The 57520-nt window shown below is 70.1% G+C and carries 45 protein-coding genes and 1 CRISPR repeat array; of the genes, 19 read left to right on the forward strand and 26 right to left on the reverse strand.

The window, feature by feature from the left end; translation table 11 throughout:
* Positions 1-76 precede the first annotated feature (76 nt).
* A CRISPR array of direct repeats spans positions 77-4963; the repeat unit is 36 nt; unit sequence GTGCTCAACGCCTTCCGGCATCACGGCGAGCGGGAC.
* 252 nt (positions 4964-5215) lie between these two features.
* The 8 genes from cas2 to K8638_RS34415 form a co-directional block, all read right to left on the reverse strand.
* Complete coding sequence (gene cas2, locus K8638_RS34380) at positions 5216-5509, reverse strand: CRISPR-associated endonuclease Cas2 (RefSeq protein WP_223758930.1); 294 nt, start codon at positions 5507-5509, stop codon at positions 5216-5218.
* A gap of 3 nt (positions 5510-5512) precedes the next feature.
* On the reverse strand, positions 5513-7174 hold the full coding sequence (cas1, locus tag K8638_RS34385) for a type I-MYXAN CRISPR-associated endonuclease Cas4/Cas1 (protein ID WP_223758931.1): 1662 nt from the start codon (positions 7172-7174) through the stop codon (positions 5513-5515).
* 135 nt (positions 7175-7309) lie between these two features.
* Positions 7310-7936 (reverse strand): type I-MYXAN CRISPR-associated protein Cas5/Cmx5/DevS, encoded by a 627-nt coding sequence (cas5, locus tag K8638_RS34390; protein WP_223758932.1) that lies wholly within the window; start codon positions 7934-7936, stop codon positions 7310-7312.
* Positions 7933-8841, reverse strand: a complete 909-nt coding sequence (cas7i, locus tag K8638_RS34395; RefSeq protein ID WP_223758933.1) for a type I-B CRISPR-associated protein Cas7/Cst2/DevR — start codon at positions 8839-8841, stop codon at positions 7933-7935. The genes cas5 and cas7i overlap by 4 nt, the downstream gene beginning before the upstream one ends.
* Positions 8842-8876: 35 nt before the next feature.
* The gene (gene cas8a1, locus K8638_RS34400; protein ID WP_223758934.1) at positions 8877-10604 is read right to left on the reverse strand and encodes a type I-MYXAN CRISPR-associated Cas8a1/Cmx1; all 1728 of its coding nucleotides are present in this window, start codon (positions 10602-10604) and stop codon (positions 8877-8879) included.
* Positions 10589-12832 (reverse strand): CRISPR-associated helicase Cas3', encoded by a 2244-nt coding sequence (gene cas3 / locus K8638_RS34405; protein WP_223758935.1) that lies wholly within the window; start codon positions 12830-12832, stop codon positions 10589-10591. The genes cas8a1 and cas3 overlap by 16 nt, the downstream gene beginning before the upstream one ends.
* Entirely contained in the window at positions 12829-13455 is a 627-nt protein-coding gene (gene cas6 / locus K8638_RS34410; protein ID WP_223758936.1) for a type I-MYXAN CRISPR-associated protein Cas6/Cmx6, read from the reverse strand. Before cas6 ends, cas3 begins: the two co-directional genes overlap by 4 nt.
* Positions 13456-14383: 928 nt before the next feature.
* Entirely contained in the window at positions 14384-15226 is an 843-nt protein-coding gene (locus K8638_RS34415; protein ID WP_223758937.1) for an alpha/beta hydrolase, read from the reverse strand.
* A 380-nt stretch (positions 15227-15606) separates the two neighbouring features.
* On the opposite strand from K8638_RS34415, the gene K8638_RS34420 reads away from it, so the two are divergent.
* Positions 15607-15957, forward strand: coding sequence for a DUF6152 family protein (locus tag K8638_RS34420; protein WP_223758938.1), 351 nt, complete (start codon positions 15607-15609; stop codon positions 15955-15957).
* 195 nt (positions 15958-16152) lie between these two features.
* On the opposite strand, the gene K8638_RS34425 is transcribed toward K8638_RS34420, so the two are convergent.
* The 3 genes from K8638_RS34425 to K8638_RS34435 all read right to left on the reverse strand — a co-directional run bounded on the left by K8638_RS34425 (position 16153) and on the right by K8638_RS34435 (position 19784).
* On the reverse strand, positions 16153-17538 hold the full coding sequence (locus K8638_RS34425) for a hypothetical protein (protein ID WP_223758939.1): 1386 nt from the start codon (positions 17536-17538) through the stop codon (positions 16153-16155).
* A 96-nt stretch (positions 17539-17634) separates the two neighbouring features.
* Entirely contained in the window at positions 17635-19059 is a 1425-nt protein-coding gene (locus K8638_RS34430) for a HAMP domain-containing sensor histidine kinase (protein ID WP_223758940.1), read from the reverse strand.
* Positions 19056-19784, reverse strand: a complete 729-nt coding sequence (locus tag K8638_RS34435) for a response regulator transcription factor (RefSeq protein ID WP_223758941.1) — start codon at positions 19782-19784, stop codon at positions 19056-19058. Before K8638_RS34435 ends, K8638_RS34430 begins: the two co-directional genes overlap by 4 nt.
* A 307-nt stretch (positions 19785-20091) precedes the next feature.
* Here K8638_RS34435 and K8638_RS34440 point away from each other — a divergent pair, with 307 nt between their 5' ends.
* Complete coding sequence (locus tag K8638_RS34440; protein WP_223758942.1) at positions 20092-20628, forward strand: hypothetical protein; 537 nt, start codon at positions 20092-20094, stop codon at positions 20626-20628.
* A gap of 351 nt (positions 20629-20979) precedes the next feature.
* Here K8638_RS34440 and K8638_RS34445 read toward each other — a convergent pair whose 3' ends face one another.
* Positions 20980-22497, reverse strand: coding sequence for a long-chain fatty acid--CoA ligase (locus K8638_RS34445; RefSeq protein WP_223758943.1), 1518 nt, complete (start codon positions 22495-22497; stop codon positions 20980-20982).
* A 135-nt stretch (positions 22498-22632) separates the two neighbouring features.
* Here K8638_RS34445 and K8638_RS34450 point away from each other — a divergent pair, with 135 nt between their 5' ends.
* Entirely contained in the window at positions 22633-24465 is a 1833-nt protein-coding gene (locus K8638_RS34450) for an RNA-binding domain-containing protein (protein ID WP_223758944.1), read from the forward strand.
* Positions 24466-24524: 59 nt separating this feature from the next.
* On the opposite strand, the gene K8638_RS34455 is transcribed toward K8638_RS34450, so the two are convergent.
* Positions 24525-26129 (reverse strand): LVIVD repeat-containing protein, encoded by a 1605-nt coding sequence (locus tag K8638_RS34455; RefSeq protein ID WP_223758945.1) that lies wholly within the window; start codon positions 26127-26129, stop codon positions 24525-24527.
* A gap of 179 nt (positions 26130-26308) precedes the next feature.
* On the opposite strand from K8638_RS34455, the gene K8638_RS34460 reads away from it, so the two are divergent.
* From K8638_RS34460 to K8638_RS34470, 3 genes are all read left to right on the forward strand, one after another.
* Positions 26309-27721: a serine hydrolase gene (locus K8638_RS34460; protein WP_223758946.1), complete on the forward strand. Its 1413-nt coding sequence runs from the start codon at positions 26309-26311 to the stop codon at positions 27719-27721.
* 102 nt (positions 27722-27823) lie between these two features.
* Entirely contained in the window at positions 27824-28819 is a 996-nt protein-coding gene (locus tag K8638_RS34465) for a S1 family peptidase (RefSeq protein WP_223758947.1), read from the forward strand.
* A gap of 63 nt (positions 28820-28882) precedes the next feature.
* The gene (locus tag K8638_RS34470; protein ID WP_223758948.1) at positions 28883-29089 is read left to right on the forward strand and encodes a hypothetical protein; all 207 of its coding nucleotides are present in this window, start codon (positions 28883-28885) and stop codon (positions 29087-29089) included.
* A 49-nt stretch (positions 29090-29138) separates the two neighbouring features.
* Here the strand turns inward: K8638_RS34470 and K8638_RS34475 are convergent, their stop codons facing one another.
* Positions 29139-30113 carry a medium chain dehydrogenase/reductase family protein gene (locus tag K8638_RS34475; RefSeq protein WP_305071212.1) on the reverse strand — a complete coding sequence of 325 codons (975 nt, stop codon included), beginning with the start codon at positions 30111-30113 and terminating at the stop codon, positions 29139-29141.
* 186 nt (positions 30114-30299) lie between these two features.
* Between K8638_RS34475 and K8638_RS34480 the strand changes: the two genes are divergently transcribed.
* The gene (locus tag K8638_RS34480; protein WP_223758950.1) at positions 30300-31343 is read left to right on the forward strand and encodes a lipase family protein; all 1044 of its coding nucleotides are present in this window, start codon (positions 30300-30302) and stop codon (positions 31341-31343) included.
* Positions 31344-31469: 126 nt separating this feature from the next.
* Here K8638_RS34480 and K8638_RS34485 read toward each other — a convergent pair whose 3' ends face one another.
* The 7 genes from K8638_RS34485 to K8638_RS34515 all read right to left on the reverse strand — a co-directional run bounded on the left by K8638_RS34485 (position 31470) and on the right by K8638_RS34515 (position 39263).
* The gene (locus tag K8638_RS34485) at positions 31470-32645 is read right to left on the reverse strand and encodes an alpha/beta fold hydrolase (RefSeq protein ID WP_223758951.1); all 1176 of its coding nucleotides are present in this window, start codon (positions 32643-32645) and stop codon (positions 31470-31472) included.
* Between the two features lie 2 nt (positions 32646-32647).
* Positions 32648-34276 carry a hypothetical protein gene (locus K8638_RS34490; protein WP_223758952.1) on the reverse strand — a complete coding sequence of 543 codons (1629 nt, stop codon included), beginning with the start codon at positions 34274-34276 and terminating at the stop codon, positions 32648-32650.
* Positions 34277-34499: 223 nt separating this feature from the next.
* Entirely contained in the window at positions 34500-35096 is a 597-nt protein-coding gene (locus K8638_RS34495) for a hypothetical protein (RefSeq protein ID WP_223758953.1), read from the reverse strand.
* Positions 35097-35197: 101 nt separating this feature from the next.
* Positions 35198-36757: a long-chain fatty acid--CoA ligase gene (locus K8638_RS34500; RefSeq protein WP_223758954.1), complete on the reverse strand. Its 1560-nt coding sequence runs from the start codon at positions 36755-36757 to the stop codon at positions 35198-35200.
* A gap of 27 nt (positions 36758-36784) precedes the next feature.
* Positions 36785-37789: a 3-oxoacyl-ACP synthase III family protein gene (locus K8638_RS34505; RefSeq protein ID WP_223758955.1), complete on the reverse strand. Its 1005-nt coding sequence runs from the start codon at positions 37787-37789 to the stop codon at positions 36785-36787.
* Between the two features lie 9 nt (positions 37790-37798).
* Positions 37799-38506 carry a TetR/AcrR family transcriptional regulator gene (locus K8638_RS34510; protein WP_223758956.1) on the reverse strand — a complete coding sequence of 236 codons (708 nt, stop codon included), beginning with the start codon at positions 38504-38506 and terminating at the stop codon, positions 37799-37801.
* 115 nt (positions 38507-38621) lie between these two features.
* Positions 38622-39263 (reverse strand): hypothetical protein, encoded by a 642-nt coding sequence (locus tag K8638_RS34515; RefSeq protein WP_223758957.1) that lies wholly within the window; start codon positions 39261-39263, stop codon positions 38622-38624.
* Between the two features lie 247 nt (positions 39264-39510).
* Between K8638_RS34515 and K8638_RS34520 the strand changes: the two genes are divergently transcribed.
* Positions 39511-40632 (forward strand): serine/threonine-protein kinase, encoded by a 1122-nt coding sequence (locus K8638_RS34520; protein WP_223758958.1) that lies wholly within the window; start codon positions 39511-39513, stop codon positions 40630-40632.
* A gap of 9 nt (positions 40633-40641) precedes the next feature.
* Here the strand turns inward: K8638_RS34520 and K8638_RS34525 are convergent, their stop codons facing one another.
* Positions 40642-40998 (reverse strand): helix-turn-helix domain-containing protein, encoded by a 357-nt coding sequence (locus K8638_RS34525; protein WP_223758959.1) that lies wholly within the window; start codon positions 40996-40998, stop codon positions 40642-40644.
* Positions 40999-41098: 100 nt separating this feature from the next.
* Here K8638_RS34525 and K8638_RS34530 point away from each other — a divergent pair, with 100 nt between their 5' ends.
* The 8 genes from K8638_RS34530 (at position 41099) to K8638_RS34565 (ending at position 49326) form a co-directional block, all read left to right on the forward strand.
* Entirely contained in the window at positions 41099-43057 is a 1959-nt protein-coding gene (locus K8638_RS34530; RefSeq protein WP_223758960.1) for a serine/threonine-protein kinase, read from the forward strand.
* 95 nt (positions 43058-43152) lie between these two features.
* Positions 43153-44073 (forward strand): DUF2381 family protein, encoded by a 921-nt coding sequence (locus K8638_RS34535; RefSeq protein WP_223758961.1) that lies wholly within the window; start codon positions 43153-43155, stop codon positions 44071-44073.
* 53 nt (positions 44074-44126) lie between these two features.
* Positions 44127-44729: a pentapeptide repeat-containing protein gene (locus K8638_RS34540; protein ID WP_223758962.1), complete on the forward strand. Its 603-nt coding sequence runs from the start codon at positions 44127-44129 to the stop codon at positions 44727-44729.
* Positions 44730-44753: 24 nt separating this feature from the next.
* Complete coding sequence (locus K8638_RS34545; RefSeq protein ID WP_223758963.1) at positions 44754-45359, forward strand: hypothetical protein; 606 nt, start codon at positions 44754-44756, stop codon at positions 45357-45359.
* Between the two features lie 85 nt (positions 45360-45444).
* A complete protein-coding gene (locus K8638_RS34550) occupies positions 45445-46386 on the forward strand; it encodes a TraB/GumN family protein (protein ID WP_223758964.1) in 942 nt (313 codons plus the stop codon).
* 308 nt (positions 46387-46694) lie between these two features.
* Entirely contained in the window at positions 46695-47171 is a 477-nt protein-coding gene (locus K8638_RS34555) for an Lrp/AsnC family transcriptional regulator (protein WP_223758965.1), read from the forward strand.
* A gap of 3 nt (positions 47172-47174) precedes the next feature.
* Positions 47175-48392, forward strand: coding sequence for a PLP-dependent aminotransferase family protein (locus tag K8638_RS34560; protein WP_223758966.1), 1218 nt, complete (start codon positions 47175-47177; stop codon positions 48390-48392).
* A 187-nt stretch (positions 48393-48579) separates the two neighbouring features.
* Positions 48580-49326, forward strand: coding sequence for an SDR family oxidoreductase (locus K8638_RS34565; RefSeq protein ID WP_223758967.1), 747 nt, complete (start codon positions 48580-48582; stop codon positions 49324-49326).
* Positions 49327-49363: 37 nt separating this feature from the next.
* On the opposite strand, the gene K8638_RS34570 is transcribed toward K8638_RS34565, so the two are convergent.
* A complete protein-coding gene (locus tag K8638_RS34570) occupies positions 49364-52024 on the reverse strand; it encodes a transglycosylase SLT domain-containing protein (RefSeq protein ID WP_223758968.1) in 2661 nt (886 codons plus the stop codon).
* A 294-nt stretch (positions 52025-52318) separates the two neighbouring features.
* Between K8638_RS34570 and K8638_RS34575 the strand changes: the two genes are divergently transcribed.
* The gene (locus K8638_RS34575) at positions 52319-52729 is read left to right on the forward strand and encodes a hypothetical protein (protein WP_223758969.1); all 411 of its coding nucleotides are present in this window, start codon (positions 52319-52321) and stop codon (positions 52727-52729) included.
* 54 nt (positions 52730-52783) lie between these two features.
* Here K8638_RS34575 and K8638_RS34580 read toward each other — a convergent pair whose 3' ends face one another.
* The 3 genes from K8638_RS34580 to K8638_RS34590 are packed head-to-tail and all read right to left on the reverse strand — an operon-like array spanning position 52784 to position 55532.
* Positions 52784-53662 carry a cupin-like domain-containing protein gene (locus K8638_RS34580; protein ID WP_223758970.1) on the reverse strand — a complete coding sequence of 293 codons (879 nt, stop codon included), beginning with the start codon at positions 53660-53662 and terminating at the stop codon, positions 52784-52786.
* The gene (locus K8638_RS34585) at positions 53659-54330 is read right to left on the reverse strand and encodes a TVP38/TMEM64 family protein (protein WP_223758971.1); all 672 of its coding nucleotides are present in this window, start codon (positions 54328-54330) and stop codon (positions 53659-53661) included. Before K8638_RS34585 ends, K8638_RS34580 begins: the two co-directional genes overlap by 4 nt.
* Entirely contained in the window at positions 54327-55532 is a 1206-nt protein-coding gene (locus tag K8638_RS34590; RefSeq protein WP_223758972.1) for a GNAT family N-acetyltransferase, read from the reverse strand. The genes K8638_RS34585 and K8638_RS34590 overlap by 4 nt, the downstream gene beginning before the upstream one ends.
* A gap of 288 nt (positions 55533-55820) precedes the next feature.
* Here K8638_RS34590 and K8638_RS34595 point away from each other — a divergent pair, with 288 nt between their 5' ends.
* Positions 55821-56213 (forward strand): RidA family protein, encoded by a 393-nt coding sequence (locus K8638_RS34595; RefSeq protein WP_223758973.1) that lies wholly within the window; start codon positions 55821-55823, stop codon positions 56211-56213.
* 138 nt (positions 56214-56351) lie between these two features.
* Positions 56352-57353 (forward strand): hypothetical protein, encoded by a 1002-nt coding sequence (locus K8638_RS34600; protein WP_223758974.1) that lies wholly within the window; start codon positions 56352-56354, stop codon positions 57351-57353.
* Positions 57354-57520: the final 167 nt, after the last annotated feature.

Genomic DNA, 57520 nt, shown 5'->3' on the forward strand with positions numbered 1-57520 from the left:
TGGTCTCGCGGCCCCAACATGCCTCCCTACACGCACGGCCAGGGAGCGACACGCTCCCTACACCTTGAAAGGGGTGGTGCTCAACGCCTTCCGGCATCACGGCGAGCGGGACGTCCCTCCGAGTCGGTGACGTCGCAGAACACCACTGGTGCTCAACGCCTTCCGGCATCACGGCGAGCGGGACGGGGGATGCCCGGGTGGCCTCCCTCGTGGAACTGTGCTCAACGCCTTCCGGCATCACGGCGAGCGGGACTTCTGTCGTACGTGCTGCCCGTCACGAGTTGCGAGTGCTCAACGCCTTCCGGCATCACGGCGAGCGGGACCTGCGCTGCGGTGCGGACCTGGACGACCTTGGTGATGGGTGCTCAACGCCTTCCGGCATCACGGCGAGCGGGACAGGTGTCGCCGCGCCTCAGTGGCGCCAACCTGCCGTGCTCAACGCCTTCCGGCATCACGGCGAGCGGGACTGCCAGCCGGCCCAGGCGCCGATGGCCTGCGCGTCCCGGTGCTCAACGCCTTCCGGCATCACGGCGAGCGGGACGATGTTCGGCACGGAGATGTACTCGAACATCTTCAGGTGCTCAACGCCTTCCGGCATCACGGCGAGCGGGACGCGTACCGGGGATGACGCCGTAGTCGGTGCCCTCCTTGTGCTCAACGCCTTCCGGCATCACGGCGAGCGGGACCTGGACTTCGCGGGGTACTTCCTGTCGCTGTGGGAGGTGCTCAACGCCTTCCGGCATCACGGCGAGCGGGACCGCACCGGCAGCGGCATCCTCTACCCGTCCTTCTAGTGCTCAACGCCTTCCGGCATCACGGCGAGCGGGACGTCGTACCTGAATGCGACGACCATGCTGACTCTCCTCGTGCTCAACGCCTTCCGGCATCACGGCGAGCGGGACGCGCTGCCGTGCGCGCCCAGCACCCACGGGGCGGGTGCTCAACGCCTTCCGGCATCACGGCGAGCGGGACTTGCCGAAGGCGACGCCGAGCCCATCCACACCGCTGCGGTGCTCAACGCCTTCCGGCATCACGGCGAGCGGGACCGTGCTGCTGCATTGCGCGGTCCCATCCGGGGCCTCGGCGGGTGCTCAACGCCTTCCGGCATCACGGCGAGCGGGACGAAGACGCCGGCCGTGCCCGCGGGGCGCCACGCCGTCTTGTGCTCAACGCCTTCCGGCATCACGGCGAGCGGGACAGTCGTCCAGCGCGGCGCGCATTCGGAGGCAAGAGAAGTGCTCAACGCCTTCCGGCATCACGGCGAGCGGGACACCTCCCGTAGCCGCGTCATAGGCCGCGAGGGCCGGTGCTCAACGCCTTCCGGCATCACGGCGAGCGGGACAAGGTCAACATCTACGTCGAGGTTGACGGCAAGGGGTGCTCAACGCCTTCCGGCATCACGGCGAGCGGGACGGAGCAGGTCCGCGCCGAGCGCGAGCGCGTGGACGTGTGCTCAACGCCTTCCGGCATCACGGCGAGCGGGACAGGGCGCGGCGCTGCTGCCCTACCGCGTGCTCCTGTGCTCAACGCCTTCCGGCATCACGGCGAGCGGGACTCCAGGATGGCAAAGTGCTCCACCGTCAGGTCCGGGTGCTCAACGCCTTCCGGCATCACGGCGAGCGGGACTCAGCCACGAGGGGGCCCTGCTCGGGACCTCGCTCGGGTGCTCAACGCCTTCCGGCATCACGGCGAGCGGGACAGCCGCAACCGACCGCGCTGGACGGCCTCTTCGAGTGCTCAACGCCTTCCGGCATCACGGCGAGCGGGACTCGGCCGCACCCCGCCCCACCTTCGCGGCAGGGCGCCGGTGCTCAACGCCTTCCGGCATCACGGCGAGCGGGACCGGGCCACCTACCTTGCCAAGTGTACCGAGGCGCTTATGCTCAACGCCTTCCGGCATCACGGCGAGCGGGACTCCGGATTGTAGTCACACCATGCGTCTTTCGTAGGGAGTGCTCAACGCCTTCCGGCATCACGGCGAGCGGGACCGCTAGTCACGGTGCTGTTTGCTCTGGCCTTTCTGGTGCTCAACGCCTTCCGGCATCACGGCGAGCGGGACTGGAATCGACCCACGACTCGTTGTCGCTGATGTAGTGCTCAACGCCTTCCGGCATCACGGCGAGCGGGACCCCTCGAAGGCCAGCTCCAGGAGCCGCAGAAGCCCAAGTGCTCAACGCCTTCCGGCATCACGGCGAGCGGGACTGACCGTGGATAAGGTCTCCGTGAGTAAGGTCTAGTGCTCAACGCCTTCCGGCATCACGGCGAGCGGGACACTGGCACGGCGCCGCCAAAGAGGTCTTCTCCGTCGAGTGCTCAACGCCTTCCGGCATCACGGCGAGCGGGACGCACCGCTGGCCGTGTCGATGACGTGCCCAGACTGTGCTCAACGCCTTCCGGCATCACGGCGAGCGGGACTGACGGCGTCCCGCCATGGCGAACCCTCCCCGGAGCAGTGCTCAACGCCTTCCGGCATCACGGCGAGCGGGACTCTTGCCGTCCTTCTCGGGGTTGTCGTTGCTGCCGCTGTGCTCAACGCCTTCCGGCATCACGGCGAGCGGGACCAGCGTCATGCCGGACTGCTGGTAGAACTGGACGTGCTCAACGCCTTCCGGCATCACGGCGAGCGGGACACGGGGGCGAGTAGCTTCCGGAAGGCATCAATGTGATCAACGCCTTCCGGCATCACGGCGAGCGGGACGGGGACGAGATGACGCGCATGTTCGTGCTCACCAGCGGTGCTCAACGCCTTCCGGCATCACGGCGAGCGGGACGACGGGCGGCTGTGGTTCACCAACATCGGCGGCGCGATTGTGCTCAACGCCTTCCGGCATCACGGCGAGCGGGACCGGGACCATGGCCTGTTGCGTCTGCGCCTGAATCCGCTGGTGCTCAACGCCTTCCGGCATCACGGCGAGCGGGACGGCAAGCACCGGCCTTCGCCACTTCCGCCGGTTGACGAGTGCTCAACGCCTTCCGGCATCACGGCGAGCGGGACACAACCTCCCCAGCGCCACGCCCTTCAGCGCCGGCCTGTGCTCAACGCCTTCCGGCATCACGGCGAGCGGGACTGGTAGGACTCGCCCTTGCCCAGCAGCAGCAACCCCAAGTGCTCAACGCCTTCCGGCATCACGGCGAGCGGGACGGTGACGGGCGGGACGGGCTTCTTGAACCCCGAGTGCTCAACGCCTTCCGGCATCACGGCGAGCGGGACCGCGGGCTGTCAACCTCGTGCCCAGCGAGCTTCCACAAGAGTGCTCAACGCCTTCCGGCATCACGGCGAGCGGGACGGTGGTGGTGCGCGGGGTGGAGGGCATCCTCCAGGAGTGCTCAACGCCTTCCGGCATCACGGCGAGCGGGACGCTCGAGGTGGTGCGCGACCTGTCGCTCATCGCCAACAGGTGCTCAACGCCTTCCGGCATCACGGCGAGCGGGACAAGGTGCACGACGCTGCTTCTGACGCTGGAAACGGGGTGCTCAACGCCTTCCGGCATCACGGCGAGCGGGACTAAGTCCGCCGCCGCAGCCATAGCCATCCTCTCCCCGTGCTCAACGCCTTCCGGCATCACGGCGAGCGGGACTTCATCGACCGAGCAAGAGATGGTCACGTTACCCGGTGCTCAACGCCTTCCGGCATCACGGCGAGCGGGACCCAGCATGGCCAGCTTCCCAGACAGACGTTCAACTTCTGTGCTCAACGCCTTCCGGCATCACGGCGAGCGGGACACGGCGTCACGCCGTTCCTGTTCGCGCAGCAGCTCACGTGCTCAACGCCTTCCGGCATCACGGCGAGCGGGACACCACAGACACGAAAATCTCGTGAATGCCGCCGCTTGAGTGCTCAACGCCTTCCGGCATCACGGCGAGCGGGACGGCGCGAGCAGGTCAAGGTGACGGACGAGCGGGAGTTCTCGTGCTCAACGCCTTCCGGCATCACGGCGAGCGGGACTCGGCATGAAGAACGGCCACGCCTACCGCTACTTGTGCTCAACGCCTTCCGGCATCACGGCGAGCGGGACAGAAACCACACCGAACGCTCACCCGCGTTGGCTTTGGCGTGCTCAACGCCTTCCGGCATCACGGCGAGCGGGACCGAGTACCCTCATGGCTTTCCCCAACGTGTCGGACATGTGCTCAACGCCTTCCGGCATCACGGCGAGCGGGACATCACCAGCGGCAACGACCTCTTCCCGGTGGAGCTCAAGTGCTCAACGCCTTCCGGCATCACGGCGAGCGGGACCGCCACTGCCGCCCACACCAAGCCCATCCCCGGCGGGTGCTCAACGCCTTCCGGCATCACGGCGAGCGGGACTGCGCGCGCACCTTCTCCACCAGCCCTGAGTAGACTTGTGCTCAACGCCTTCCGGCATCACGGCGAGCGGGACGCGTCATCGCGTCCGTTTCGGACCTGGTTCCTGTGGTGCTCAACGCCTTCCGGCATCACGGCGAGCGGGACTGGAGATGGCCGAGGCGCGGCCGGACCGCAGCTACTGGTGCTCAACGCCTTCCGGCATCACGGCGAGCGGGACGCCGCCCTCGCGGACTCCCTCAACGTGGAGGTGTAGGGTGCTCAACGCCTTCCGGCATCACGGCGAGCGGGACACCCGTTTAAACCGGATAAACACACGCCCCTTCTCACGTGCTCAACGCCTTCCGGCATCACGGCGAGCGGGACACGGCGTGAGCCCGAATCCGCCGTCGCTCACCGGCCGGTGCTCAACGCCTTCCGGCATCACGGCGAGCGGGACGCTTCGGCCCGCGCGGGTGCCTCGCGGTGAAGCGCCACGCGTGCTCAACGCCTTCCGGCATCACGGCGAGCGGGACAGAGGAGGCGCCGCCAGGGGAAGTGGAGAGGGATCAGTGCTCAACGCCTTCCGGCATCACGGCGAGCGGGACCAAACTGTACAAGAGTTGCGGTCGTCGGTAACACGTGCTCAACGCCTTCCGGCATCACGGCGAGCGGGACTGCCCGTCCCAAATCCCTTGTGTTTCCAGCAACTTACCTCCCCCCTTTTCAAGCACCCCCGCCCTTCTACACGAACCTCGCGTCCCGCGTCCATCCCACATCCCCCAACCCCATGAAACTCCTGGGCTTTTCCCCATTCATGCACCTATGCGGTTGTCAAAGAGCACTCAACCCCATGAAACCACTCAGCTTTTCACCTCTTTCCGCCCCTCGCCGCCTCCGCCACGGCGAGGTGCTTGAATGTCCGCCGCCTCACAGTACCCGGAAGGGTGGCGGCTCCTCCGGCCAGTCCTCCTTGGGGTTGATGGCGCGCACCCGCTCCACGCACCCGCCGCACAACCCTATCACCAGCAACGTATCCACCGCGTCCATCCGCCGCGACAGCTCCCACCTCAGCTTCTCCCGGTCCCGGTCCGTCAGCGAGCATCGGAACACGGACAGTTGCAGCCACTCCCCGTACCCCTTCAGCAGCGCGTACACCTTGCGCCACCGCTTCGCGTCCCGGATGTCGTAGGTAATCAGGTACCACCGTCTCGGCTCGGCCATGGCTCACCTCAGTCTGAACGTGGCGAACAGCCCGGGCTTCCCGGTCCACTCCTTCTCCAGCAGCCGCGCCTCCAGCTCCACCAGGCGGGCGTAGCTGAGCGAGTACCCCAGCACGTTGTGCTTCCACGTCTCCCGCTTCCGGCGCTCGTACAGCTCAATCGCCTTCGCCCGCCCGGCCCGGCTCAGCCACACGTGCTCGGACGTCACCTCGAAGTCCGCCTCCGCGTCCCACGCCTTCCGGTTCAGCGATGCCACCAGCGGCATGTCCGCCAGCGGCACCCGGAACTGCTCCATCAAGTCCAGCCCCAGCGGCCCCGCCGAGCCACGCGGCTGGTGGTAGAAGCCGAAGGCCGCGTCCAGCCCCACCGCCCGGATGGCCGCCTCCACCTCGCGGTGCACCAGCCCGTACAGGAAGCCCAGCACCGCGTTGAACCTGTCCCTCGGCGGGCGCCGGTTGCGGCCGTCGAAGCGCAGCCGCGGGTCCACCTCCTCGCCCAGCAGGTACGGCAGCGCCCCGAAGTAGCGCGCCGCCCCCGCCCCCTCCAGGCCGCGCAGCGAGTCCAGCGACGGCGCCTGCGCGCATTGAGGCAGCAGCGCCCGCATGTCCCGCACCGCCGCCGCCAGCACGTCGCGGGCGGCGGCGTCCCCGCGCGAGGCGCGCAGCAGGAAGCGCAGCTGCCCCTCCAGCTTCGCCGCCACCAGCCGCCGCGCCAGTCCCAGGCACACGTCCGGCTGACGCAGCGCCTCGAACTGGCGCAGCCTCCTCTGCACGTTGCCCGGGCCTCCGCCCAGCCCGCCCAGGTAGCGCCCGCCTGCTGTGAACCAGTGCACGCCGAGGTCGTTCTCCACGCACAGCGCCAGCGCCTGCGCGCTCACCTGCACCGCCCCATGGGCGATGAGCGCGGAAACGGTGCGCACCGGCAGCCGCGCCGGCTCGCCCTCTCCCTCGGGCGGCGTCACCACGAGCTGCTCCGCCGCCCGCCCCACCCGCGTCCCCGCCACCGTCACGTGCAGCACCTGCCGCACGTCGTCCTCGGGAAAGAGCCGGGGCCGCGCCTCGCCGTCCGCCAGCCGCTCCTCCTCCGGAAGACATACCGGCGCCAGCGAGCACCGGGCGCACTTGCGCTCCTCGGCCGTCACCGGCGGGCGCTCCGTGGACGCGCGCAAGAGCCGGGCCCGCGCCACGGCGGCCTCCACCTGCTGGCGCAGCGCCGCGTCCAGCGGGAAGCGGACGGTGGTGTCCGTCTGGTGGTAGCGCACCCGGCACTCCACGGGCACGCCCGGGAAGCGCTCCGCCACCAGCAGCGCGTAGGCCCCCGCCTGGAGCCGGTCGCTCGGCCACGCCTCGGGCGCGTCCTTCCCCGGCGCGTGCCGCCCGCGCTTGTGCTCGTGCACCACCAGCACCCCGTCCCGCGTGCGCACCGCGTCCACCTTCCCGTGCAACCCCAGCGCCTCGCTGGACAGCTCCAGCTCCACGCGCTCGCCCTCCTCCTGGAGCTGTACGTGAAGGCGCCGGCCCGCGAAGACGGCGGCGTCCGCCACGCGCACCTCCTCCACCTCCTCCAGGTAGAAGAGCCGCTCGCAGTACGCCAGCGCGTGCAGCGCGTGGATGCGGATGGGCGACTCGTGGCCGGCCGGCTTCGGACTTGTGGACTCTGGGTGCATGTGACGGGGCCTCCCCTCCCCGGGTACGCACCACCGGGGCTCCGGGCGTCAGGCGCCCGCCGGTGGGCGGACTCCATGTACCCGCAACCCACTGAGTCATCAAAGAGGGTGACTACCTGGCTTGTTGGAAAGGCTTCAGGGGATGCGCGGAAGCCGGTGGAGCTCGGGCGCATCACACAGGCGCTCGAGCTCCCCCACCGCGAAGCGCGTCAGCCGGGTTCCCACGTGATCCACCCATACAGGCAAGGTGAGGGTGCCCGTCGGCTGGCAGAGAAAGGCACGGCACTCGGAAGGAGGCCGCCCGTCGGGTAGCAGCCGCGCGTCGTTGATGAGGTGCGTGGACTCTCCGAGCGACCAGCCCCCGGAGCGCTCCACGCTCGCCGGCTCTCGCATGGCACGGACGACCCGGCCCTCCAGGCCCGCGGCGGCGTCCGGCTCCTCGCTGCTGTCGCACCAGACCACCAGCCGCGCGTCGATGACGAGCTGCTGGAAGTCGGGCCCCGCGTTCTCCCCGTTGCCCCGCGCCTGCTTCAAGTTCTTCGTCCGCCAGAACGTCCGCACCACCGTGCTGATGGCCGGCGTGTTCAGCAGCCCCGCGGTGACGCGGCAGCCCCTGTGGCGCTCCCGGTCCATCTCTCCCACCAGCGACAGCAGGGCGCCGTAGCAGGTGGCCGGGGGTGGCAGCACCTCGCTCTCCACCAGCTCGCGCGCCCGCCCCTTGCGCCAGCAGGCCACGGGCACGGATAGCTCGAGCGCAATCACCGCTTCTCCGCCTCCAGCCGCCGGCACGCCGCCTGGCAGGCGGCGACGACACCGGAGTGCAGTTCCGCCCCGGACAGCGCCTCACGGGCCTCGGCGCCCAGGCCGTCCACCACCGCGCCTCCCAGCACCAGCTCCTTCGCCGGGATGTCCCCGCCCTTCACCTTGCGCACCAGCTCGGGCACGTCCACGCCGCCGCCCGGCACCGGCTGGAAGGTGTAGAGGATGCGGGGCGCGGCCTCCTGGGTGAGGCGGAAGACCACCGACTCGGGGCTGAAGTCGAAGAGGAAACGGCCGTGGTTGCCCGCGACAGGCCCCAGCGCGCACAACAGGCGCAGGGCCGTGGCCGCCCGGGCGGGCACGCGCAGGGCGGAGGGCGTCAGGGCCACGCCGTACTGGTAGCGCGTCGCGTGCATCTCCGTGCCGTAGGGCACGGGGTTGCTTCCCTTGCCCTTCTGCGCGGAAGGCGTGGCGCCGGGGCTCGCCGCGTTGAAGGTGATGTCGCCGGGCCAGGGGGTGAGGCTCACCGCGCGCGTCACCTCCAGCACGGCCCGGCGCACCTTGGCGCTGCCCTTCTCCCCCTCCTGCTTCGCGCCCTCGGCGGCCATGAAGCCCAGCAGGTCATCATCGATGTAGGGCTCCGCCTTCGGCTTCGGCCCCCAGGCGCTGAAGGCCGCGTCCCGCCAGGTGTTGCTCCGGGCCTCGTCGTCGTACGCGCGGTTGCAGGGCTCCTCCTCCTGGAGGCGGCGGCGCAGGGCGAAGCGGATGGACTCGGCGGACACGGTGGTGTGGACCTGCCCGTTCCACACCAGCTTCTGCAAGGTGGTGATGTTGCCCTCGGTGAGGCCCCGGTTGTTGGCGGCGGTCCCCGTGGCGGTGACGATGGCGGCGAAAACGTGAAGGCTCATGGGCGTGGCTCCTGGCTCCTGGAATGGCGGCGGTGTCACTCGGCGTCGGCGGGCTCGGCCGCGACCGGGGCTTCCCCGGCGGACTCGGCGCCCCGGCCCTGGTAGCTGGCCAGCGCCACCAGGGCGAGGTCCCGGGCCGTGCGCCAGTGCTCCGGCCGCAAGAGGAAAAGGATGTCCTGCCAGTGCGCCTGGAGCTCGCGGTTGGTGCCCGCGCGGCTCCAGAGGTCCGCGAGCGCTTCGCGGACCTGCTCGTGCGTCTTGGCGCCGGCGAAGCGCAGCCGCAGCCGCTCCCGCTCCGTGTCCATCCGGTTGTGGCGCGTGGCCAGCGGACTGTTCTCCGTCTCCTCGGCAATCCTCCCCAGCCGCTGCCGGAGCGCGGCGTGGACGCTCTGGACGAGCCACTGCTCGGCCTGTTCCAGGTACGGGTGCATGGCGATGAGCCCCTTCTTCTCCTCCGAGAGGAGAGCGCCCAGGTTGTCCCGGGTGCGGTAGTAGTGGATGAAGCGGCCTTCCTCCGTGGTCGCGGTGGCGAAGCCGGCGTGCCAGGGCCGCCCGGCCGCGAGGTTCTCCGTGATGAAGGCGCGCAGCGCGCTGGTGGCGATGAAGAAGCCCGGAGCTTCCTCCGGCTGCTTTCCCTTCGTGCCCCGGCCGGGGCCGCCCTCCGTCTTGAGCACGCGGAGCCGGTTGGGGAGCGCCGCTGACGCCTCCGCGTAGCGGTCCAGCACGGCGTCGGCGAGGGTGCCGGGCCGCACCACCGCGCAGCGGACCTTCTGCTTCTGGTTCCACGGCAGCGGCCGGAGCGCCACCGCCTCGGCCGCGGACAGCAGCTCCCGGTGGCGCCCGCCGGACTCCAGCTTGAAGGCGAGCTGCACGGCCAGCACCGCGTCCGAGACACCCGCCATGGACACGTCCTCCAGACGCTGGGGCGTCAGGCGGGGCCGCACCTCGGCGAAGCGGACGAGGTCGGTCGGCGCGAGCGCGACGAAGGCGCCGCCGCGAAGCTGGGGGAGCTTGAAGGTGAGACAGCCCACCGGCGCGAAGCACGCGCAGAGCGCCTCCTCCGCCGTGTACTCCACCTTGGTGACGCCCAGGCCGATGTGGCGCTCCGAGGCCCCCGGGTACGCCCAGCCGGCCAGCGGGGTGGTGCCCTGGCGCAGCGCCCGGACGACGTCCTCCCACGCCTCCTGGTGGACGAAGGACGCATACCCCTGCGTCCGCACCAGCAGCTCCCGGTCGTCCACCGTGAAGGTGAGCGTCCTCGGCGTACCGCCCCGGGTCGTCTGGCCGTGCTGGAGGAAGGTCTGCTTCAGTGCGTCCTGCAGGGCGGCGCCCACCTCTGGATTCGGCGGGGGCTTCCCGGGGCGCCGGGTGCCCGGCAGGTCGATGAAGCCCTCTGGACGTGTCAGCCGGAACGCGCCCTGGAACAGGGCCTGGAGCGTCTCCTCGGGCGCGGCGCCGCCCCAGTCCAGGTGGATGGCGGTGGGCTCCACCCGCGCGGAGCCCGGGCCCAGCCGGACCTCGGAAGGCCACGGCGCGGACGGCTGCTCCTGAAGGAGGAGGAAGCGCAGCGAGGCGGCCAGCCCTCCCGCCCCGGCGCGCAGCAGCGGCGTCATCCCCGGCGCGTGCAGGCGGATGGCGAGCGGCGGTGTACCGGCCTCCTTCCGGACGCTGGTGGGGCCCGGAGTCTTCACGGCCTTCTTCCGGGCACCCGTGGAACCCGGGGCGCTCGCGGCCTTCTTCCGCGCGCTCACTGCTTTCGCCATCGCGCACCTCGCAGCGGGTCGTAGGCCAGGGCTTCGTCGGGGACCACGGGATAGGGAAGCCGGCCCGGCCGGCGCCAGCTCCGCCACGGCAGCGAGGTGGGTGGCAGGTTCATGGGAAGCGTGACGTGCTGCACCTTCTCGCGGCCTTCCTCCACGGCCCGGGCGTCCACCTCGCGGAGGACCGTCAGGCTGGGGCTGCCATCGCGGCAGGGGGCGGGCCCGGTGTCGAACCGCCCATCAAGCCAGGCGCTGGCCAGCCGCTCCTCCACATCCTTCCCGGCGGGTGCCTCCCAGGCCGAGACGAGGTCCCGCTGGGACAGGGGCCCGGAGCCGAGCCGCTCCAGCCACGCTCGCGCTTCCCCCAGGTCCGCGGCGTCGTAGGGTTTGCCATCGAAGGGCAGCACGAGGAAGGGGCGCACGGGGGCCGGGGCTTCCGGGGTGCTGCGGCGGTTGAGCCGTCCCAGCCGCTGGATGAGCGCGGGGATGGGAGCCAAGTCCGTGACGAGCAGGTCCGCGGACAGGTCCAGGCTCATCTCCGCCACCTGGGTGGTGGCCGCGAGCACGGAGCCCGGGGCCCTGAAGGCGTCCACCACGTCGCCATGCCGGTCGACACGGTCCCGGTAGCGGAAGCGGCTGTGGTACAGCAGGGCGCTCCGGCCGCGCCGCCGCGCCTCGTCGGCGATGGCCAGGCAGCGGTCCACGGTGTTGCTGACCCACAGCACCCGGCCCTCTCCGCCGAGACACGCCTCGACGAGGGGCCAGGGCTCCTGAGCGTCCGCGCGCTGGTAGCGGTGGAGCGCCTCCAGGTCCTCCGGGCCGGACACCTCCGCCAGCGGCACGCCATGGACGCGCTGGCACATGGCGGCCAGTGCCTCCCGCCGCGCCGCCGGCAGGCTGGCGGTCATCAGCAGCGCGGGGAGGCCGGGCAGCGCCTCCAGGAAGCGCAGGAGGCACCCGAAGAGCCGGGCGTCGTAGGCGTGGATTTCATCGAACACGACGCAGGCGCTGCTGAGGGCGGGCCAGGCGTAGAGCCCCTGCCGCTGGTTCTGCACCAGCCCGAGCACGGTGTCCGCGGTGCAGGTGACGGCGTCCACCCCCCAGGAGCGCAGCGCCTCCAGCCGGTCCTGGTCCCTCGGACCCTCGCCCGCGTGGGCGCCGTCGCCGCGAAGCCCGAAGATGTCCAGGTCCACCTCCGCGCGCGAGTGCTGGAGGCGGGCCTCCACGTCCGCGCCATGGAGGTAGTCTCGGAAGCCCTCGGTGGCCGTGCCCATGGTCGGGTAGGTGAGCCACAGCTGTCGCCCCGGGTGCTGGCGGGCCGCCCAGGCGTAGGCCGCCGCCGTCTTGCCACTGCCGCAGCCGGCGCGCACCAGCGTCACCGGGGCGCGGCTGTGGGCAACGGCCTCCTGGAAGGGACGCAGGGGCCGTCCGCCGAGGCGGCGCTCCACCACCGACAGCAGGCCCTCCGCGGAGCGCGGGCGCGAGAGCTGCTGGCCCACCCAGCCGTGCTTCTCCCCGCTCCGGGGCAGCGCCGAGCCGGCGACGTCCGCCGCCAGGACGAGCGCCTTGGCCACCGCCAGCAGCCGCGCCTCCGGAATGTCGGGCGGCAGCGTGCGCTCGAAGGTGTCCTGCCACTCCTGGAACTGCTCGCGAGGGTGAGCCCTTCGCGAGACAGAGACGGAAATGGCCGAGGAGAAGGCCGGCGGCGCGGGCAGTCCCAGCTTGCCGGCGATGAGCGCCAGGGTGCGGGCGAAGTCCGCGTGGTGGACGAGCAGGGACAGGGACGACCCGGCCCCGGCATCCTCGGGAGCGAAGGCGTCGGACTGGAACTTCCGGTGGTGCGCCGAGGCGCAGACAAGCGCGAGGCACAGGTCCTCGTCGGTATCGACAGCGGCCCGGAGCCACGAGGCGAGCGGCTGTCCCGGCCAGCCCAGCCATAGGGAGAGCGCCTCGTGGCGGATGAGCTGGGGCTCGTGGCGCCTGCCGCGAAGCATCTGCTGGAAGTGGTCGCTGCACTTGCCCAGGTCGTGCGTCGCCGCCCCGAGCAGCACGAGCCGCCGCAGCCGGGGCTCCAGCCCGGGGTCGAGCCCCGCCGCGAGGAGCGACGCGCGGCCCCGGTGCTCGAGCAACTGCTCCGCGGCGGCCACCACCATCGCGGTATGGCCGGGCAGCGTCGCCTCGCCCTCGGGACGGTCCGGGCTGGCGGTGCCCTTGGCCAGCAGGTGCTTCACGCCCTCGCCTCCACGCGCGCCGGAAGCGGCCTGGCGAACTTCGCAGTAGGGCGGGTGGGGAGGAACAGGCCGCAGCCCATGTGTCGTCGCCCGCCCAGGCCCTGCTCCTGCACGCGGAGCGAGTGTTCGGCCGACAATCCTTCCAGGTCGAGCGCGAAGCCCACGACCTTCTTGCCGGCGATGCCCACCACCCGCCTGCGGCCCACCTTGAGCCGGGCCTGGCACCCGAGTTCCGCCAGGAACCGGAGGGCCGTCGCGTGGAACGTCGCCTCGTCCAACGAGTGCTTGAAGGTGACGACGCGCGCGGAGAGCGAGGAGACCGGCTCCAGCACGCGGAGGGTCGGCGCGCCGAGCGTCAGTGCACGCCCGGCGACCTCCAGCGGGGCGCTCACCAGGGGAAGCAGGAGAGGAAGGACCTCGGCCGGACACCGCAGGCGCAGCGTGCCCCGTCCAAGGTAGAGCAACTCCCGCGTGTTGCTCTCGCCCCGCAGGTTGAAGATGCCGATGTCCCGCCGCTCGTGCAGTCCTGGGAGACGGGCGGACAGCGCGGAGAACAGCAGGTAGCCATGGTCGAGCGGCACCGGGCCGCCCCGCACCGGGAAGAGGAGGTCAATGGCTGGCATGGTCATCCTCGCTGACTTCGCGGACCGCTATGTCATCTCTGCTCAATCGCCTATCGGCATCACAGCCAGAGGCATTTCCGAGCCTTACCTGGACAAGCACCAATTGCTCAACACCAATGCATGCACATGCAAGAGCACACTCATGAATTGGTTGTCACCGCCAGCGCATTCGCTGTCCCGACATCCGTCTTCAGACCAGCGTTCGCCCTGCTGACAAGTCCAACAATGTCTTGGAGATCACCAGGGTCAAGGAAACAAGCCGGAGAATGAGCTCCAGTCTTCGCATCCTCCGGGCCTTCCAAAGGGGTGGGCGTTCCATTTCAAGCCTCCTAACCTGAACGAGCACCAACATCCTCGTCCTGTAGGCTAACTATTCACGCTCTGAGTCCGTGTCAAGCCACACCCCTGGCAAGCTTCACCTCTTGGCCCCTTCGTTGACCTCCTGTCTCCAGGCGCAAGCGTTGAACTACCCTCGGGGGTGGCCCATGGGAAATACCTCCCCGGGGGTAGGCAGAATGCGCCAGGACGCGGAGGAGAAGCCGGGAATTACGGCCGGAGCAGCGCGGACAGCTCACACGCTTCGTGCGCGACGCGCTCGTACGCGAGCTGGCTGACGGGCTCCCAGATGGCTGGCCGGCCGTGCCACACCACCGCCACCCGGCTAGCGCCCGCTCAGTCCTGACGACAAACCGCTCCGCACACCGTTGCCCGACGAGACAACCCGACCCGCGACGGTGGCGCTGCTGGCTATAGCGACGAGCACCCGATTGCATTGCTGCCGCTCGGCCCCGCGAAACGAGCCGACCCCGGTTCGCGACGTCCCGCTCCCAACATGCGCAACGCCCTCTGGCATCACGGTGAGCGGGACGCCCCACCCCGTCGGCCACCATGGGAGGGGCCTCCTCCATCCCCTTGAAAGGGATTCCGCTCAGGGCCCCCCAGACGCCTCCGCCTGGGACACAGGGAACAACAGGCGCACGGCCCTGAACGCGGCCGGGTGGTAGATGGTGCTGTGCAGCTCGCCGGGCATGGGCTCGTAGTGCCACCGCAGGCCCGCGGGAGCATGGGCCTTCAGCGCGCCGACGAGTGCGTCCACCCCCTCCTGCATGGTTCCGCCCTCGTTGCCGATGGACAGGAAGAGCGAGCGGGGACCCTCCGGATGGGCCCGCAGCCGCGCGGCCGACTCCTTCGCGAGCGACTGGTTGTCCCACCACAGACTCGGGCTCACGGCGATGTAGCGCTCGAAGAGCTCCGGCTGGCGCAGGAAGGTCTCTACGACGAAGAGACCCGCCAGGGACTCGCCAATGAGGGCGGACGCTCCCGTCGTCCGGTAGCGCGCTTCCACCCAGGGCTTCAGCTCGCGGGCGAGGAACTCGCGGAAGGCCGCGGAGCCTCCGCTCGTCGGAAGCTCCTTCAAGTCGACCGGGTCCGAGGACGGGTGTGTGAAGTCCCGCTTGCGGTCGGTGCCCTCGATGCCGACGACAATCATCTCCCCCATGGCATGGTTGAGGCTCGCGAGCTGCGCGATGCCGACGATGTGGGGGAAGTCCTCGTGCACTCCACCGTCCAGCAGGTACAGCACGGGCAGGCGGGCCTGCCCCTCGGAGTAACCCGGTGGCAGGTACACGTTGATGCGCCGGGTCTCCTTCAGCACGCGCGACTCGAGCGTGTAGGAGCGCGCGATGACGACGGGACGGCCCTCCTCACCGTCCGCCTCGGCAATGGGAGTCCGGGTGGCCGCGCCCGTGCCCGCGCACGCCGTCAGAAGCATCAACACCCCTGCCGCACCCGCTGCTCGCATCCTCATCCCCGGCGCGTCTCCGTTCCGTCCGTCCGCCGGCCAGGATGCCAGCGCCCCTCCCGCTTCGCTACCGCGAGGAGGACGCGACCCGTGTGAGCCAGGCCCGTGGTCAGCGGGTGCGCTCACCGCCGCGCGTGCTCGAAGTCGAGCGCTTCATCACGCCCCCGGTTGGAGTGACGCGCACGAGGCGCACCGCGAGCGAGCGGGAACACCTCCGCCGACGGCACCGCCCAGGTGCGCGGGAGTGTCGCAGTGCATCAGTCCCGGCATGCGCCCGCCCGCCCGCTCGCCGGAAGTGAAGGAATGCGTCGACTCCTCCAGGGAGGTTCCTCCTCAGAGGAGGCACGACGATGAGGACTTCGAGCTGGATGGGGGTGCTCGCCGCGCTGTGCGTATCCGGCGGCGCGCTCGCGCACCATGGCTGGAGCAGCTACGACAGCGCACGCGCCATGACCCTCACGGGAGTCATCCGCGAGTCGGGCTACGAGAATCCGCACGGCTACATCGAGCTCGAGGAGCAGGAGAAGACCTGGCATGTCGTCCTCGCGCCGCCCTCGCGGATGCAGAGCCGGGGCCTGCCCGCGAGCGCGCTGAAGGAAGGCGCGAAGGTCACCGTCGAGGGCCATCCCCACCGCACCACCCAGGATGAATTGCGCGCCGAGCGCATCACCGTGGGAGGCAAGACGGTGGAACTGCGCTGATGGAGGAGCCGGGGTGGCTTGGCTGGCTGGAGAACACGGCGTTGGCGGAGACGCTGCGCCGTGAGCCCCTGCTCTTTCCGCTGGTGGAGACGGCCCACATCCTCGGCTTCGTCATCCTGGTGGGCGCGGCGGTGATGTTCGACCTGCGCCTGTTGGGCCTCTCGCGGCGGTTGCTGGAGGGCCACGCGGCCAGGGTCATCGCCCGCCGCTCTGCCGCGACGCGGGGGGCTTGGGGGGCTCCTGGAAACGAGGAGGCGGACTGGAGGGTCCGAGCGCGCGCACGGGCACCTGTGCCTTCACGGGCGGCTGGAGGGCGGGGAACGAGGCCGTCAGCGGGCCCACGAAGAGCAGGCCCTGGTAGCCCTCCTCGGTGGGTGACGGGTAGAAGCGCACGTAGGGGCTGAGCCCCGGGTGGTCGGCCACGCGGGCGTCCGGAATGGCGCCCACGATGCGGCAGTCGAGCATGCTCCGGTTGTCCAGCCCACAGCCCCACCGCTTCCCTGGGGCATAACCCAGCTCCAGCACCCGCAGCGTCGGCAGCGAACGGAGGTGGTGGGCCATGGGGGTGAAGTCCTGGTCCCAAGGCACGCCGGTGACGGTGCGCACGTGGGTGTTGCCCGCCAGCACGATGAGCACCTCCTCCGGCCGCGCGGCATGGCGCTTCAGCCACACGTCCGCCAGGACGGCGTCGCGCTCGCTGGCGCGGGCCTCCTCGGTGTCATAGGCCACCAGCGACACCCGCAGGCCCAGCTCGCGCATGGCGCGCACCCGGTCGATGAGGTCGAACACGGCGCGGCTGCTGCGGCCGTCCTGGTAGGGCCGCCGCCAGAAGTGCCCCTCCAGCAGCGCGTCCTGGTCCACCGGAGTGCCCGCGCTGACGAGATACCGGTCGATGCGCTCCTGCTCCTCGTGGGGAATGGACAGCCCCAGCGCCACGGCATGGCCCGCCTCTGCGGCCTCGCACACCACGTCCCCCACCACCGCGGGCGCCTCGCGCGAGCCGAGCTGCTCGCCGATGAGCATCACCAGCCCCGGCGTCAGCAGCTCGGCCACGCCGCGCACCCTGCGCAGGCAGCGAGCCTCGTCCCGCCAGCGCGTGAGATAGAAGCTCTCGTCGCGCACCGCCTCGGCCGGCGGCGGCACCCACGTCCCCTCCCTGGAGGCCACGCCAGTCCAGACGGCATCCTTCAGCCGCGCCCCGAGCGCCTCCTCCAGCGCCACGTCCCGCTTGCGCGAGAAACCGCCACCCCCATTCTTCAGGAGGAAGGCTCGCACCACGGAGCGGCCGGGCCCGGCGGCGATGCCCGTCACCAGGTAGCGCTCCTCGACGGTGCCATCAGGGCCCTTCGACTCCTTCCAGGCGGTGACGCGCTGCCCGGGGTCCTTCTCCTCCTCCAGGGAGAACCCCTTCTCCTTCAGGAGCTGTTCCGCGGCGGCCAGCATCTCCGGCACGGGGACGAAGATGACCTGCGCGAACCGGGTGGGGAGCTGCGTCTCGACGGGCTTCCGGGCCGTCCCCCCGCAACCGGCCAGCACGCCGATGACACAAAGGCTCACGATGAGACGCGATGGAAAGGGCATGAGGGCTCCTTGCACGGACTGCCCGTGAACGCGGGAAGAGCCCTTGCATATCGCCCTCCCCCCCCGGGCCACGCGTCCACGCCCCTACCGCGTGTGTCAGCGCGAGGCGGTGGCACCCGCCTGCCCGCCCGCCCGCTCCTCTCGTGGGACGGCCGGCAGGAGGATGCGGACGGTGGTGCCCTCACCGGGGCGGCTCTCCAGCACCAGCGTCCCGCCATGCGCGTCCACGATGCGCCGGGCCAGGGCGAGCCCCAGTCCCACGCCGCCCGTCCTCCGGGCGCGGCTGTGGTCCGTGCGGAAGAACGGTGTCCCCACGCGAGGCAGGTCCTCCGCGTCGATGCCGATGCCCTCGTCCGCCACCTCGAACTGGAGGCTCGGCCCCACCGCGCGCACAAACAGGCGCACGGTGGTGCCGGGCTCGGAGTACTTCCCCGCGTTGTCGAGCAGGTTGTCCAGCACGCGCCGCAGCAGCACCGGGTCCGCCTCCAGCGCGGGCAGGGGCGCGTCCACGCTCACCGCCAGCCGGTGCCCGGGGCGGGTGGAGCGGAAGCGGGCGGCGGCCTTGTCCACCAGCGCGCCCGGGTCCACGTGTTCCAGACGCAGCGGGGGCGCGGCGGAGCCGGGGCCGGAGGTGGCCAGGTCCAGCTTCGCGGTGGTGAGCACGTCCTCCACCAGCCGCTCCAGCTCGGACAGGTCCTCGGTGAGCTCGGACAGCACCTCGCGCGCGGTGGCGGCATCTCCCTCCCCCGCCAGGTCCAGCGCCACGCGGATGCGCGCCAGCGGCGTGCGCAGCTCATGCGATACGTTGGCCAGCAATTCCTTCTGCGAGCGCAGCAGGTGGGTGATGCGGCCGGCCATCTCGTCGAAGGCCTCGGCCACCTCGCCCAGCTCGTCCCGGCGGCGGATGCCGGTGCGCGTGTCCAGCTTCCCCGCGCCGAAGTCCCGCGCCGCCTGGGCCAGCCGCTGGAGGGGACCGGCCAGCGTTCGCGCGAAGGCCAGGGACGTAATCGCCGTGCAGATGAGCACCGCGGCCACGGTGAGCGCGGTGTCCGGCGCGGGTGGCGCCGGCGGGGGAATGAAGATGGTGGCGTAGGCCTCCAGAGGACCGTGCTCGGGAACCCGGACGTTGATGGCGGGCGGAGGAGGCCCCTTGTGAGGAGGGCCCGGCCTGCCCAGTGCCCGCAGCTCGGCGGCGCTCAGGGGCGGCGCGGGCCGTGGCGTGTTGGTGGCGATGAGCTGCCCGGCCGCATCGCGCAGCGTCACCCTCGCATCGAGGTCTTCCGCCGCCCGGTCCAGCGACGCCTGGAGCACGGCCGGGTCATCCCGGAGGGCCACCCACTCCTGGACGAGGTACTTGAAGTGCTGGGAGAAACCACGCCGGAAGGGCTTCTCCAGCACGAACGGGCGGGCGGCGAGCAGCGTGGCGCTGACCAGCACGAGCTGGGCCAGTCCCACCATGTAGATGCGCAGCAGCAGCCGCCCCGGACGGCGGAAGATGGGCCGGCGCCACGACGGGCTCACGTCTCTTCTCCGGTGGCGAGCATGTAGCCCGCCCCGCGCACCGTCTTGAGCAACGTGGGGTTGCGCGGGTCCGCCTCCAGCTTCTGCCGGAGCCGGAAGATGTGGACGTCCACCGAGCGGTCGAACACCTCCTCCGCGCTGCCCTTCACCAGGTCCAGGAGCTGCTCGCGGCTGAGCACGCGCCCGGCGCGCTCGGCGAGCACGCGCAGCAGGCCGAACTCATAGGTGGTGAGGTGCAGCACCCTGCCGTCCAGGGTGGCGCGGAGGCTGCGCGGGTCCAGCGTCAGCCGCCCCACCTGGACGGGCTGGGTGGCGGGACCGGCCTTGCCGCGGGCACGCCGCACCTGGGCGCGGATGCGGGCCAGCAGCTCGCGTGACGAATAGGGCTTGGCCAGGTAGTCGTCCGCGCCCGTCTCCAGGCCGAGCACCCGGTCGGCCTCCTCGCCGCGCGCGGTGACCATGATGATGGGCACGTCGGTGCGGCCGCGCAGCTCGCGGCACACCTGCAGGCCATCACGGCCGGGCAGCATCAGGTCGAGCAGGACGACGTCGAAGGTGTGACGGGTGGCCTCCGCGAGCGCGTCGGTGCCGGAGTGGGCCACGGTGACGACGACACCGTGCTCCTGGAGGTAGCGGCTGGTGAGCCGGGCGAGCCGCTCGTCGTCCTCGACGAGGAGGACCTGCACGGTGCCCTCTTCCGGGGTCAGGGGCGTGGGCTGCTCCATGGATTGTGTCTCCCGTATCGCGAGCTCCCGGACAAGGTAGCAACGAAAGGCGTGGTCCGGCGGCTTGGAGGGAGTCGGGTATTCCCGCCGGGGTCCACAGCCGCAAGGTGTCACCCGGCCATGTCCGTAACACTTCGCGGAGATGACGAAATGTTACGGAGCCCGGAGCCTCCGACATATGCCGAAATAGAAGGTTCATCTCGGGGACATGGGTGAGGCGCACCTTGCACCGTGATGCGCCAGGGCACCCGCCAGGCAGGCGCTGGAGGGCAGGACCGCCCCGGCTCACGCGGAACGGAGGAAGCTCATGTCGTGGAAGATGATGCCGTTGATGGTGGTGCTGGCCCTCCCGGCGGTGGCGTGCGCGCAGGACGCCGGGGCGCGGCTGGGGTCGGGAGGCAGTGAGCCAGGCCCCCGGCGGCCACCCTCGTCGCTGGAGCTGCTGCTGGAGAACCGGGAGGCGCTCGCGCTGACGCCGGAACAGGTCGCCCAGGTCGCCGAGCTCCAGGCGGCGCTGGAGGAGAAGAACGCCTCGCTGCACGAGCAACTGCGGGCGTTGAGACCGCCCCGTCCGCCGGGCCCGCCGCCGATGGATGGCAGCCGGGCGGCCGACGCCCCCCCGGGAGGCGAGCCCCCCGACGCCGCGCGGATGCGTGAGCGGATGCAGCAGGCGGAGCCGCTCTTCCACGAACTGCGCGCCAATGACGAGGCCGCGTACGCGCAGGCGGAGCAGGTGCTGAGCGACACGCAGAAGACGCGGGCGCGCGAGCTCATCGAGCAGGCCCGCGAGGAGCATCACCGCCGGCACGAAGCCATGCGCGAACGGCTGCGGAGCCGTCAGTGAGTCCGTGGCTCTGGCTGTGCATCCTCGCCGCCGTGCCGAAGGCGGCGAGGCACACGCGACGGGCAGTGGCCCCCATGCCGACGAATGCCCGGAACAGGCGCCGTGCCAGACCGGCATCCAGGGCCCAGCCCTACACGGCGAGGCCTGACAGGGAGAGAAGCAGTCGTTGAGCGCCACCCGCCCCGGGCACGGCTGCCGTGCCACGCCCGGGTGCGGGAGCACGGCTGAAGGGCCTCCTCGCTCGGGGCGCACCGTGCGAGGCACGGAGTACGCCCTTTCCGCCGCTCAGCATTGAGCACACACCGGCTGGGCTTGCCGGCGGCGGAAGCTCACTCCACCATCAACGCCGGCTCATGGCGCCCCGTGCGCGGCGCTGAGCGCGCGCCGGTCCACCTTGCCGGGTGAGGTGCGCGGCAGTGCGTCGATGAAGCGCACCGACTTGGGCGTCTTGTAGCGGGCGAGCCGTCCCTCGCAGAAGGCGATGAGCGCCTCCGCCGTGGGCGCGGTGCCCGGGCGCGCGACGACGAGCGCGCGCGGCGTCTCGCCCCACTTCGGGTCGGGCACGCCGATGACGGCGACCTCGGCCACGTCCGGGTGGCCCGCGAGGACACTCTCCACCTCGGAGGGGTAGATGTTCTCTCCTCCGGAGATGATGAGGTCCTTGCTGCGCCCGACGATGCGGAAGCACCCGTCCGCGTCGCGGCTGGCCAGGTCGCCGGTGTGCAGCCAGCCGCCGGCGAAGGTACGCGCGGTGTCCTCGGGGCGGCGCCAGTAACCGGCGCACAGGTGGGGCCCACGCAGGAGCAGCTCGCCCACGTCGCCCGGCTGCTGCTCTCCGTCGATGCGAGCCTCGACATGGAACAGCGGCACGCCGACGGCGCCCGGCTTTCGGCGCACCTCGCCCGGAGGCAGCCAGAAGTTGTTGGGGCCCGCCTCGGTGAGGCCGTAGCCCGTCTTGAAGTCCACGCCCCGGGCGAAGAAGCGCTCGAACACGGGAGCCGGGCAGGGAGCGCCGCCGCTGATGAGCAGCTTGAGGCGCGAGAAGTCCACCGACTCGAAGCGCGGGTGGCGCTGCATCTCGATGAACATGGTGGGCACACCGAAGACGAGGCTCACCGCGCCCCGGTGGACGAGGTCGAACACGCCGTCCACGTCGAAGCTCCGGCACACCACGGAGGCGCCGCCCACATAGACGAGCGGGGTGGTGAAGACGCTCAAGCCGCCGGCATGGAACAGGGGCGCGTTGAGCAGGGCCACGTCGTTGGCGGTGAGCCCCCAGCTCACCACGGTATTCACCGCGTTCGCGGTGATGGAGCCATGCGTGAGCACGGCGGCCTTGGGCACGCCGGTGCTACCGCCCGTGTAGCAGAGCACCCACGGCGCATCGGCCTCCAGCTCCAGCACCGGAAGCGGCGCGTGCGAGCCGGCCTCCCGCTCGGAGAAGGCGCGCTCGCCGGGGCCGGGCTCGCCGAGGCTCAGCCAGTGCCGCACGAAGGGAGCGCGGGCGCGGACGGTGTCCACGGCGCCGCGGAACTCGGGGCCGAAGACGAGGACGGAGGGCTCCGCATCCCCGAGCAGGGCCGCCAGCTCCGCGGGGCTGAGGCGCCAGTTGAGCGGCTGGAGGATGGCCCCCAGCTTCGCGCAGGCGAAGACGAGGTCGAGGAACTCGACGCAGTTGTACGCGAGCACGGCGACGCGGTCGCCCCGGCCCACGCCGAGCGCGTGGTGGAGGAAGGCGGCGGTGCGCGACACGGTGGCGTCCCACTCACGGTAGGAGATGCGGCGCTCGCCGTGGTTGGCGTCGATGAGGGCGGTGCGGTCGGGGTCCAGCGCGGCGCGGCGGGCCAGCCAGTCATGGACGATGGGCATGGCCCCGCACGCTAGCCGACTGGCGTGCGTTCTCGCGCCCCCTTCGGGGCATCCGCTTGAGCCCTCACGCAGTTTGAGGATAGTTTGAGTCAGCCCTCCACACTGGAGGGAGACCTCAAACTGGACTCAAACTCCATGACACGGCGCATCAGGGAACAGGTACAGCTAGCGCTCGCCCAGGTGCACGCTGGGAGCGTCTCCAGTCACCTGGAGAGTTCCGTCCTGGATTTCAAGCAAGAAGGGCGGAGTCGAGACGACTTCGTGCGCGACCTCGCACGTGACGCCATCTGCTTCGCCAACGCGAATGGAGGCGCTCTCGTCATCGGGGTGGACGACAGACAGGGAGGCCCAGCGGCCTTCAGCGGAACGAATCTCGATCCGAGCATCCTCCGAAAGCGCATCTACGAGTTGAGCGAGCCCCCCATCCTGGTCGAGGTCGAGGAACAAACCGTCGCGGGAGTCCGCCTGCTCCTCGTGTTCGTGCCGCAAGGCATCGAGGTGCACGCGGACAAACAAGGGCAGGCACGGCGTCGAATCGACAAGGACTGCCTGCCCATGGGCCCCAGTGACATCGCGAGGCTTCGTGAGGAGCGCCAGGGATTCGACTGGTCCGCGCAGCCCAGCGGCCGTCAGTGGACGGAGGCCTCCGCGCTGGCCATTCAGGCTGCTCGCCAGAGCCTGGCGGTGCTGACGGACGAGCGACGCAAGTACGCGCGACTCGCTAGCGACCTGGACCTGCTGCGCGCGCTGGGCGTCGTCTCGGAACAAGGGGAGCTCTTGCGTGCGGGAGAGCTGCTCTTCTGCGAGACAGCCCTTTCTCCCGCGATTCAGTATCACTATCGTCAGACGCCAGGAGGTGAACCACGTGCCATCGAGCGCATCGACACGCCTCTCGTCCTTGCGTTCGACAGGGCGTTGAGCCTGGTACGAGCACGGCTCAATCAGACCCCGCTCTCACTCCCCACAGGACAGCAGATAGACATCGCGGACTTTCCCGAACTGGCCATTCGCGAAGCCATCGCGAACGCCCTTGTCCACCGCGACTACCGCATGCGGGGCCCCGTCCTGATAGAGCACTCGCCGCAGGTGTTCATCGTCACTTCCCCCGGGCCCCTCGTCTCGGGAGTGACCCCGGAGAACATCCTCACCCATCCCCCGAAGCCTCGTAATCCGGTCCTGGCGAGGGCGGCACGTACACTCGGTTTCGCGGAAGAGGCTGGGCGCGGAGTGGACCGAATGTACCGGGAGATGATCCGCTCTGGCCGCGACCTTCCCCACATCGACGCAGCCATCGACCAGGTACAAGTGAAGTTGATAGGGGGAGCGCCCCGGACACAAATCGCACGCTTCGTCGCGCAGCTCCCGGAGCATGAGCAGGATGATACGGACACCCTGCTCATCCTCTTCCGCCTGTGCCGCAGCCGTCTGGTCATGGCTCTTGACCTGATGCCGCTGCTCCAGAAATCAGCGCAGGAGGCGGAAGCAAGCCTACGGCGGCTGGCCAGTAGCGACCTGGCCATCCTCGAAGCCACGCGGCAAACAGCCCCACGCGCGCACCCCTCGTATCGCTTGAGGGGAGAGGTCCTCAAGTCCCTTGGCTCAGCGGTCGACTACCACCGCCGGACCGTGGATGAGCTGGACCGCAAGGTCATCGCGCACGTGCGCGAGTACGAGAGGGTGAACAACCGCACCCTACAGAACCTCTTCGACGTGGATGTCATCCGTGCACGCGACATCTTGTCGGACATGGTTGAGCGGCAGCTCCTGGTCAAGATCTCCGCGCAGCAGCGAGGCCCATCGGTCGAGTACGGCCCTGGCCCCAAGTTCCCAGGGAAACTGAAGGCCGGCGCGAAGAAGCCCCGGCCCAGCAAGCAGCCCTCCAGGAAGCGCGCTCGCGACCGTGATTCATCCACATTGCCGCTCCCTCTTGAGTCCAGGTCATCCCGAAAGCCTCGCGGCCGGTCATGACGCCCCCCCTGATGGGGTGTGCCCGGCTCAAAAGGTGGGGCCGGGCACACCCCGGGCGGCTACAGCTCCGGGAAGATGAGCAGGCCTCGGGACGTATCGACGACGTAGAGGTAACCGTCACCGGGCAGGCGGATGCCGATGGCGCCGTCGTAGAAGCTGCTCCCCCGCTGCCGGTCCGTCTCCCGCCAGGTGTTGTAGTACGCCACCTCCTTCGGGTGCGCGGGGCTGGACACGTCCAGGACACGAACACCGTGCTGGTAGTGGGAGAGGTAGAGCCGGTCCCCTTTCAGCTCCATGTTGTGGATGGAGACGCCCGGCGTGAGGCGGTACTCCCCGATGAGCTCCACCCGCGCGGGGTCGGTGATGTCGAGCACGCGCAGGTGGGCGCCCCAGTCCTCTCCGCCCTCGAAGGCGATGACGCGGCCGTCGAAGACGCCCACCCGGTTGGTGTGGCTGGTGGCGCGCGGATACTTGTACTCGCCCAGCTTCACGATGTTGAGCGGGTCGCTCACGTCGAGGATGAGGAAGCCGGCGCGCCAGTGGTTGACGTAGAGCCGGTCGCCCTGGGCGGTGGCGTCATGGGGGAAGCTGGCGACGGCGGGGTCGACGCTGGGGTCCTGGTGGCGGTTGAGCAGCACGGGCTGCTTCGCGTCCGTCACGTCGAAGAGGAGCGTCTGCGGGCCAGGCCCGGGGGACATGGCGTAGAGCCGGTTCCCATCTCCGTAGAGGGTGTGCACGTTGATGGGGCCGGTGCCGGGCAGCGCGCGCAGGAGCACGGGGTTGGCCGGGTCGGCGATGTCGAAGACGAGGAGGCCCCTGGAGGCGCTGGCGACATAGAGGGCGTCGTCCTTGGCCCACACGCCGTTCCAGTAGCTGTCGCCCGGGAAGAAGAGGGACTTCACGAGCCGCGGCGCGGTGCGGTCGCTCAGGTCATACACATAGAGGCCCCCGGGCCCCATGGGCCCGAGCTGGATGGCGGCGACATAGGCATGGCCGTGGCTGACGTAGACGTCGGCGGCCACGCCGCGCGGCACGTTCCCCTCGCCGACGAGCGTCAGGCCGAAGGACTCGCCCTCACTGGGAAGGCGCACGACCTTCTCCGCCTCGAAGGTACCCTGGTAGGAGGGCGTGCCGGCGACACAGCTCGCGAAGCAGCCCGTCACCCGGTGGGGGCCCCGCGCCTTGCAGCCCACATAGGAGGACCGGTACGGGCGGCCGTCGCGGAGCGTGCCGTGGTTGGAGATGAAGAACGTCCGCGAGTCGAACCGGCTCTCCTTGGTGGCGAAGCCGTCGAGGAGGGCGCGCCCGTCCGGAAGGATTCTGAAGGCGGAGATGGACTGCTCGTTGTCGTTCTGGAGAACGCCTTCGCCGAGCGTGTGAAGGGTGAAGGTGCCCTGGGCCTCCAGGGCCTCGAAGCTCTCCGCGTCACAGGCGGACAGGTCGAAGGACTCCAGCGTGCCGCACTCGGCGGTGGAGGAACCGTCGGTGATGAGCTTGCACTCGGCCAGCGGGCTCGGGTCCCAGTCTCCGGTGTCCTCCTTCTTGAGCTCCTGCGCGGGAGAAGGCTCCGGCGAGCCCTCCTCCACCGGCTCCGGCGCACAGCCGGTCAGGGACGTCCCCACCGCGAATAACGACGCAACCGCACCATGCCACCACGTCTTCATGCGTGACTCCTCGCGACGACCTGCCGCACCGCGACAAACGGAGCAGCAGGGGGCCGGCCCCCAGGGGTGCGGCAACGTTCGAGCGGCCCCGGCATATCGCTGGGCCCCCTCCGCCCCCCGTGCCCTTGCACTACGCTCCTGGGATGCGGGTTCACGAAGAGACACGAAGGGGTCGGCACGTGCGGGGCGCGGCACGGAGCCTCATCCTCGGGGTGGTGGGAGTCCTGCTCACGGTGTGCTCCCTCCGAGGCACGGACGCAGGGGCCGCGCCGCGGAAGGCCGGTGGAGAAGCGGCCCTCCGCGCCAGGTCTTCCGCATCCCTGGAGCGAGCCCTCCTGCGCGCGGTGAAGGAGGCGGACTTCGACGGCGTGCTCGACTTCAAGCGCAACGGCGAGCGCATCGCCCACACGCCCAACGTGGACGTGGCGGTCATCGAGCTCGACAAGGAAGGCCGTCCCGTGGCGGCGGCCAACGTGCTGCTGTCCCGCGACTACCCGAAGGGGGTGGCCGTGCCCATCGACATGACGACGTGGGGCACGACGGCGGTGCGCTACACGCGGTGGGACCTGGAGCGATGGGACGGCGCGAAGGACTGGTCCGGCGCGACGGCCGAGGAGGACATCGTACCGGGGCGGCAGAAGGCGCGGCTGCGCTTCATGGCGCCCTACCCCGCCTCGCTGTTCAAGCTGCTCATCGCGTTCCGGGTGATGCGGCTGGTGGACCGGGGCGTGGTGACGCTGGGGCAGCCCTGGCGCTTCCTCCGGGACACGGAGGACAAGGGCGAGCGCGCGGTCTGGCAGTGGCTGGAGCCGATGGTGACGGAGTCGGACAACGGCTCCACCGAGGCGCTGGTGAAGCTGCTGCACGAGAAGGGAGAGATGGCGGGGCTGAACGCGGAGCTGGCGGAGCTGGGGCTGGGGACGCTGCAGGTGAACGGGACGTCGCCGGTGACGGGGCGGAGCTGGAACCCGGGCAGCATCCACATGACGGCGCTGGACACGGCGCGGCTGCTGCTGCTCATCGAGGGTGGGCCGGGGGTGCTGTGGCGCACGCCCTCCGGCAGGGAGGTGACGGCGGCGGAGCTATCGGCCGCGGCGAGGGCGCACCTCCAATCGCTGCTGGCGGACCAGGCGCTGCATGAGGCGCTGTCCTCGACGCTGCTGTGTGGGGACGCCAGGGCGGAGCGAGGAATCCCGGCGGCGGTGCCGGTGCGCTGGGTGAGCAGGGAGGACGGGACGGTGACGGCGGCGGAGACGGCGTTCGGCCGGGACACCCGGCCATGCAATGCGTCGGCGGAGGTGGTGTTCCTGCACAAGACGGGGCAGACGGAGAACTACGGGAGCGACGGAGGAATCGTGCGGCCGCTGCCGGGCAGCGCGTGGCGCCGGTACATCGTCGTGTTCCTCTCCAACCTGGGCTACCGCTACTACGACGCCGCGGTGGCGAGCGCGGCGGACCCGTCGAAGGGCGAGGACGGCTTCCCCTCCGTGAGCACGAAAATCAGCTACACCCAGCGCATCCCCGCGCTGGGCCGCCGCATCGACGCGCTGATGCGGGAGCGTCAGCGCGGGCAGGTGCGCGCGGACCGATAAGACCCCCAACATCTTCCATGTCAGAGCCCACCCGTAAGGTACGCCTCCTACTCGACGTGCGCCTCCTCAACGGGAGCCGTCGAGGCATGGAGGAGGATGGGCGTGAGACTGGAAAGTGCGAGGTCATTGAAGGAGGAGCTCTGGTTCAACCTGCATAGGACCGCGATGGGACGCTCGGAGGTGCTTGCTCAAGCCCTGAGCGCCGATGGCAGCGCGATGCCACCTCCTGGAGTGGCCCTGGGCATCGTGCCAGGAAGAAAGCGCGACGACTTCAGGCTCGCCATACGCCTCCAGATACTGAGTCACGAAGCGCGGAGCTATGCGGCCTATGTGACTGGAAAGGCCGCGGACGAAGCCGATGTGAGCTTCATCGGCAGGGTCCAGGCACCACCTGCCAGGGCCGCCTCATCTCGATATCGGAAGCGCATCCGACCACTGGCCCCCGGCTTCTCGCTTGGCCATGTCGGAGTCACGGCGGGAACCCTGGGTGGCTTCGTCGTGGACGCGAAGGGCCGGCCCGGCATCCTCTCCAACAACCATGTGCTTGCCGCCAACAATGCGGGGAAGAAGGGCGATGCCATCTTGCAGGCGGGCCCGATGGATGGTGGTACCTACCCGGTCGACGAGGTGGCCCGGCTGGAGCGCTTCATTCGACTGAGGCGCCACGGGAACACCGCCGACGCAGCCTTCGCCCTGCTGAGCGCTGGAGTGGAAGCACGGCCGCTCTACCGGAAGCGTCGACTCACGGACGTGATGCCCGTGGAGGAAATCCAATCGAGCCTCGCGGTGTGGAAGCTTGGGCGCACGACGGGCCACACACGCGGGACGGTCACCGCCATCGAAGTGGACCAGGTCACCGTCGACTACAGCGGCACCTTGCACACCTTTGACGGCCAGCTCGAGGTCGCGGGCGGGACTCGCCCCTTCAGCCAGGGTGGAGATTCCGGCGCCCTCGTCGTGGGTGGGGCGAATCGAGGAGTGGGGCTCCTCTTCGCCGGCTCGGAAGCGGGAGGACCTCTGGGAATCGGGGTCAGCTATGCCAACCCGCTTCAGACCGTCCTGGACCTGCTCGGCCTCGAACTCCACGAGGCCGGGTGAGATGACGCGCCCGCGGCGAGTCGCTAACTTTCAGGCATGGCATCGCGAGCGGAAGCCACGAACGTGAAGAGTGAGCTTGGCAGGCGCCTTGCCGGAACGAAGTGGCTGCGGGGCATCGGCCTCGCCTCCGAGGAGGGCGACTACCACGTGAAGGTCAACGTGGAGGCGCTCACCCCGGAAGTCCTGGCGGCCGTTCCCGCCCAATGTGGCTCCGTCCAGGTACGCATCGAGGCCATCGGCGATATCCACGCGAGGGGCAAGAAACACTGAGCTTCGTGGTACGGGCGAGCAGGCCAGTACCTGCTCGCCAGGCCCACCCTCACGGCACCAGCACCAGCTTCCCCACCGTCGTCCCGGACTCCAGCGCGCGGTGCGCCTCCGCCACCGCGTCCAGCGGGAAGCGCGTCACCTGTGGCGACACGAGCTTCCCTTCCTCCACCCAGCCCAGCAGCCGCGCCATGGACTCCTCGAGAATCGCGCGCTGCTCGAAGAGGTAGGACAGGTTGAAGGCCAGCACGCTGGTGTTGTCGTTGGTCAGCGTCAGCGGGTTGAAGCGCGGAGTCCTCAGCCAGTCCCACGCGAGCTTCGCGTAGTGCGGCCTCCCGCCCGTGCGAGGCAGCATGGAGTGGAACCCGTAGATGACCAGCTTCCCCGGCGAAGCCAGGTGCTTGTAGCTGTCGCGCAGCGTGGAGGGCCCGTTCGCGTCGAGCACCACGTCATACCCCCGGGGCGATGCCCGCTCCGCCGCCTTCCACAGGTCCTCCCGGCTCTTGTCGATGACGACGTCCGCCCCCAGCGCCCGGGCTGCCTCCACCTTGTGCGCCCCACCCACGACGCCCACCATCCGGCACCCGGCGAGCCGCCCGAGCTGCAGCAACGCGCTCCCCACCCCGCCCGCCGCCGAGTGCACCAGCACGTTCGCCCCGGGCCGGGGATGCGCCAGCTCGAACAGCGCGTAGTACGCCGTGAGAAACACCGTCGGAAACCCCGCCGCCTGCTCCATCGTGAGCCGCGACGGCAGGGCGAATACCTGATGACGCGGCACGGCAACGTGCGTCGAATACCCCCCGAAGCGCGTGACACCGAAGACGCGCGCCCCGGGAGCCAGGTCTGTCACGCCAGGGTCCGCGGCGACCACGGTACCGGAGAACTCGAAACCAGGGGTGATGGGCCACCCCACGTACTCCTTCGCGGAGGCGTACAGCCCCATGCGGATGACGCAATCCGCATAGTTCACCCCGATGGCCTCGGTGGCGACCACCACCTCGCCGGGCCCAGGTGAAACATGATTCATGTCTTCAAGGTGGAGCCGTTCGTACCCACCCGCCTTCGTGATGACGACCCTGCGTGCACGCATGCACACGTGAGTATCACGCGACGCAATGCGACAACGAACATGAACATCCATTCAACTGACGACGCGCGGATGAACAGTCATTAAACTGTTCATCACTCCCCCCAACAATCCAAGGAGAAGTCCATGCGTCTGCGGCATTCGCTCTTTCTCGCGGGCACGCTGCTGCTCGGCTCCATCACCGGCTGCGGCGAGGGCCTCGACGCCGAGTCCACCCTCCCCGAGTCCCCAGAAATCGAGGCGCCCGCCACGGGCGAGGAGCTGGGCACCGCCGAGTCCGCCGCCGTCTCCACCACCGGTCTCACCGCGCACTTCCGCCAGTGGCTGAGCAGCAACGGCTACAGCAGCTACGACTTCGCGCGCGACGACCTGTCCGGCGGCAGCTACGGCGGCAAGGCCAGCAGCACCGACACGGTGGTGAACCAGCCGGTCATCTTCATCCACGGCAACTCGGACAAGGCCGTGGGCACCGGCACCACGGGCCAGTCGGGCTGGAATGCCTCCATCGAGTACTTCCAGTCGAAGGGCTACAAGACGAGCGAGCTGTACGCGACGACGTGGGGCCCCGCCAACGCGGCCCTGTCCGCGTACCAGTACCACTCGAAGACGAACGTCATGAAGGTGCGCAAGTTCATCGAGGCGGTGCTGCGCTACACCGGCGCCAGCAAGGTGGACATCGTCACCCACTCCATGGGCGTGACGCTGACGCGCAAGGCCGTCCTCGGCGGCTGGGCGAACGACTCGGCCGACGGCGGTGACTACTACGTGGGCGCGCCGCTCACGTCGTCGGTGGACACCTTCGTCGGCATCGCCGGCGCCAACCTGGGCCTGACGTCCTGCTACCAGACGGGGCCGACGACGCCCACCTGCGGCTCCACCAACGGCCTGTATCCGGGCTACCTCTACTTCGGCTTCGTGGTGAGCCGCTCGACGTACCTCAATGACCTGCTCTCCACGAGCGGCTACGAGGGCGCGTACCGCTACACCATCTACTCCACCGCGGACGAAATCATCGGCTACGGAGGCATCGTCTACGGCAGCTACACCTCCCGCATCCCCGGCCAGACGGGCGAGAAGGTCTACACGTCCTATCCCTACGGGCACTTCAACTCGAAGGACCTGACGGCGGCCGTGCAGTACAGCATGGTGCGCAGCCACGTCGTCCCGTAGCCGCGGCACCCGCTCACGCCGCGCCGACCTGTTGGAACCCGCGACACGCGACAGGGTTCCGACACGCCGGCCGGCGGCGCCCCACCCTCACGACGAGCGAGGGTGGGGCCTCACTTCTTCACGGACTCACGGGCGAGGCGCGTCGGCGGGGGCCGGAGCCCCCTCCTCCGGGGGGACGCTCTGCGGCGTGGACGGCGTGGAGGAAGACGCGTCCTGCTCCGGAGCCTCCTCCTTCGACGCCGTGCCCTCCGGCACCGCGCGCTGTGCCTGCTGGACGACGGCGCCCAGGAACGGGAGCACCGCCTCGTTGAAGCGCGCGGGGCAGTCGAGCTGCACGGTGTGGCCGCAGCCCTCCAGCGGCACCAGCTTCGCGCCGGGGATTCGCGAGGCACCGTACTCCATGATGTCGCGCGTCTCGCCGCCGTGGAGGAAGGGGTTGGGGATGAGCCGGTCATCCGTGCCGTAGACGATGAGCGTGGGCACGGAGACGTGGTGCAGGTTGTCACGCACGAAGTCGTTGTGCGCCAGGCCCTTCACCGTGCGCACGTTGGCGTAGGCGTACGAGTCGAACTCGGGCGACTTCGCCACCCGCACGCGCTCCTCGATGAGCCACTCCAGCTCCGGCCGCCAGTGCATGAAGTTGCCCTGGCGCACGCTGCCCCAGATGTGGGACTCGGGCGCGTACTTGATGAAGTCGGTGCTCATCACCCGCTCGAACCAGGCCTTCTCCTTCCAGGAGAACTTCTCGAAGCCGGCGGGCGACACCAGCACCAGCGCGCTCAGCGCGTCCGGGTAGCGGATGGCGTACGAGAGCGACGTCTGCCCGCCCATGGAGTGCCCGGCGAGGATGGGCCTGTCCACGCGAAGCGTATCCACGACTTCGCGCACCACGTCGGCCATGGCCTCCATGGTGTACGGGAAGGAGCCCGGCTTGTCGGACTTGCCGTAGCCCGGCAGGTCCACGGCGATGACGTGGTAGCCCTGCTGGTGGAAGGCGTCGAGCTGCGAGCGCCAGAACTTCAGGTACGAGCCGAGGCCGTGGATGAAGACCACCGTCTTCGCGTCCGGGTTGGCGGCCGGCATGTCCACGTAGGCCACCTCGGGCACGGTGGCCATGCCGTACTGGGCGGCGGCGCGGGGCAGCGGCAGCCGCTTCACGGGCCACGGCTGCTTCGTGCCCTCGGACGTGTAGTCCAGGTCCTGGAAGGAGAGGGCGGACTGGCCGGCGTACGAGCGCACGCAGCCGGCGGAGGACAGCCCCGCCGCGAGGAGCAGGGCGGTGAAGGCGCGGGAGGTGCTCATGGTCAGAACGCGTACCAGGTGAAGGTGGTGAAGACCGCGAACGGGTCGCTCCGCACCGTGGGGGAGCCGTCGTAGAAGCTGCCGCGGAAGAGGTAGCCGGCGTGCACGCCGGCCGTCATCAGGTAGCGGAGGTGGTAGCGCAGCTCCGCGTTCACCTCGGTGCCCACGTACCGGCCGCGCCGCACCTCGCTTCCGGTCCACGGCTCCGGCGTCGCGCCGGAGGTGGCGATGCCCGTGGCCACCTTGAGGTTGAGCTTGTTGGGGATGACGTCCCACGCCGCGCTGGCGATGCCGGCGCGCAGGCCGTAGCCCTGGTTGGAGATGTCCGTCACCGCGCCCGTGTAGTTGTTCACGGTGCCGGTGAACGGGAACAGGATGAGCATCTTGTGGTTGAACCACACCGCGCCCGGCAGGCCGTACTGGTTGAGCGTGAAGGCACTGGTGTAGCGCTCGTCGGCCAGGTTGTCGTCGCCGGTGGTGAACATGCCTTCCAGCGTGACGAGGTCCGCGGGGCCGCGGCCCCACTGGTACATCAGCTCCAGGTTGGCGGAGAGGCCGGAGATGTCCAGCGTGTCCAGCACCGACGTGTCCGGCGTGTCGCTGCGGTACTGACCGCCGTTGTACATGACGAAGCCGGAGGCACCGAAGCGGCCCAGGCGGAAGTCGATGTTGTGGTTGAAGTGGGCGCCCAGCCAGAACACGTCACCCGTGGGCCGCTCGATGGGGAAGCGCGCGGTACCCACGAAGCCGGGGAGGCCCACGGAGGACGGGCCGCTCTTCACCAGGCCCTCGAAGGCGTACGCGTCGCCCTTGGTGGAGTCGCGGAGGTACCAGGCCGACACGCCCACGTTCGTGTTCGGACGCACCGGGTAGGCGTAGTCCGCCATGGCCAGCCAGATGTACTTGAGCCGGGGGTCGTTCCTCGCGGCGCGGTCCGCCTGCGCGCTGCCCAGGGGCATCAGGCTCAGGCGGGCGTGGCCCTTGTAGCTGCTGAAGACGGACAGGCCGGTGGCGTCGCTGCCGAGGAAGGCCAGCTTGTAGCCGGTGCGGATGATGTCCGACAGCGGCGTGCGCGTCGGGTCGAAGTACGTGTCGTAGACGGGCTGCGTGCCCACCAGCAGCGTGAGCTGGGCGGGGGCGCGCGTCGGGTAGATGGCGACGTTGACGTTCTTCGTCTGGATGTTCACCTGGTCGGCGTTGAAGCCGCCGCCCTCGTTCTGGCCAATGGTGTTGGCCGAGCGGCCCCAGAGGAAGTCCACCTCGAACTGGGCGCGGAACGAGGCCAGCCCGTCGACGAAGAAGGGGCTGTACTCGATGACGGGAATCCAGCGCTGCTCGATGAAGTACGCCGAGCGGCCGGGCTCCACGCTCACCGCGCTGCCGGTGGGCGAGCCGATGGGGCCCAGGGCCACGCCACGCAGGCCGGCCGGGTCACCCACCTCGTTCGTCATCGACAGGCGCGTGAAGAAGTAGTTGATGAGGGTGAGCTCACGCGGCTTCGCGTCCTCGTCGCGGTTCTTCTCCTCGTACCAGTCGCCGTAATAGAGCCCCGGCACCGGCGTGCTCTGCGCCGCCGCCGGCAGCGCCACTCCCACGAGGCCCAGCGCGAGCGCCACCGCGCCCCGCTTCATCGCCCCGCGTGCTTCAAGCCAACTTCCCGTCATTATCCACCTCGCCCCCGTACACACGGGGCGCACCCGGACGCGCCGGGCTCAGATGTCGCCGTTCTCGCCGCGTGGGCCGTGTGGCCCCGTCCCTTCCCTCCGCGCCGGGCGGGGTGTGCCCGCGCCGCCCGGCTGCCTTCGGGAAGGAGGGTGGGAGCACGCCCTCCTTCCGTGAGGGCGCTGCCCGCCGTTACTGGATGGCGTACTTCTGCACCGCGTTGCCGGTGAACGCCTTACCGCCGAGGGTGACCGTCCCGGCGGTGCCCACCGCGCCGTTCGCGCAGCGGCTGCCGGTCGCCTGGTCCTTGAAGAACAGCTCCAGGTTCAGGCTCTTCTGGTCGGCGCTGAAGCCGCCACGGCCCTCCTGGACGAGCCCACCCGGGAAGGTGAAGGTCACGTCGAAGCAGCTCCCGTCCGCCGCCACGTTCTCGATGAGGACGGCGGTGGAGGTGAACTTGAGCGGGTTCTTCGCGAGCTCGTGGTTGCACTGCCCGTTCTCGATGGTCCCGGGGATGCTGTCGACGGTGAAGCTGCCGCCACCGACGGTCATGGTGACCTTCTGGTAGCACTGGGAATAGGGACCGTAGTCGATGTCCTCGCTGAAGCCGTTGGGGTGGCTGGGGATGTTCTCCCCCTGCATCAGCAGCGTCTTGCCATCGAGGAACGCCAGGATGTTCGCCTGGCTGTCCAGCTTCGGCTTCGCGGGCGGGTCGACGGGGTCCTCTTCACCGCAGCCCACCACACCCAGCGCGCACAGCATGACCGCGGACAGCAGCTTCTTCTTCATGGCTTGCTCCTCTTCCTCCGGCGGAACCCCCCGCCGGGATGTCGTGACAAGAGATGCGGAAGGGCCCCACACCCGAGAGAGGGCCCTTCCGGGAGGCTCGTTCAGCCCGCGGTGGCGGCGCGATCAGCGGCGATGGCCGCCTCGCGCAGCTCGCGCTTGAGAATCTTCCCCGCCGCGGACAGCGGCAGGCGCTCCACCAACTCTACCCGCTTCGGCACCTTGAAGCGCGCCACCCGGCCGCGCAGGTGCTCCAGCAGTGCGTCGGCGCTCGCCTGCTCGCCTGGCTTCAGCACCACGAAGGCCCGGCCGACCTCGCCCCACTTCGCGTCGGGCACGCCCACCACGGCGCACTGCAGCACGGCGGGGTGCTCGTAGAGGGCGGACTCCAGCTCCAGCGGGTACACGTTCTCCCCGCCGGAGATGAACATGTCCTTCTTGCGCCCGGCGATGAAGTAGAAGCCGTCCGCGTCGCGGTGCGCCAGGTCTCCCGTGTGCAGCCAGCCCTCCGCGTCGATGGCCTCGCGCGTGGCGGCCTCGTCCTCGAAGTAGCCGGAGCACATGGATGGGCCCTTGAGGTGCAGCTCGCCCACTTCGCCCACGGGCACCTCGCGGCCGTCTTCGTCCACCAGCTTCGCGGCGATGAAGTAGTTGGGCCGGCCGATGGAGCCCGCCTTGGACACGGCGAACTCCGGGTCCATGCTGAAGAGGCCGGGGCCGAACTCCGTCATCCCGAAGCCCTGCTTGAAGGGCACCGAGTGCACGGCCTGCCACGCCTGGATGAGGGGCACCGGCATGGCCGCGCCGCCGCTCGTCATGAAGCGCACGGTGGAGAAGTCCGTGGACGCGAAGCGCGGCGAGTCATGGAGCTGCTGGTACTGCGTGGGCACCGCGAAGAAGAGCGTCACCTTCTCGCGGGGGATGAGGGTGAGCAGTTCCTCCGGGTCCCACCGCCGCATGAGGATGACGGTGCCGCCCACGGTGAGCAGCGGCACCGTGTACACGAGCAGCCCGCCCGTGTGGAACATGGGCGTGTGCGTCACCGTGACGTCGCCCGGCCGCACCTCGTGCACCAGCGTGTTGAGCGTGTTCCACGCCACCATGCGGTAGCTGATGCGCGCGCCCTTGCTGCGCCCGGTGGTGCCGCCGGTGAAGAGCAGGCAGAGGATGTCCTCCTGCTCCACCGCGTCGTTGCGCACCGGCACCGCGGGCACGTACGCCAGCGCCGTCGAGTACGCGTCCGCGCCCGGCAGCCCCTGGGACTCCAGGGCCACCAGGCGCAGCGAGTCACCGATGCGCTCGCGCACCTGGGCCACGGCGTCGCGGAAGTCGTCGCCGAAGAGGAGCACGCTGGGACGGATGGAGCGGACCAGGTCCGTCAGCTCGGAGGCGTGCAGGCGCCAGTTGTAGGGGACGAAGATGGCGCCAATCTTCCCGCAGGCGAAGAGCGCGTCCAGGTACTCCACGCCGTTGTGGGCCACGAGGCCCACGCGGTCGCCGCGCTTCACACCGGCCACGTCGCGCAGCCAGCCGCCCAGGGCCTCCGCGCGCGCGTTCAGCGCCCGGTACGTGAAGCGCCCGGCCTCGCCCTTCGCGGTGTCCACCACCGCCAGGTGCTCCGGCCAGTACAGGGCCCCCCGGCCCATCCAGTCACCGATGAACATGCGCGTCCCCTCCGTCACGCGTGTGGCTCAGGCCGTCCAGCCCGTCCAGCGGTAGAGCGCGGAGGCCATGGCCAGGCCGCCGCCGCTGGCGCAGAAGGCCACCAGGTCACCGCGCCGCACCTTGCCCTGGACCACCGCGTCGTCGAGCGTCATGGGGATGCAGGCCGAGCCCGTGTAGCCCCACTTGTCCATGGTGTAGTGCGCCTTCTCCATGGGCTGGTTCAGCGCCTTCATGGTGGCTTCAATGGTGCGCAGGTTGAGCTGGGTGAAGACGAAGAGCTTCACGTCGTCCAGCGTCTGGTTCTGCCGCTTGAGGAGCTGGTCCAGCAGCATGGGCCAGCGCTCGGTGTTGAAGGTGGCGGGGAACTTGCGGACGAACTGCACGGCGGGCTTGCCGTTGGTGAGCTGGAGCGACTCGGTGGTGGCCGGGCGGTGGGTGCCGCCGGTGTAGATGCCGAGCGCGTCGTGGTACTCGCCGTTGGCCAGGAGCTTCGCGCCCATGAAGCCGGGCTTCTCACCGGCGCCCAGCACCACTGCGCCCGCGCCGTCCGCGAACAGGGTGCAGGTCTTCTTGTCCTTCCAGTTCACGTACCGCGTCATGCCGTACGCGCCCACCACGAGGATGCGGCGGTAGCTGTCGTCCGCGGCGAGGGTCTTCGAGCCCACGTCCAGCGCCGTCACCCACCCGGCGCACGCGCAGTTGAGGTCGTACGTACCGGCGTTGGCCGCGCCCAGCTTGGCCTGCACCACGGACGAGGTGGCGGGGCTGAGGTAGTCCGGCGTGTCGGTGGCGACGATGATGAGGTCCAGTTCCTCCGGCTTCGTGCCGGAGCGCTCCATGGCCTGACGGGCGGCGGCGACGCAGAGGTCGCTGGTGGCCTGGTCATCCGCCATGACATGGCGCTCACGGATGCCCACGTTCTGCTGGAGCCACTCGTCCACCTTCTCGCCGAGGATGTTCTCGACGTCGGCGTTGGTGAGGACCTTCTCGGGGACGTAGCGGCCGGTGGAGAGGATCTGCGCGTATCGCATGGGTGTCGTTCAGCTCCGGGCGCCCCGGGCCGGACGGCGCACGGGACGCAGGGTGTTCTTTTTCTTCGAGGCCGGGGAGGCCTTGGCGGTGTTGCGTCCCGGGGAAGTCCGGGCATCCAGCCCGTGCTGGATGAGACTCATCGCGGTGTCGAGCACGCGCTCCATCCCCGGGTTGTCCTCCCAGAGAATCCAGCGCATGCCGAGGAAGTCGCCGATGCCCATCAGGCAATAGGCGAGCGCCTCGGGGTCCATGGTGCGCACCTCACCGGCCTCCATGGCCAGGGTGAGGCCGCGGACATAGCCCTTGGCGAAGCGGTCGTAGTAGCGGCGGTAGCAGGCCTCGTCCACGAACTCGGCCTGGCGCACCACGCGGTAGAGGTTGGGGTGCTGGCGCACGAACTGGAAGAAGGTGCGCAGGCCCTCGCGCTCCACCTCCATGCGGCTCTTGCAGCCGGCGGTGGACTCGCCGATGAGGCGGCGCAGGCGCGAGCCCAGCTCGTCCACGACCTCCACGAAGATGGACTGCTTGTCGGGGAAGTAGACGTAGAAGGTGCCCAGCGCCACGCCGCCCTTGCGGGTGATGTCGGCGATGGAGGCACGCTCGTAGCCCTTCTCTCCGAAGACGGACTCAGCGGCCTTCAACAGCTTCGCGCGCGTCCGCTGTCCTCGCGGCGTCACGGGACCGGCGCGGTCTGGAGAAGTTGAAGGCCGATTCATGTTTCACCTAGCGGTAGCATTCGGTTGATGGACTTGTCAAAGCTCGGGCCATGGCGCCGCGCGTCATGCGGGGACATGGCGAGGGGCGTCAGCGGACCTGGAGCCACGGTGCCGATCAGCCTATCGCGAAAGCCGCGGCGGCGTGCTCACGCAGGGGGGCGAAGGATTGGAGCGCATCCGGGCGCCACTCGCCGAGCGCGCGGGGGTGGCGCTTGAGGCGCTCACGCCCGGTGCGCTCACGGGTCGCTCGCAGGGTGACGTCCACCACGGCCTCCAGGGCCCGCTGGGGCGTGAGGCGCGGGGCCCGGGCCAGCTCCTCGCCTGTGAGGGCGAGAAGCCACTGCTCCTGGGCGTAGTCGGCGTTCCGGGGCGAGGCCTGCTGCCGCGCGGGGAGGAGGCCGGGCCGCCCGGCGGAGATGGCGCCCGGCGCGGAGCGGATGAAGCGCGTGTCCGCGAGCAGCCGCTCGCCCTCCACGCGCGCGACGTGCATGGGCCCGGGGCCGAGGGTGAGGAAGCGTGGGTCGCTGGGGCCGCCCTGGCAGCAGACCAGCGCGTCCGCGAGGCTGGGGAAGGCCCAGAGCACGCACCCGCCGGCCTTGCGGCGTTCCTCGGCCACACGCAGGCCGCGGGCCTCGTAGACGGAGAGCCTTCCCGCGCGCTCCAGCTCGCGCCGCAGCTCCGCCAGCGCCTCCGCCGGCAGGCCGGCCACCGCCGTGGACGGGAGCGCCTCGGGGAGCAGCAGGAAGTGTTCCTCCATGGGCCGGATGCTGCGCGGGTTGGAGACCGGGACGCCAGCGCTCCGTCCAACTCGCGGGTGGGTGATCGGCGGTGAGAGGGGAGTCCGCGCTCCCCCACACCACCCGACATCCAGCATCCCCCAGGTCCCCTCCTCTTTTCACCGAACGGGCCCGGGCTTCTCCACACGCCGAGGCTTGTGATAACCCGTCAGGTCTATCAACTCAACAGGTTACAAAGGCGACAAACCTGACGGGCAAAGGCATCGCATGACCCACTCTCGAAAGTTGGATTTCTCGGCGGGCCCCGTGGAGTTCCGGCTCGTGCGCACGCTCGAGGAGCGTGACAACGGTGAGCAGGTGCTGCTCTTCGAGCGTCGCCTGCGCCATGGGCTCCCGGGGCTCGTCGTCGTCAAGCGCCTGCGGAACCCCGAATCCTTCCCGATGCGGCAGCGCCTGAAGGAGGAGGTGTCACTGGCCTTCCGCCTCCACCATCCCGCCATCGCCCAGGTCCATCACTTCCGGGTCATCGGCCGCGTCCCCCACGCCATCCTGGAATACGTACCGGGGCCCTCGCTCGACGCGCTCATCACGGTGGCGGTGATGCGGGAAGAACCCCTGCCCGTCCCCTTCGCCCTGTACGTCGCCGCCGAGCTCGCGGACGCGCTCCACCACGCGCACACGCTCACGGACCAGGATGAGGGCGGCAGGCCCCTGGGCATCATCCACCGGGACGTCAGCCCCCGGAACATCCGGGTGGAGCGGAAGACGGGGCAGGTGAAGCTGACGGACTTCGGGGCGGCGTACTCGAAGCGGGTGGGCCGGGAGGAGACGCCCGAGAAGCTCCTGAAGGGGGACCTCATGTACGCCTCCCCCGAGTACCTGCTCGGAGCCCCCATGGACGCCCGCTCGGACATCTTCTCCCTCGGGCTGGTGCTGCTGGAGGCCCTGACGAACCGGCACCTGTTCGGCTTCTGGCTCGCCCAGGCAGGCCAGCCCGGCGCGGAGGCCGTGCCGGACATGAGAGCGGACGAGGAGCCCGACCTGCCCCTCCACCAGATGCTCGCGCTCGTGAAGCGCTGTACGCCCGAGGACGTGGCCCGCGCGACGGCGATGCTCCCGGAGGAGCTCCGGGTCATCCTGTGCCGGGCCCTCCAGCGAGAGCCCGCCGCGCGGTACGCCACGGCGGAGGACCTGTGCCGCGAGCTGCGGGTCCAGCTCCACGCGCTCCAGCCGGGCTATGGGCGCACGGAGGCCGCTCGGGACATGGAGGACGTCATCTCCGGTGCGAGCGCCATGCGCGGGCTCGGAGAGCCCATCGAGGGTGGCCTCTACCCGGCCGGCCTGGACGAACACGAGCTGCCGCCGGACACGGAGGAGACGCCCCGGTAGGAAGCCCGGTCAGCGCAGGAGGACCTTCGCCATGTGGATGAGGGCCGCGCGCTGGGGCTCATCCAGCTTGCGTGACAGGCCCGTCAGGTGGTGCACCGAGGGCGGGTCTTCGTCCGCGGACTTGTCCCGGCCCTTGCTCCTCGTCGCGGGGCGGTGGAACCCCAGTACGACTTCGGGAGAGACCTTGAGCGTCTCGCAGAGGCGGACCAGGGTCGGGACGCTGGGAAGCATCCGCCCGCGCTCCAGCCGGTTGTAGACGACGGGAGAGAGGTCCATCAACCTGGCCACTTCCACCTGGGTGAGGCCCAGTTGCTCCCGGGCGGCGCGAGCGGCTTTTCCGATGACTGCCGACAGCTTCTCGTTCATGGGCGGGTGTCGCGGGTCTGAAGGCACGACCGGCGCACGGGTGTTGTACCATCCGGTTGCGTCCACGGCATGACCCGAGGGGTCAGTCCCAGGCAATCCCATGACCCCGCGCGACAGAGCCCAGTCACCGGAGCCCTCGCCCGGCGACGACGTGGGCGGGTACGTCTTGAAGGCGTTGCTCGGGCAGGGCGGGTTCGGCACGGTGTACCTCGCCGAGCGGGGCGGGCAGCGCTACGCGTTGAAGCTGCTGCCCCTGGCGGGCCTGGGCGGCTGGGGCGAGCGTGAGCTGCTCATGCTCGCGCGGGTGAAACATCCCAACGTCGTGCGCCTGCTGGGCCACTCACATTGGCCGGACGCGGCGCCCCGCTTCCTCGTCATCGTCATGGAGTACGTGGAGGGGCGCCGGCTGGACGTCTGGGCGGACACGGAGAATCCGTCCGCGCATGCGGTGCTGCTCCGGGTGCGCGGCGTGGCGCGAGCGCTGCGGGCCCTCCATGAAGGCAAGGCACTCCACCGCGACGTGAAGGAAGCGAACGTCCTCGTGCGCGAGGCGGACGGCGAGGCGGTGCTCGTGGACCTGGGCGTGGGCGGCCACGAGGACACGTCGCGAATCACGGGCGGTTCGCTGCCTCCGGGCACGCGCGCCTACCTGAGCCCGGAGGCCTGGCGCTTCCACCAGGAGCACCAGGGGAGTCCCGACGCGCACTACCGCTCCACGCCCGCTGACGACCTGTATGCGCTGGGCGTGGTGCTCTACTGGCTGCTGACGGGCAGGCGGCCCTTCCATCTGGGAGAGCCGGGAGACGAGGCGGCGGTCATCTCCCGGGCACCGGTGGCGCCCCATGTCCGCGATGCCCGCGTGCCCGAGGAGCTGGGCGCGCTGTGCCTGAGCCTCCTGGAGAAGCGTCCGGAGCACCGGCCGGATGCCGCCGCGCTGCTGGCGAAGGTGGAGGAGTTGCTGGCTCGGGAGGCACCTGAGTGGCACGTGCCCCTGTGTGACTTCCACGACGCGCACAACGTCACCACGCGCCCGGGTCCGGGGGCGGACGAGGAGGCCGCGTGGCTCAACGAGGTACGGGAGGATGTTCCGCCACGCCGGGGGAGGCGGCCGCCCCGGCTCTCCGCGGAGCTGGAATCCGCCGTCGGGTCCGCGGCTCCAGTCCTGGCCCCATTGCCGCTCATCGGAGAATCGACGGCGACACACGCGCGGGTGCCTTCCGCACCGAAGATGGCGGAGCGCCCTCCGGTGGAAGCCGGGGCCCTGGCCCCGCGCGCCACCAACCCGGGTCGAACCTCGTGGAGCCTGCTGGTGCTGGGCCTGCTGGCGGTGCTGTGCGGCGCCGTGGCATTTCAAGATGAAGCGCGTTCGCTGCCTTTCCCGCGCGGAGGAGACAACGCGGGTCCCGTCCGGAAAGTGGCGCCACCCGAGCAGCAGCCGGAGAGTAACGGAGCCGCAGCTCCGCCCGAAGCGGCCCCCACCCCTGCGGTCATCGCGTCCCCAGCGATGCCTCCCAAGGAACCGGCTCCCGTGATGATGCACACTCCTGCTGGCACGTCCCCACAACCCGAGCGCTCCAAGAAGCGGGGGGCCTCGGGCAGGACGCTCAAGGCGGCGGCGACGGCCTGCGCGCTGCTCGGCTGCCCGGGCGCCCAGGTGCGCGGCGGAAAGCCCCCACCGGAGCCGTGCCCTCCCGGCGCCATCGAAACCATGAAGGCGCTCGGCATCTACGTGGGGGATACGGAAGCATGGACGTTCGGCGGAGGGAACCGGATCCTCACCGTGCATGAGGGCTGGACCTCGGTCTTCCTCCCGGGCTCGGACTTCGGAGACATCCCGAATGGCTCCATGCTCTCCGGGCGGCTCCTCTTTGGCGACCGCGTGTACGGGCGGATAACTCAAGCTCGGCTCGAAGGCACGGACCGCATCGTCCCCGTCTGTATGGAACTGATGGACACCGGGGGCGACCTGCGGGGTCTCGACATCGAGCCCGGTAGCAGCCCGACGGCCGCCAGGGTCTGGTCCTTCGGCTACATCAAGGCGGTGAGAAGCTTCGAATAGGGCCCCAGCCCAGGAGCGCGAGCCCCCGCATCCGCCATGGGAGAGCCCCCGCGACAGGTCCCTTCCCCGCCCACCCGCCCCTGAGGTTCCGTGTCGTGCCCGCCCCGTCGCTTGCCTTCCTGCTGCCGCTCCTGCTGACCAGCCCCAACCCGGCGGAGCCGGCTCCCCTGCTCTGTCAGACGGGTGTTCATCATGTCGAGCTTCCCGCGACGGCCCCAATCCAGCCGTCCCCGGCCTGCATCAGCCCGGGACAGACCACTCTCATCAACTTCGACGGGGAACTCGTCCCCGGCTCCCTGGCACTTGAAAGCGCGGACCGCTTCACGCAGGTCGAGCCCGGCACGAGCAGCCTCAAGCTGGTCCCCTCCGAGAGGTTGGTGGTGGGCGAGCAGTTGCAGATGACCGTGCGCTTCAGGGACACCGCCGCTCCGACGAGCGCGACCCTGCGGTTGCTGGTGCACCCCGCCCATGCCGCGCCGCTGGTGGACGTGCACCGGCAAACACGCGGCGTGGAGTCCTTCCGTCAGGAACTGCGGGCTCTCGAAGAAAAGGTCCGCCAGCTCCAGGAGGAGAATGCCCGGCTCCGCGCCGAGAGCTCCGGCCCTGGTGGCCTCACGGGGCTTCATGCCCTGGATCTTCTCGACGACAAGAACTACAGGGCCAGGGAACTCCGCACGAGTGTGAAGGTCTCCCCAACCAGCGCCCTGCGGCTGGGCGGCCCCATGTCGTCTTTCCGTGCCGCTGGCAGGATAGCCGTGAAGCTGCGCCTGCAGAATCCCGAAGGCGCGGCGCCGTGGACGGTGCAGGACGCGAGCCTGGCACTGGAGCCCCGCAAGGGCGTGGAGCTGAAGGTGCTTGAAGTGTGGCCCCGGGAGCCCATCCTCCCGGGAAGGTGGCTCAGCCTGGTCGTGGAGGCTGAGGTGTCCGGCGTGGACGCCCAGGGGCCCTTCACCCTGAGGCTCTGGGATGCGGAGGGTGGCAGGGCGGTCATCATTCACGGCGTGATGCTTCCGTGAGCATCGGCTGAGGAAGCCATCCGCTTCTGAAGGCACCGCGGCGCCAGGACACCATGATTCAGTTCAGTGACAGGGAGATGGAGAATGAGCGCCTGGAGCTCGATAGCAAGACCGAGCTCTACTACCTCGGCCACCACCTGACGCTCAGGCGCTGCAATCTCATCATCAAGGTTCCCACTCGAGCACTGGTGATCACCAGGACGCAGCTCATCGACTGCACCGTGGACATCAAGCGGGAACTCAAGAACTTTCGCTGGGAGGGCGTCATCCTGCATGGATGTCGATTCACAGGCGCGATGACCGGCAACGACTTTGGCCGCTGGCCCTACGCGGAGCATCCTGAGCTCGGGAGTATCAAGGACTGTGACTTCACCGGAGCCCGCTTGGACGCGTGCCGGTTTCTGAGCTGCGACCCTGGCACCCTGAAGTTCCCCCCCTGGCCCTGTTTCACCATCCTCGACCCCGTCCGCCGCAAGGACGAACTGCTCTCCCTCCAGTGGCCCGGCGAGATGCGCATCAACGTGGAATCCTTCACGGACGCCCCCCCAGAAACGGCAGCCGTGACGTACTTCGCCCCCGCCATGGCGAAGCGCAACGGCACCACGGAAGATGCCATCCGCGCCGTGCTGGACACCCTGGACGGCGTGATTCTCTGACGCTCCACCCGCGCGGCGGCGACGATGGCTCAGCTCAACATCGAGAACCGCGAAATCGAAAACGAGCGGCTCGAAATCAAGAGTGGAGACATTGGATTCCTGGGACCGAACCTGACACTCCGGAACTGCACACTGGTCCTGAGCGTTGCCGCGAGAAATCTGATCCTCATCCGCCCGCGCATCATCGACTGCACGATTGAAATCAGGAAGGAGTTGAAGAACTTCCCCTGGACCCATGCGCTCCTGAGCGGGTGTCGCTTCACGGGGACAATGACCGGCAATGACTTTGGCCAGTGGCCGTACGATGAAGCCTCAGAGCGCGGTGGCATCGAGGACTGCGACTTCACCGGTGCGCGGCTGGACGCATGCCGCTTCGTCGACTGCGACGCCAGCACCCTGAAGTTCCCCTCCTGGCCCTGCTTCACCCTCCTCGACCCAGTCCGCCGCAAGGACACGCTGCTCGCCGCGCCGTGGCCGGGAACGTCCCGCCTCATGATTGAAGCACTCACGCAGTCCCCCCCTCAGACCGTGGCCACGACGGACTCCGCCACCGCGCTCGCGAAGCGCACCGGCACCACGGAAGAAGCCATCCGCGCCGTGCTGGACACCCTGGACGGCGTGATTCTCTGACGCCCCAACCGCCCCCGGAGCGCCTCGACTCCGCAGCCCGCCCGGTGATTCGATGCCGCCTCCACCCACGGGGGAACCGCACGCCATGAAGCGCCTGTCCCTGCTGACGTCCCTGCTCCTCACCGCGCTGCTCGGCGGCGGCTGTGCCTCCACGCCCGCCCCGGCGAAGCCGTACACCCCCGCCGACACGGGGCACGCCTTCCTCTGGGAGGTGAAGGACGGGCGCGGGCGCGGCGGCACCGCCTACCTCGTCGGCTCCATCCACATGGGCCGCGAGGGCGAGCTGGCCCTGCCCCCGTCCATGGAGGCCGCCTTCGCGAAGTCCGACGCGCTCGTCGTCGAGGTGGACGTGGACAAGGCCGACCCGGCCGCCATGCAGAAGCTCGTCATGGAGCTGGGCAGGTTCCCCGAGGGCCAGCGCCTCTCCCAGCGGCTGGACCCGGTGACAATGACGCTGCTCAGCCGCGCCACCGAGCGCATGGGTGTGCCCGTCTCCAACTTCGAGCCCCTGCGCCCGTGGCTCGTGAGCATGGTCCTCACCGTCACCGAGCTGCAGAAGGCCGGCTACCAGCAGGGCCACGGCGTGGACCGCGCCTTCCTCACCCGCGCCCGCGGCGCCGGCAAGGACATCCTCGAGCTGGAGACCGCCGAGGGCCAGCTCCGCATGCTCGCCGGCACTCCAGACGCGCTCCAGGACCTCATGCTCCGCGACCAGCTCCGCCGCACCCGCGAGGCCGGCGAGGTCCTCGAGCAGCTCGTCGCCGCCTGGAAGGCCGGCGACGCGGAGGGCATGGCAGCGCTCCTGCTGGAGGGCGCCCAGGACCCCACCTACCGGCCCGTCTACGAGCGCATCTTCTTCGAGCGCAACGTCCAGATGGCCGCCGGCCTGGACGCCCTGCTCGCCCAGCCGCGCACCCACTTCGTCGTCGTGGGCGCCGGCCACGTCATCGGCCCGGAGGGCATCGTCGCCCTCCTCCAGAAGCAGGGCCACACCGTGCGCCAGCTCCCGCGCACCGCCACCGAGTAGTGCCCCGACGCGGGCAGCGGCGCGTGCCCGCCCGCTGTCCACTCGCACACACCGTGAGGCACCGGCTTCGCCCTACCGGGCAGGTCCGGCGCCCGCGGTGGCGCATTCCCTTCCCATCTCCCTCTGAAAACCCCGCCCGGGCCGCCCCTCACGGCGTGCCCGTGACGGCACCGCCCGTGCAATCGGCCCGGGGGCTCCCGGCACCCAGCAACAAGGGCGGAAACCTCCAGTTGCATCCTTGGGGCATCAAATTTAAATTAACTGCCGAAACGCCGCCGAACCTATAAAAATAAGGTCCAACCTTCCCCATGCCCCTGGACGAACTCGATCTCCGCCTCGTCGACCTGCTGCAGCGTGATGGCCGCGCCACGCAGCTCGAGCTGTCGCGCGCGGTGGGGCTGTCGCAGCCGGCGGTGGCCGAGCGCATCCGGAAGCTGGAGGACCGGGGGGTCATCACCGGCTACACGGCGCGGGTGGACGCGTCGAAGCTCGGCAAGGACATCACCGCGTTCATCGGCGTGAACATCGAGCACCCCAAGTACTTCGAGGGCTTCGCCAAGAAGGTGCTCGCGCTGCCGGACGTCCTGGAGTGCCACCGCGTGGCCGGCCAGGACTCGTACATCCTCAAGGTCAAGACGGCGAACACGAAGACGCTCGACTCGCTCCTCGTGGAGACGCTGCGCACCATCGCAGGCGTCACCCGCACGCAGACCACCATCGTCTTGTCGTCCATCAAAGAGGACACGCACGTCCGCGTGCCTCCCGAGCAGCAGAAAGGAGAGTGAGTCATGAGCGCCGACGCGATGAGCGCCCCCCTACCCCCTCCGCCCGTCTGGCGGCTGGCCCAGCGGATGGCCCGCACCAAGACGTCCGCGGTGCGTGAAATCCTGAAGGTCGCCGAGCGGCCCGACATCCTCTCCTTCGCGGGAGGCCTGCCGGCTCCGGAGCTCTTCCCGCTGGAGGCCATCGCCGAGGCCCACGCCGAGGTGTTCGCCACCGAGGGACGCGCCGCGCTCCAGTACAGCACCACCGAGGGCTTCGCCCCCCTGCGCGAGTGGATTTGCGGCCACCTCCAGCAGCGCGGCCGCGTGGCCGACGCGGACCAGGTGCTCATCACCAGCGGCTCGCAGCAGGGCATCGACCTGGTCGCCAAGGTGCTGCTGGACCCCGGTGATTTGGTGGTGGTGGAGAACCCCAGCTACCTGGCGGCCCTGCAGACGTTCGGCGCCTACGAGGCGAAGTTCCTCACCGTGGGCAGCGACGACCAGGGCATGCGCACCGATGACCTGGAGCGCCTGCTGGCCACGCACCGGCCCAAGCTGCTGTACGTCGTCGCCAACTTCCAGAACCCCAAGGGCACCACCCTCTCGCTGGAGCGCCGGCGCGAGCTGGTGCGGCTGGCCCAGAAGCACCGCTTCCTCATCCTCGAGGACGACCCGTACGGCGAGCTGCGCTTCACCGGCAGCCACCTGCCGTCCATGGCCGCCTTCGACGACGAGGGCGTGGTGGTGTCGCTGGGCACCTTCTCCAAGACGCTGGCCCCGGGCCTGCGCCTCGCCTGGGTGGTGGGCCCGCGTGACTTCGTGCGCAGCCTCACCATCGCCAAGCAGTCCACGGACCTGCACACCGCCACGCTCGCCCAGCGCGCGGTGGCGAAGCTGCTCACCCGCTTCGACTACGGCGCCCACCTGGACGCCCTGCGCCCCGTCTACGGCCAGCGCGCCAACGCCATGCTGGACGCCCTCAAGGTCCACATGCCCGCCGGCACCCGGTGGACGACGCCCGAGGGCGGCATGTTCCTCTGGGTGGAGCTGCCCGCCGGACTGAGCGGCGACGCGCTGCTGCCCCGGGCCATCGAGCAGAAGGTGGCCTTCGTGCCCGGCAGCCCCTTCTTCGCCGACAACCCGCGCGCGGAGTTCATCCGCCTCAACTACTCCAACCGCCCGCCCGAGCTGATTACCGAGGGCATGCGCCGCCTGGGCGCCGTGATTGCCGCGGCGATGTAGGCCCGGGGAGTACCGCGCCGGGAGTGCGTCCGGCGCGGTGGGCTCCTTCTACGAAGTTGAAGACCGATTCAGGTTTCAGGTGTCTCGCCGCTGGCCAGCGGGGCCCGGGTTGCGTAGCCTGCGCGCACTTTTCCGGCGGCGCGCGGCTCCCCGGGGCCTCGCGCCGCCTCAACTCGCGGAGAGACACATGCAGCTCAAGGACCTCAAGATCATCGTCACCGGCGGCGCCCAGGGCATGGGCGCGCACTTCGCGCAGCGCCTCCAGGAGGCCGGCGCCCAGGTGGCCGTGGGCGACGTCAACGAGGAGCGCCTCGCCGCGCTGCCCGCCGGCATCCACCGCCGCAAGCTGGACGTGTCCTCCGAGGAGGACATCATCTCCTTCGTCGACTGGGCCCACGGCGCCATGGGCGGCCTCAACGGCCTCATCAACAACGCGGGCATCCTGCGTGACGCGCTGCTGGTGAAGAAGGACAAGGCCACCGGCCAGGTGAAGAAGCTGTCCACCGCGGACTGGAACGCCGTCATCGGCGTCAACCTCACCGGCGCCACCCTCATGGTGCGCGAGGTGGTGACGAAGATGGTGGAGAAGGAGAGCAAGCCCGGCGTCATCGTGAACATGTCGTCCATTGCCCGGCACGGCAACCGCGGTCAGTCCAACTACGTGTCCGCGAAGGCCGCGCTGGCCGCCAACACCGTCACCTGGTCGCGCGAGTTCGCCCCCTTCGGCGTCCGCGTGGGCTCGGTGGCCCCGGGCATGATTGAGACGCCGATGACGCAGGGCATGAACCAGAAGGCCCGTGACGCCCTGGTGTCCAACATTCCGGTGGGCCGCATCGGCCTGCCCGAGGACATCTGGCTCGCCGTGAAGTTCATCCTCGAGTGCGACTACTTCAACGGCCGCACCATCGACGTGGACGGCGGCCTCAACTTCTAGGCCGTGTCCACGGGTGGGGGCGGCGCGGGGGCCGCCCTCACCGCACGCTGACGTCGTCCACGCGGAGGTCGCGCAGCACCGCGGGCTCGTTCGCGTAGAGCAGCTTGTAGGCGCTGTAGCTGCCGAGCACCTTCTTCACGTACGCGCGCGTCTCCTCGAAGGAGATGTGCTCCACCCACTCGTCCAGCTCCGCCTGCGGCAGGGCGTGCTTCCAGCGCTCCACCGCCCGGGGGCCCGCGTTGTACGCGGCCACCGCGTAGGCCACGTTGCCCCCGAAGTGCTTCACGAGCTGACCCAGGTAGGCCGCGCCCAGGCGGACGTTGTCCGCGGGCTGGAGCAGCGCCGCCTCTCCCACCGGAGGCAAATCGAGCGAGTCCGCCACCTGCCGCGCGGTGGCCGGCATGAGCTGGGCCAGGCCCAGTGCTCCAGTGGACGAGCGCGCCCTCGGGTTGAAGCGGCTCTCCTCGCGGATGAGTCCTTGCAGGAGGTCGGGGTCCACGCGGGAGGCCCGCGCGTAGCGCTCGATGAGCTTGCGATAGGCGCGCGGCCACGTGGCCTCCCAGACGGGCCGGGACTCGATGCTCAGCGGGCCGTGGATTTCCTGGCGCAGCGCCGAGCGGGCCACCTGCCTCGCCGCCTTGCGGCGCCCGGTGCGCAGCACCGTCTGGTAGAGCAGCCGCGCCGGCGCCTCCGGCAGCGCCCGGGTGTCCACCGCGAGGAACTCCTCCACCGCGCCGGGCAGCCCCATCCGCAGCAACTCCACGCCCGCCGCGAAGCGCGCATCCTTCTGGAGCGGACCGGGCGGCAGCGGCCAGACCTCGGCGGACTCGCCCGGCTCGGCGGGCTCGATGTTCGCGGTGGGCTTGCCGACGGCGGCAGCGCCAGCCTGCGCGCCCGGCTTGCCGGACGGCGCGGCGACATCGGAGAGAGCCCCCGTCGTGGAGACCGTGACGAGGGCCCCCGAGAGGGCGCCGCTGCCCGGCTTGCCGGACGGCGTGGCGGTGTCGGAGGGCGCGCCTGTCGTGGTGCCCGTGACGAGCGTCCCCGTGAGGGCACCGGTGGCTCCATTGAGCTTGCCGGTCGCGCTGTTGACCCGGGTGAGCGCTCCGGGATTTCCGGCCACTGCCGTCATCTCAACGGCACCGTCCGACTTGCCGGAGCCCCCCGTGCCGTCCATGGACGGACGCAGACGGGCGAGCCGCTCCGGGGCGAGCATCGCCAGCCGCGAGCGGGCCAGCATCCCGTACCACGCGGCCGGGCGCTCGGCGGCGATGTGCTCGTAGGCGTCCAGCGCCTCCACCGCCTGGGGTCCGGCCTCCCGCATACGCGCGGTCCAGTACCTCGCGCGCCAGAGCGCCTCGTCCGTGCGCGCCGCCTCGGGGAGCTTCTCCACCGCCTTCAGCGCGGCCAGCGCGGCCTCGGGCTCCTGACGGCGGGTGTGGAGCCAGAAGGCGCGGAAGAGCGCCTCGGAGGCGAAGTTGCCCGCCGGGTAGCGACGCGCGGTCTCCTCGTACCGCGCCATCGCGGCGTCCGTGTCACCGGTGCGCTGGAGGAACCACGCCGAGAAGAAGAGCGCGTCGTCGGCGTAGCCGTGCTCCGGGTAGTCACGCGCGAGCGTGGCGTAGGTGGTGATGGCCGCCTTCGGGTCCACCACCGACTGCGAGTAGCCCAGCACGTAGAGCGCCTGGGGCCGGTACTCCGGCGAGGTGCACTGCTCCACCATGGGCGCCAGCACCTGGATGGCCCGGCGGTGCTGCCGCTCCTTGCGCAGGGCCCGGCCGTAGGTGAGATGCGCGCGGCACGCCAGCTCGTCCGGCAGCTCCACGTGGCGCAGCACTCCGGTCAGCAACTCCATGCCCGCGTGGTTGCGGTGCAACTCCACCAGGGCCTCCGCGCGGCGCACCCTCCACTTGATGGGCAGCGGCAGCCCCTTGAGCCGCTGGGAGGCACGCCGCGCCTCGCGCGACAGCGGGCTGGTGGCCCAGACCTCCAGCAGCGCGCGGTGCTCGGCGTTGTACTGGCCCTGTGCTCGCGCCAGGTCGCAGATGGCCAGCAGCGCCTTCATGCGGAGCGCGTCCGGCCCGCGTGACTGACGGCTGTCGATGAGCTCCTGGAGCGCGGCCAGCGCTCCGCCGATGTCCCCCCGGCGCTGGAGCACACGCGACAGGCTGAAGCGCGCCTCCGGGTAGAGGGGCGAGCCCGGGCTCACCTCCCGGTACTGCCCGGCGGCCAGCTCCCACCGGCGCAGCCGCTCGTTGGCCTGGGCCGCCCTCAGCAGGCAGTGGTCCTTCAAGGGCACGTAGTCGTTGGCCAGCGCCGCGAACTCCTCGGCCGCGACGGCGAAGTCCCTGGCGAGCAGGGCGCTCTGCGCCCGAAGGAAGCGCACCGGCGGCGTCTGCTCCTCCTGCGCGAGCAGCGCCCGCGCGCGCTGGTAGCGCCTCCAGTCGAACTGCGCCCTGGCCCTGGCCAGCGCCCCTTCCGCGAAGTACGGCGCGAGCTGCTCGGGCCCGAAGGACGGCGTGGACAGCGCGTCGCTCTCGGGCTGGGCGGTGGGCGAGTCGAGCAGCGCCTCCAGCGCTTCCTCGGAGAGAACCCCTTCCGGGCCCTCCTCCTCCGGCGCCTGTGCCCATGTAGGGCCAGCTCCCAACATGCCCGCGCATGCCAGGAACACCACTGCTCCCGCTCGAAGCCCGTCCATCGCAGCCCTCGTGTGAAAATCTGGGGCGCCAATGGATTGTCACGCTCCGTGTGAACGGGACTGGGTCAAACGCCACCGTTCGCTCGCGCGTCGACCATGAGATACCGGCGGACGCCGGGTGCGCACGCCGTTGCACGAAACCCGACGGCGCGCCGGGCCCCTCGCGTGGGGACTCCTGCGAGTGGGTGGTGGAGCGGAGCACCTGTGCCTCCCCCATCTGGTCACACGTTCGGGACTTGCCGTCCCGGACCGAAACATGTGACTTCCCTGTTTCCCCCTGGCTTGGAGTCATTCATGAGAATCCCCGTTGTGGCGTCCCTGGTGGTGGCCTCCCTGTTCACGCTGGCGTGTGGTGGTGTCGAAGGTGCCGAGCCCACCGTCTCCGAGCAGAAGCAGGCGCTGAGCGCGATTGGCTCGGGCTGTTCGAGCGACTCGCAGTGCGCGAGCGGCCTGTGCTGGGACACCGCCGACTCGTACCCCGTCTACAACCCGTCCTGGGAGAGCGGGAACGTGTGCACGGTGGAGTGCGAGCCGGGCACCGCTGGCGACAACTACTGCCGGCAGCTCGCCGCGCAGTACAACGCGCCCCGCCCCAACGACGCGCGCTGCCTCTTCGCTCGCGCCGTCTACGACAACGGGGAAGACGGCGCCTTCTACGTCTGTGACCTCATCCGCGCCGGCCTCGGCTCGTACTGGTCCGAGTAGCGCCGTCCTTCGCGCCGCCCGGCCACGGTGCTCGGGCGGCGCGGTGTCCACGCCTCAGGCCGAGCGGGCGAAGTGCTCGCGCTGCCCGGGCGCTTCGTCCCAGCCCAGGTGAATCCGCAGGTCACCGTGCCCGCAGCACGTGCAGCGGTCCCGGGCATGGAGGCCCAGCCGGTGGAGCAGCGCGCGGGCATTCTCCCGCCACAGCCTCGGGCCGGCGAACAGGCCCGGCGTCACCCACCACGCGTTGAGCGATAGCGAGTCCTCCAGGGACAACACGTCGTGCCACCAGCCCGGGGGCATCAACAGCACCTCGCCCGGGCCGATGACGGCCTCATGGCCGCGAGCGTGCACCACCTCCGGGTGCCGGACGAGGTCCGGCCGGTCGAGGCACACCTCGCTGAAGACGGTGGTCCACTCGAAGACGTCGGATGGATGGAGGCGCGCCGAGTCCTCGGGTGGGAAGAGGATGAAGCGCTTGCGGCCTCGCAGCACCGCGTGGAGGTTGAGCGCGTCGATGTCGTAGTGCAGCGGCGTGTGCGCGCCCCGGCGGCCCATCCACAGCCCCGTCTTCGGCAGCCCCCATCCCGAGGGGAACAGCGGGCGGAAGTCGAAGTCCTCGCGAAGCCGTGCGGAGCCTCCGAGCACCGAGGCGTCGTAGGCGAAGTACAGCTCGGGCCCGCCGTCCGCCAGTGGCCCCCTGCCCTCCAGCCCGTCCACGTACGTCCCCAGCGGGGCCTTGAGGGCATTGCGGCGGGTGAAGCGATGCAGCCACACCGCCTGCGCACCGCACACGTCGCGGAAGTACGCGGGCGTCCACTTGCGCAGCGCGGGCCAATCGCTGATGGCCCCGGTGAGGATGACCGGGGTGGTGCGCGCGGCGAGCGCGTCGGGTGAAAGGCGCGCCACACGCTCCACGGGAGTCCAGGGCTTCATGCCGCCACCTCCCGCGCCACCGCGGGCGCTGCCAACCGTCGCCTCGCCCAGGCCGTGAGCCCCACGGCACTCAGCGCCGTGAGGGCCACCGTCGCCCAGAGCCCCAATGAGCCGCCACCCCCTTCCACCATGCCCGCCGCGCCGTGCCCCAGCACGAGGAAGAGCACCGTGGCCGGAAGGCTCCCCACCGCCGTGCCCGCGAGGAACGCGGCCGGACTCACACGCGTGAGCCCCAGCGCGTAGTTGAGCGCGCCGTAGGGCGCCAGCGGTGACAGCCGCAGCAGGCACACCGCTCCGAAGCCGCCCTCCCCCAGCGCCTCGTCGAGCCGGGCCAGCCCCGGGAAGCGCTCACTCATGCGTGCGAACGGCCCTCGCGCGAAGCGGGCGAGGTAGAAGGCCGCCAGGTCCACGCCAAGGCTGAGCACCATCAGCAGCGCGCCACCGCCCCATGGGCCGTAGAGCACACCGGCCACGACGGTGAAGGGCGTGGTGGGCAGCAGCAACAACGTGGCCACGCTGTACACCAGACAGAAGAGCACCGTGCCCTGGAGTCCCGAGGCACGCACCGCGTCGAGCGCGGGCAGCGCCCCCGCCGCGAGCGGACGCAACATCAGCAGCGTCGCCACCAGCCCCAACGCCATGAGTACCGCCGGCAGGTGGCGCTTCATGCGTGCTCCCGGAAGGGATGGCGGGCCGTCCACTTCGGCTGGACGAGCGGGAGGAGACTCCGGGCCAGCGGGTACAGCAGCGGCTCGCGGTGGCGGGTGAAGAGGTTCAGGTCCACCGGCTCCGCGCCCAGGGCGCTCTTGCGCTCCAGCGAGGTGCGCCCCAGTTGAATCCTGTGCGCGCCGGTGAGGATGCCGTGCTCCACGTCGTCCAGCATCGCGTTGAAGTAGAGCGCCAGCCGCTCGTTGTGCTCGTAGTCCAGGCCCAGGTAGTAGCTCTCCAGCTCGTCGCCCGCGCGCAGGCGTGTGTTGAAGGCGCGTAGCTCTCCGCCCTCGAAGTAGCCCACGAAGTCGAAGGCGTCGCCCAGCGCTTCCTTCAGGTGGACGAAGTAGGAGGCGCTCACGCGCGAGGGGCGCAACCGCGAGCGCTGGTGGACCGCGCCATAGAGCGCCTCCACCTTGGACGAGAGGCGGGCGATGTCACCGGCGCTCATCACCCGCCGCTCCACGCCCTCGAACTGGCGCCGCGCGCGCCGGGCCTGCGCGCGGTACCTGGTCGTGAGGTCCCCGAGGTAGTCCTCGAAGCGCTTCCACGTGGGGCGCACGGTGAGCACCATGGTGGGCTCCACCTGCACCCGGTCCAGGCCCGCTCGCGCCAGGGCCCGCGTGGTCTCCAGTGCTTCCGGCGACAGGTCCTTCACCAGCACCATCGTCGCCCGCTCCCGCGTCTGGAGGACCTCCACCGCTTCCGCCAGCGCGGACCAGGCGCGCTCCGCGCCGACTTCCGGCCGGTGCGCGAAGCCGTGCGGTCCACACACGAAGAGGTTGCCGCAGATGAGCACTCGCGCCCTCATGCGGCCCAGGACGCGCTTGAGCTGGGCGCGCACGAAGAAGGACGTCCCCGGTGCCGCGCCCTCCGGCAGCAGGTTGGGCCCGAAGCAGTCCATGCCGAAGTCCACGCACTGGAAGCTCGCCACCGCCACCGGGCGGCCCTCGTCACGGAAGAGAGCGTAGAAGAATGACATCCGCTCGGGCCGGCTCCGCTCCAGCGCCCGCAGGTACACGGGCCGGAGGAAGACGTGTCCCGCGTCCACCACCGTGTTCCAGTCCGCTTCGGGCAGTGCCTCGGCGGTGGAGTACAGCTCGAAGTGCAGCCCCTTCGTTCCGGGGATGCCGCCGGGGGTCCGCGCATACCTCGCTACCATGGGAGACTTCATCGCCGTTTGCATGGAGGGGCCCCAACGCAACCTCCATGCCTCCCCGGCCGAAGCGCCAGGTGCGCGGTTTTCCTGGGGACGCACCATGCGGGACGACTCCGCGCGTGTGCAGCGAAGCGCACACTGCGCGGCGCCGGTGGCAGCGAGCACCCTCGAACGCCTCACGGAGCCGGCACCACGCGGGAGGCTTTCGAGCAGCCCCTGCCAGAATCGCCACGCATCAGGGGCGGCAGTTCGTTATCTCCCGAACCCGCTGATTCGAGGAGGAGGAAACCCATGACGTCGCCGAAGCACCAGCCCATCGTCTCGCCCAACCTGCCCAAGCCCGCCGGTCCCTACTCTCCCGGCATGCAGTTGGACCGGCTGCTCTTCATCTCCGGACAGGCCGCCACCGACCCGGCCACCGGCAAGCAGGCCGAGGGCATCGAGGCGCAGACGGAGCAGGTGCTGCGCAACCTGGAGCGCATCCTCGTGGCCGGCGGCTCCAGCCTCCAGCACGTCCTGCGCTGCGGCGTCTTCCTCGTGGACATGAACGAGTTCTCCCGGATGAACGCCGTCTACGAGCGCGTCTTCGCCGGACACCGGCCCGCGCGCACCACCGTGCAGGTGTCCGCGCTTCCGGACGCGGGCCTGCGCGTGGAAATTGATTGCATCGCGTACGTGCCTTGAGCGCGGCGGGCGTGTCCCGCCCGCACGTCGCGGGCACACGTCATAAAGACTATCAATGGGGTCATTTGGAACATGATTTGGACCCTCCCGGGGGCGCGTCCGTATGGTGCGCGCCCTTTTCCAGGAGGCCCCCAAACCATGCACCTCAAGCACAGCCTCATCGTCATCGCAGCCACCCTGAGCCTCTCCGCCTGCGAGGGAGACCTCGGCCCCGCGGGCGCCCAGGGTGAGCAGGGCGGGCAGGGCCCGCAGGGTCCCCAAGGGCCCACGGGCCCGGCCGCGCCCGACAGCCGCACCGAGCTGCAGCTCCCCGGCGACAACTTCTTCCCCGAGGGCATCACCCACACCCCCGACGGCAGCCTCTTCGTGGGCTCCTTCACCACGGGCCAGGTGTGGCGCTTCACGCCCGGCGCCACCCGCCCCACCGCCTTCGTCACCACCGGCCTGCGCAACGTCGTGGGCCTGCTCGCCGACGCACAGCGCGGCCTGCTGTGGGTCTGCGACTCCGACTTCACCTTCGCCACCGCCGCGCGCGTGAAGTCCTTCGACCTCGCCACCGGCGCCGAGCGCGGCACCTACCCGCTGCCCGGTGGCGGCTTCTGCAATGATTTGACGCTCGACGCCGGCGGCAACCTCTACGTCACCGACTCCGTGAACTCGCGCATCGACCGGCTGGCCGCCAACGGCACCGAGCTGCAGGTCTGGTCGGAGAACGACGCCTACAAGGGCGGGCCCAACGAGTTCACCCTCAATGGCATCGCCTTCGACGGCCAGGGCGCCCTCTACGTCGCCCACTACGCCCACAGCGCCCTCTTCCGCGTCGCCATCCAGGAGAACGGCGCCGCCGCCGCGCCCGTGGCGCTCACCGTGACGCCCGCCATCCAGTCCCCCGACGGCATCCAGCGGCTCGACGCCAACACGTTCGTGGTGGTCGAAGGCAACGGCCGCCTCACCCGCCTCGCCATCTCCGGCAACAGCGCCACCGCCAAGACGCTCTCCAACCGGCTCGACAGCCCCACCACCGTCGCCCTCAGCGGTGACACCGCGTGGGTGGTGGAGGGCCAGCTCGGCGTCCTCATCGGCTCCGAGCCGGGCCCCGCGGACCTGCCCTTCCGCGTGCGCCGCGTCTACCTGCCCTGAGCACACAGCCCCATCCGGTGCGGGAGGCGCTCCCACGTCGAGCCCATTCCTGGCCCGCGACTGTCGGGCCAGGTGGGAGGCGCCCGGACGGATTTCGCCGGAAGTACGAGTCCCACCCGCCTCCGCGCGAGGGGCCTCAACTCAAATCCAGACCTTTTCGCGCGGAG

This window comes from Myxococcus sp. RHSTA-1-4, assembly GCF_020037125.1.
Taxonomy (GTDB): Bacteria; Myxococcota; Myxococcia; order Myxococcales; family Myxococcaceae; genus Myxococcus.

What these genes read in the sequence shown, in the direction of transcription:
- cas2 (WP_223758930.1), bottom strand. Translation starts at nt 5,509, where the DNA reads ATGGCCGAGCCGAGACGGTGGTACCTGATTACCTACGACATCCGGGAC.
- cas1 (WP_223758931.1), bottom strand. Translation starts at nt 7,174, where the DNA reads ATGCACCCAGAGTCCACAAGTCCGAAGCCGGCCGGCCACGAGTCGCCC.
- cas7i (WP_223758933.1), bottom strand. Translation starts at nt 8,841, where the DNA reads ATGAGCCTTCACGTTTTCGCCGCCATCGTCACCGCCACGGGGACCGCC.
- cas8a1 (WP_223758934.1), bottom strand. Translation starts at nt 10,604, where the DNA reads ATGGCGAAAGCAGTGAGCGCGCGGAAGAAGGCCGCGAGCGCCCCGGGT.
- cas6 (WP_223758936.1), bottom strand. Translation starts at nt 13,455, where the DNA reads ATGCCAGCCATTGACCTCCTCTTCCCGGTGCGGGGCGGCCCGGTGCCG.
- K8638_RS34415 (WP_223758937.1), bottom strand. Translation starts at nt 15,226, where the DNA reads ATGCTTCTGACGGCGTGCGCGGGCACGGGCGCGGCCACCCGGACTCCC.
- K8638_RS34420 (WP_223758938.1), top strand. Translation starts at nt 15,607, where the DNA reads ATGAGGACTTCGAGCTGGATGGGGGTGCTCGCCGCGCTGTGCGTATCC.
- K8638_RS34425 (WP_223758939.1), bottom strand. Translation starts at nt 17,538, where the DNA reads ATGCCCTTTCCATCGCGTCTCATCGTGAGCCTTTGTGTCATCGGCGTG.
- K8638_RS34435 (WP_223758941.1), bottom strand. Translation starts at nt 19,784, where the DNA reads ATGGAGCAGCCCACGCCCCTGACCCCGGAAGAGGGCACCGTGCAGGTC.
- K8638_RS34440 (WP_223758942.1), top strand. Translation starts at nt 20,092, where the DNA reads ATGTCGTGGAAGATGATGCCGTTGATGGTGGTGCTGGCCCTCCCGGCG.
- K8638_RS34445 (WP_223758943.1), bottom strand. Translation starts at nt 22,497, where the DNA reads ATGCCCATCGTCCATGACTGGCTGGCCCGCCGCGCCGCGCTGGACCCC.
- K8638_RS34450 (WP_223758944.1), top strand. Translation starts at nt 22,633, where the DNA reads ATGACACGGCGCATCAGGGAACAGGTACAGCTAGCGCTCGCCCAGGTG.
- K8638_RS34455 (WP_223758945.1), bottom strand. Translation starts at nt 26,129, where the DNA reads ATGAAGACGTGGTGGCATGGTGCGGTTGCGTCGTTATTCGCGGTGGGG.
- K8638_RS34475 (WP_305071212.1), bottom strand. Translation starts at nt 30,113, where the DNA reads ATGAATCATGTTTCACCTGGGCCCGGCGAGGTGGTGGTCGCCACCGAG.
- K8638_RS34480 (WP_223758950.1), top strand. Translation starts at nt 30,300, where the DNA reads ATGCGTCTGCGGCATTCGCTCTTTCTCGCGGGCACGCTGCTGCTCGGC.
- K8638_RS34485 (WP_223758951.1), bottom strand. Translation starts at nt 32,645, where the DNA reads ATGAGCACCTCCCGCGCCTTCACCGCCCTGCTCCTCGCGGCGGGGCTG.
- K8638_RS34490 (WP_223758952.1), bottom strand. Translation starts at nt 34,276, where the DNA reads ATGAAGCGGGGCGCGGTGGCGCTCGCGCTGGGCCTCGTGGGAGTGGCG.
- K8638_RS34495 (WP_223758953.1), bottom strand. Translation starts at nt 35,096, where the DNA reads ATGAAGAAGAAGCTGCTGTCCGCGGTCATGCTGTGCGCGCTGGGTGTG.
- K8638_RS34500 (WP_223758954.1), bottom strand. Translation starts at nt 36,757, where the DNA reads ATGTTCATCGGTGACTGGATGGGCCGGGGGGCCCTGTACTGGCCGGAG.
- K8638_RS34505 (WP_223758955.1), bottom strand. Translation starts at nt 37,789, where the DNA reads ATGCGATACGCGCAGATCCTCTCCACCGGCCGCTACGTCCCCGAGAAG.
- K8638_RS34510 (WP_223758956.1), bottom strand. Translation starts at nt 38,506, where the DNA reads ATGAATCGGCCTTCAACTTCTCCAGACCGCGCCGGTCCCGTGACGCCG.
- K8638_RS34515 (WP_223758957.1), bottom strand. Translation starts at nt 39,263, where the DNA reads ATGGAGGAACACTTCCTGCTGCTCCCCGAGGCGCTCCCGTCCACGGCG.
- K8638_RS34520 (WP_223758958.1), top strand. Translation starts at nt 39,511, where the DNA reads ATGACCCACTCTCGAAAGTTGGATTTCTCGGCGGGCCCCGTGGAGTTC.
- K8638_RS34525 (WP_223758959.1), bottom strand. Translation starts at nt 40,998, where the DNA reads ATGAACGAGAAGCTGTCGGCAGTCATCGGAAAAGCCGCTCGCGCCGCC.
- K8638_RS34530 (WP_223758960.1), top strand. Translation starts at nt 41,099, where the DNA reads ATGACCCCGCGCGACAGAGCCCAGTCACCGGAGCCCTCGCCCGGCGAC.
- K8638_RS34540 (WP_223758962.1), top strand. Translation starts at nt 44,127, where the DNA reads ATGATTCAGTTCAGTGACAGGGAGATGGAGAATGAGCGCCTGGAGCTC.
- K8638_RS34545 (WP_223758963.1), top strand. Translation starts at nt 44,754, where the DNA reads ATGGCTCAGCTCAACATCGAGAACCGCGAAATCGAAAACGAGCGGCTC.
- K8638_RS34550 (WP_223758964.1), top strand. Translation starts at nt 45,445, where the DNA reads ATGAAGCGCCTGTCCCTGCTGACGTCCCTGCTCCTCACCGCGCTGCTC.
- K8638_RS34555 (WP_223758965.1), top strand. Translation starts at nt 46,695, where the DNA reads ATGCCCCTGGACGAACTCGATCTCCGCCTCGTCGACCTGCTGCAGCGT.
- K8638_RS34560 (WP_223758966.1), top strand. Translation starts at nt 47,175, where the DNA reads ATGAGCGCCGACGCGATGAGCGCCCCCCTACCCCCTCCGCCCGTCTGG.
- K8638_RS34565 (WP_223758967.1), top strand. Translation starts at nt 48,580, where the DNA reads ATGCAGCTCAAGGACCTCAAGATCATCGTCACCGGCGGCGCCCAGGGC.
- K8638_RS34570 (WP_223758968.1), bottom strand. Translation starts at nt 52,024, where the DNA reads ATGGACGGGCTTCGAGCGGGAGCAGTGGTGTTCCTGGCATGCGCGGGC.
- K8638_RS34575 (WP_223758969.1), top strand. Translation starts at nt 52,319, where the DNA reads ATGAGAATCCCCGTTGTGGCGTCCCTGGTGGTGGCCTCCCTGTTCACG.
- K8638_RS34580 (WP_223758970.1), bottom strand. Translation starts at nt 53,662, where the DNA reads ATGAAGCCCTGGACTCCCGTGGAGCGTGTGGCGCGCCTTTCACCCGAC.
- K8638_RS34585 (WP_223758971.1), bottom strand. Translation starts at nt 54,330, where the DNA reads ATGAAGCGCCACCTGCCGGCGGTACTCATGGCGTTGGGGCTGGTGGCG.
- K8638_RS34590 (WP_223758972.1), bottom strand. Translation starts at nt 55,532, where the DNA reads ATGGTAGCGAGGTATGCGCGGACCCCCGGCGGCATCCCCGGAACGAAG.
- K8638_RS34595 (WP_223758973.1), top strand. Translation starts at nt 55,821, where the DNA reads ATGACGTCGCCGAAGCACCAGCCCATCGTCTCGCCCAACCTGCCCAAG.
- K8638_RS34600 (WP_223758974.1), top strand. Translation starts at nt 56,352, where the DNA reads ATGCACCTCAAGCACAGCCTCATCGTCATCGCAGCCACCCTGAGCCTC.